Origin of the sequence: Flavobacterium sp. GSA192, from assembly GCF_006386525.1 — a bacterium.
GTDB classification, from domain to species: domain Bacteria; phylum Bacteroidota; class Bacteroidia; order Flavobacteriales; family Flavobacteriaceae; genus Flavobacterium; species Flavobacterium commune.
Genome location: NZ_VAHC01000001.1, coordinates 519,045 through 576,715, shown reverse-complemented (window position 1 = coordinate 576,715; position 57,671 = coordinate 519,045). Strand labels below are relative to the sequence as shown.

46 protein-coding genes and 4 tRNA genes (2 of these 50 cut by a window edge) are annotated in these 57,671 nt (G+C 35.0%); 8 read left to right on the top strand and 42 right to left on the bottom strand.

The features are described from left to right. Positions 1–497: the 5' portion of a diaminopimelate epimerase gene (dapF, locus tag FDM27_RS02440; RefSeq protein ID WP_140485040.1), read on the bottom strand. 286 nt of this gene lie to the left of the window's left edge; only the first 497 of its 783 coding nucleotides appear in the window; it begins with the start codon at positions 495–497; its stop codon lies off the left edge, out of view. Positions 498–632: 135 nt separating this feature from the next. Between dapF and FDM27_RS02435 the strand changes: the two genes are divergently transcribed. Continuing rightward, positions 633–2,036, top strand: coding sequence for a Do family serine endopeptidase (locus FDM27_RS02435; RefSeq protein ID WP_140485039.1), 1,404 nt, complete (start codon positions 633–635; stop codon positions 2,034–2,036). 100 nt (positions 2,037–2,136) lie between these two features. After that, a complete protein-coding gene (locus tag FDM27_RS02430) occupies positions 2,137–3,255 on the top strand; it encodes a lactonase family protein (protein WP_140485038.1) in 1,119 nt (372 codons plus the stop codon). Between the two features lie 62 nt (positions 3,256–3,317). On the opposite strand, the gene FDM27_RS02425 is transcribed toward FDM27_RS02430, so the two are convergent. From FDM27_RS02425 to FDM27_RS02405, 5 genes are all read right to left on the bottom strand, one after another. Continuing rightward, positions 3,318–4,772 (bottom strand): peptidoglycan endopeptidase, encoded by a 1,455-nt coding sequence (locus FDM27_RS02425; protein ID WP_140485037.1) that lies wholly within the window; start codon positions 4,770–4,772, stop codon positions 3,318–3,320. A 212-nt stretch (positions 4,773–4,984) separates the two neighbouring features. Next, on the bottom strand, positions 4,985–7,246 hold the full coding sequence (locus FDM27_RS02420) for an aconitate hydratase (protein ID WP_140485036.1): 2,262 nt from the start codon (positions 7,244–7,246) through the stop codon (positions 4,985–4,987). 124 nt (positions 7,247–7,370) lie between these two features. Beyond that, the gene (locus tag FDM27_RS02415) at positions 7,371–10,142 is read right to left on the bottom strand and encodes a bifunctional aconitate hydratase 2/2-methylisocitrate dehydratase (protein WP_140485035.1); all 2,772 of its coding nucleotides are present in this window, start codon (positions 10,140–10,142) and stop codon (positions 7,371–7,373) included. Positions 10,143–10,458: 316 nt separating this feature from the next. Beyond that, positions 10,459–11,433: an AAA family ATPase gene (locus FDM27_RS02410; RefSeq protein ID WP_140485034.1), complete on the bottom strand. Its 975-nt coding sequence runs from the start codon at positions 11,431–11,433 to the stop codon at positions 10,459–10,461. 77 nt (positions 11,434–11,510) lie between these two features. Next, complete coding sequence (locus tag FDM27_RS02405) at positions 11,511–12,938, bottom strand: peptidylprolyl isomerase (protein ID WP_140485033.1); 1,428 nt, start codon at positions 12,936–12,938, stop codon at positions 11,511–11,513. A gap of 312 nt (positions 12,939–13,250) precedes the next feature. Here FDM27_RS02405 and FDM27_RS02400 point away from each other — a divergent pair, with 312 nt between their 5' ends. Next, the gene (locus FDM27_RS02400) at positions 13,251–14,840 is read left to right on the top strand and encodes a peptide chain release factor 3 (protein ID WP_071185154.1); all 1,590 of its coding nucleotides are present in this window, start codon (positions 13,251–13,253) and stop codon (positions 14,838–14,840) included. Positions 14,841–14,907: 67 nt separating this feature from the next. Here the strand turns inward: FDM27_RS02400 and FDM27_RS02395 are convergent, their stop codons facing one another. The 20 genes from FDM27_RS02395 to FDM27_RS02300 form a co-directional block, all read right to left on the bottom strand. After that, positions 14,908–15,261, bottom strand: a complete 354-nt coding sequence (locus FDM27_RS02395) for a hypothetical protein (RefSeq protein ID WP_140485032.1) — start codon at positions 15,259–15,261, stop codon at positions 14,908–14,910. Positions 15,262–15,434: 173 nt separating this feature from the next. Continuing rightward, entirely contained in the window at positions 15,435–15,737 is a 303-nt protein-coding gene (locus FDM27_RS02390; protein ID WP_140485031.1) for a DUF3467 domain-containing protein, read from the bottom strand. A 90-nt stretch (positions 15,738–15,827) separates the two neighbouring features. After that, the gene (gene rpoC, locus FDM27_RS02385; protein ID WP_140485030.1) at positions 15,828–20,135 is read right to left on the bottom strand and encodes a DNA-directed RNA polymerase subunit beta'; all 4,308 of its coding nucleotides are present in this window, start codon (positions 20,133–20,135) and stop codon (positions 15,828–15,830) included. Between the two features lie 237 nt (positions 20,136–20,372). Continuing rightward, positions 20,373–24,185 carry a DNA-directed RNA polymerase subunit beta gene (rpoB, locus tag FDM27_RS02380; protein ID WP_128194291.1) on the bottom strand — a complete coding sequence of 1,271 codons (3,813 nt, stop codon included), beginning with the start codon at positions 24,183–24,185 and terminating at the stop codon, positions 20,373–20,375. Between the two features lie 266 nt (positions 24,186–24,451). After that, positions 24,452–24,823, bottom strand: a complete 372-nt coding sequence (gene rplL / locus FDM27_RS02375) for a 50S ribosomal protein L7/L12 (RefSeq protein WP_071185150.1) — start codon at positions 24,821–24,823, stop codon at positions 24,452–24,454. 87 nt (positions 24,824–24,910) lie between these two features. Continuing rightward, positions 24,911–25,408: a 50S ribosomal protein L10 gene (gene rplJ, locus FDM27_RS02370; protein WP_071185149.1), complete on the bottom strand. Its 498-nt coding sequence runs from the start codon at positions 25,406–25,408 to the stop codon at positions 24,911–24,913. 22 nt (positions 25,409–25,430) lie between these two features. Further along, positions 25,431–26,120, bottom strand: coding sequence for a 50S ribosomal protein L1 (rplA, locus tag FDM27_RS02365; RefSeq protein ID WP_140485029.1), 690 nt, complete (start codon positions 26,118–26,120; stop codon positions 25,431–25,433). A gap of 13 nt (positions 26,121–26,133) precedes the next feature. Further along, a complete protein-coding gene (gene rplK / locus FDM27_RS02360; protein ID WP_071185147.1) occupies positions 26,134–26,571 on the bottom strand; it encodes a 50S ribosomal protein L11 in 438 nt (145 codons plus the stop codon). A gap of 66 nt (positions 26,572–26,637) precedes the next feature. Then, positions 26,638–27,189 (bottom strand): transcription termination/antitermination protein NusG, encoded by a 552-nt coding sequence (nusG, locus tag FDM27_RS02355; protein WP_071185146.1) that lies wholly within the window; start codon positions 27,187–27,189, stop codon positions 26,638–26,640. Positions 27,190–27,198: 9 nt separating this feature from the next. Then, positions 27,199–27,396, bottom strand: a complete 198-nt coding sequence (gene secE / locus FDM27_RS02350; RefSeq protein WP_071185145.1) for a preprotein translocase subunit SecE — start codon at positions 27,394–27,396, stop codon at positions 27,199–27,201. Positions 27,397–27,414: 18 nt separating this feature from the next. Further along, a tRNA-Trp gene (locus tag FDM27_RS02345) sits at positions 27,415–27,485 on the bottom strand. A 59-nt stretch (positions 27,486–27,544) separates the two neighbouring features. Continuing rightward, positions 27,545–28,732 (bottom strand): elongation factor Tu, encoded by a 1,188-nt coding sequence (gene tuf, locus FDM27_RS02340; RefSeq protein WP_071185144.1) that lies wholly within the window; start codon positions 28,730–28,732, stop codon positions 27,545–27,547. 54 nt (positions 28,733–28,786) lie between these two features. Next, positions 28,787–28,858 (bottom strand) — tRNA-Thr (locus FDM27_RS02335). Between the two features lie 55 nt (positions 28,859–28,913). Beyond that, positions 28,914–28,994 (bottom strand) — tRNA-Tyr (locus tag FDM27_RS02330). 57 nt (positions 28,995–29,051) lie between these two features. Then, positions 29,052–29,128 (bottom strand) — tRNA-Thr (locus FDM27_RS02325). 91 nt (positions 29,129–29,219) lie between these two features. Next, entirely contained in the window at positions 29,220–29,522 is a 303-nt protein-coding gene (hpf, locus tag FDM27_RS02320) for a ribosome hibernation-promoting factor, HPF/YfiA family (RefSeq protein ID WP_071185143.1), read from the bottom strand. An 18-nt stretch (positions 29,523–29,540) separates the two neighbouring features. Beyond that, positions 29,541–30,449 (bottom strand): tyrosine-type recombinase/integrase, encoded by a 909-nt coding sequence (locus FDM27_RS02315; protein WP_140485028.1) that lies wholly within the window; start codon positions 30,447–30,449, stop codon positions 29,541–29,543. 73 nt (positions 30,450–30,522) lie between these two features. Continuing rightward, positions 30,523–30,717 carry a 30S ribosomal protein S21 gene (rpsU, locus tag FDM27_RS02310; RefSeq protein ID WP_035659878.1) on the bottom strand — a complete coding sequence of 65 codons (195 nt, stop codon included), beginning with the start codon at positions 30,715–30,717 and terminating at the stop codon, positions 30,523–30,525. 159 nt (positions 30,718–30,876) lie between these two features. Continuing rightward, positions 30,877–32,019: an acyl-CoA dehydrogenase family protein gene (locus FDM27_RS02305; RefSeq protein WP_140485295.1), complete on the bottom strand. Its 1,143-nt coding sequence runs from the start codon at positions 32,017–32,019 to the stop codon at positions 30,877–30,879. Between the two features lie 15 nt (positions 32,020–32,034). Continuing rightward, complete coding sequence (locus tag FDM27_RS02300; RefSeq protein WP_140485027.1) at positions 32,035–32,925, bottom strand: ComEA family DNA-binding protein; 891 nt, start codon at positions 32,923–32,925, stop codon at positions 32,035–32,037. A 185-nt stretch (positions 32,926–33,110) separates the two neighbouring features. On the opposite strand from FDM27_RS02300, the gene FDM27_RS02295 reads away from it, so the two are divergent. Further along, entirely contained in the window at positions 33,111–34,592 is a 1,482-nt protein-coding gene (locus FDM27_RS02295) for an amino acid permease (protein ID WP_140485026.1), read from the top strand. A gap of 57 nt (positions 34,593–34,649) precedes the next feature. Here FDM27_RS02295 and FDM27_RS02290 read toward each other — a convergent pair whose 3' ends face one another. From FDM27_RS02290 to FDM27_RS02275, 4 genes are all read right to left on the bottom strand, one after another. Further along, the gene (locus FDM27_RS02290) at positions 34,650–34,877 is read right to left on the bottom strand and encodes a PspC family transcriptional regulator (protein ID WP_035659873.1); all 228 of its coding nucleotides are present in this window, start codon (positions 34,875–34,877) and stop codon (positions 34,650–34,652) included. 52 nt (positions 34,878–34,929) lie between these two features. Continuing rightward, a complete protein-coding gene (locus FDM27_RS02285; protein ID WP_140485025.1) occupies positions 34,930–36,201 on the bottom strand; it encodes a DUF2851 family protein in 1,272 nt (423 codons plus the stop codon). 73 nt (positions 36,202–36,274) lie between these two features. After that, positions 36,275–36,757: a 3'-5' exonuclease gene (locus FDM27_RS02280; protein WP_140485024.1), complete on the bottom strand. Its 483-nt coding sequence runs from the start codon at positions 36,755–36,757 to the stop codon at positions 36,275–36,277. A 6-nt stretch (positions 36,758–36,763) separates the two neighbouring features. Next, on the bottom strand, positions 36,764–38,716 hold the full coding sequence (locus FDM27_RS02275; RefSeq protein WP_140485023.1) for a putative porin: 1,953 nt from the start codon (positions 38,714–38,716) through the stop codon (positions 36,764–36,766). Positions 38,717–39,008: 292 nt separating this feature from the next. Between FDM27_RS02275 and FDM27_RS02270 the strand changes: the two genes are divergently transcribed. After that, a complete protein-coding gene (locus FDM27_RS02270) occupies positions 39,009–39,668 on the top strand; it encodes a ribonuclease HII (protein ID WP_140485022.1) in 660 nt (219 codons plus the stop codon). A 117-nt stretch (positions 39,669–39,785) separates the two neighbouring features. Here FDM27_RS02270 and lipB read toward each other — a convergent pair whose 3' ends face one another. The 3 genes from lipB to FDM27_RS02255 form a co-directional block, all read right to left on the bottom strand. Beyond that, the gene (gene lipB, locus FDM27_RS02265) at positions 39,786–40,484 is read right to left on the bottom strand and encodes a lipoyl(octanoyl) transferase LipB (RefSeq protein WP_140485021.1); all 699 of its coding nucleotides are present in this window, start codon (positions 40,482–40,484) and stop codon (positions 39,786–39,788) included. 379 nt (positions 40,485–40,863) lie between these two features. Further along, entirely contained in the window at positions 40,864–41,628 is a 765-nt protein-coding gene (locus FDM27_RS02260) for a hypothetical protein (protein ID WP_255510444.1), read from the bottom strand. 80 nt (positions 41,629–41,708) lie between these two features. After that, entirely contained in the window at positions 41,709–42,521 is an 813-nt protein-coding gene (locus FDM27_RS02255; RefSeq protein ID WP_140485020.1) for a hypothetical protein, read from the bottom strand. 311 nt (positions 42,522–42,832) lie between these two features. Between FDM27_RS02255 and lysS the strand changes: the two genes are divergently transcribed. Continuing rightward, positions 42,833–44,533, top strand: a complete 1,701-nt coding sequence (lysS, locus tag FDM27_RS02250; RefSeq protein ID WP_140485019.1) for a lysine--tRNA ligase — start codon at positions 42,833–42,835, stop codon at positions 44,531–44,533. A gap of 62 nt (positions 44,534–44,595) precedes the next feature. On the opposite strand, the gene FDM27_RS02245 is transcribed toward lysS, so the two are convergent. Beyond that, complete coding sequence (locus FDM27_RS02245) at positions 44,596–45,621, bottom strand: 2-hydroxyacid dehydrogenase (RefSeq protein WP_140485018.1); 1,026 nt, start codon at positions 45,619–45,621, stop codon at positions 44,596–44,598. Positions 45,622–45,784: 163 nt separating this feature from the next. Here FDM27_RS02245 and FDM27_RS02240 point away from each other — a divergent pair, with 163 nt between their 5' ends. After that, entirely contained in the window at positions 45,785–48,238 is a 2,454-nt protein-coding gene (locus FDM27_RS02240; RefSeq protein ID WP_140485017.1) for a TonB-dependent receptor, read from the top strand. Positions 48,239–48,314: 76 nt separating this feature from the next. Continuing rightward, on the top strand, positions 48,315–48,812 hold the full coding sequence (locus tag FDM27_RS02235) for a hypothetical protein (RefSeq protein WP_140485016.1): 498 nt from the start codon (positions 48,315–48,317) through the stop codon (positions 48,810–48,812). A gap of 78 nt (positions 48,813–48,890) precedes the next feature. On the opposite strand, the gene FDM27_RS02230 is transcribed toward FDM27_RS02235, so the two are convergent. From FDM27_RS02230 to FDM27_RS02195, 8 genes are all read right to left on the bottom strand, one after another. Beyond that, complete coding sequence (locus FDM27_RS02230; protein WP_071185128.1) at positions 48,891–49,145, bottom strand: DUF6755 family protein; 255 nt, start codon at positions 49,143–49,145, stop codon at positions 48,891–48,893. Positions 49,146–49,164: 19 nt separating this feature from the next. After that, entirely contained in the window at positions 49,165–49,686 is a 522-nt protein-coding gene (locus tag FDM27_RS02225) for a Rieske (2Fe-2S) protein (protein WP_071185127.1), read from the bottom strand. A gap of 86 nt (positions 49,687–49,772) precedes the next feature. Further along, entirely contained in the window at positions 49,773–50,342 is a 570-nt protein-coding gene (locus FDM27_RS02220) for a 4Fe-4S dicluster domain-containing protein (RefSeq protein WP_140485015.1), read from the bottom strand. A gap of 21 nt (positions 50,343–50,363) precedes the next feature. Beyond that, positions 50,364–52,580 carry a molybdopterin oxidoreductase family protein gene (locus FDM27_RS02215; RefSeq protein WP_140485014.1) on the bottom strand — a complete coding sequence of 739 codons (2,217 nt, stop codon included), beginning with the start codon at positions 52,578–52,580 and terminating at the stop codon, positions 50,364–50,366. 23 nt (positions 52,581–52,603) lie between these two features. Next, complete coding sequence (locus FDM27_RS02210; RefSeq protein ID WP_140485013.1) at positions 52,604–53,653, bottom strand: MFS transporter; 1,050 nt, start codon at positions 53,651–53,653, stop codon at positions 52,604–52,606. 523 nt (positions 53,654–54,176) lie between these two features. Then, complete coding sequence (locus FDM27_RS02205; RefSeq protein ID WP_255510442.1) at positions 54,177–55,838, bottom strand: MFS transporter; 1,662 nt, start codon at positions 55,836–55,838, stop codon at positions 54,177–54,179. Positions 55,839–55,865: 27 nt separating this feature from the next. After that, positions 55,866–57,341 (bottom strand): MFS transporter, encoded by a 1,476-nt coding sequence (locus FDM27_RS02200; protein ID WP_140485012.1) that lies wholly within the window; start codon positions 57,339–57,341, stop codon positions 55,866–55,868. 182 nt (positions 57,342–57,523) lie between these two features. Then, positions 57,524–57,671, bottom strand: partial view of an alginate export family protein gene (locus tag FDM27_RS02195; RefSeq protein WP_140485011.1) — the end only. 1,115 nt of this gene lie beyond the right edge of the window; 148 of the gene's 1,263 nt are visible here — the last part of the coding sequence; the start codon falls outside the window, past its right edge — the gene reads right to left on this strand; its stop codon occupies positions 57,524–57,526.

Here is a 57,671-nt window from a genome sequence, read left to right as displayed (position 1 = left end):
CCATACAATTCTCCGTAACGAATGGCAGCACCGTTTTCTTTTACATTATAATGTTCTAAATCATCCACTAATTGTACATGATGCGGCGAACCTGTATTTAAAAAACTATAATCCGGGTTAATTTTTATACTATCAACATCAATCATTTGCAAAGAAACAATTCCGTCTTTATCGACTGAAGCATGATGCAATCCATCTACAGCATTAAATGAAGTACTATCACCAATTACATTTAATTGTTTCGCAAAAGCGACCAGACATCTTCCACCATTTCCACACATAGTACTTTGATTCCCATCTGAATTGTAATACACCATTTTAAAATCGGTTTCTGGATCATTTTCAAGCAACATCAATCCGTCCGCTCCTATTCCAAATCGTCTGTCACAAAGACGTTCAATTAGTTTCGTATCTTCTTTCGGAAAAAAATTGGTACGATTATCGATGATTACAAAATCGTTTCCGGTACCTTGGTATTTATAAAATTGTATTAACATTATTTCTAAATTTGTTTTACAAAAGTACAAACTATTAATGAAATGTTAATCATTGTTAAACAGCGTTAAAGTGTTTTTTAACATTCGATTTTCATTATAAATTTACTTTACAAATAACAAAAACTGTTAGCTATTATGAAACAATTCTCAAATCTATTTTTAGTCTCACTTTTAAGTGGAGCCACTACTTTAGGGGCTTATAAATTATTATTTGACAATGACGGTTATTTTTCGAATGACAAAAAAACCTTAACAACACTAGCTTCTGACGCTTACGCAAAAAGAGTTGGCTTATCTTCAGACGTATTAGATTTTACGGAAGCAGCAGATAAAACTATCCATACAGTTGTTCACGTAAAAAACGTTTCGTATCAAAAAGTAAGCGACCCTATTCTTGAATTTTTCTACGGCTACAGAGGTGGAGGACAATCTCAGGAACAGGTAGGTACGGGTTCAGGGGTTATCATTTCGGAAGACGGCTATATTGTAACCAATAATCACGTAGTAAAAGATGCTTCAGAAATTGAAATTACCTTAAACAACAAAAAATCATATAAAGCAAAATTGATTGGCACCGATTCTAAAATGGACATTGCGCTACTAAAAATTGATGCCGATGAAAAATTACCTTATAGCACTTTTGGAAATTCCGACGATGTAAAAGTGGGCGAATGGGTACTTGCAGTAGGAAATCCGTATAATCTGACCTCTACAGTAACTGCGGGAATTGTATCGGCAAAAGCCAGAAATCTTGGTACTGATGGCATTCAGTCTTTTATCCAGACAGATGCTGCAGTAAACCCCGGAAACAGTGGTGGCGCATTAGTAAACACCCGTGGTGATTTAATTGGAATCAACACCATGATTACTTCTATGACAGGTTCCTACGTAGGTTATTCTTTTGCAGTTCCGTCCAATATTACCCGAAAAATAATCGAAGATATTATGGAATTTGGTAATGTACAACGCGGAATTTTAGGAGTTGAAGGTGGTGAGCTGAATGCAAAAGCATCCAAAGAATTAGGTATCAAACAAACGGAAGGTTTCTATATTAATAATGTTCGAAAAAATACCGGAGCCGATAAATCAGGTTTGAAAAAAGGTGATATTATCATAAAAATTGACAACCAAAATATTGCGACTTTTGCTGATTTATCCGGATATATTAACACCAAGCGACCAAATGACAAAGTAGCGGTAACCATTATCAGAGAAGGCAACAGCCAAACTATTCCTGTTACATTGAGCAAAAATGAATTTTTTAATACCGAGTTCAAAGGAATCGAATTAGAGAATATTTCGGCCGCTGATAAAAAGAAATTCCGTGTTGATTATGGTGTAAAAATCAAATCAATTAACAACGAAAACTTAAGCCAATACGCCGAAGAATTAAAAGGTAATATCATTATAAGTATAGACAATGTCAAAATCAAAGACATTGAAACGGCTTCAAAACTTTTGAACAACAAAGACGAACGTCAAAGCGTTCGAATTGAAATGATTAATAAAAACGGAGAAATTATTCGAATTATTATTTAATTTTTGAACAACTCACTATCTCAAAAGCCGGTAATTTTACTGGCTTTTGTTTTTTCTAAAAAAAGAAATACTTTTAACTTCTACCCATAAAACTAAAAACTTGAAAAAACCATTCCTACTATTACTCGCTTTAATTAGTTTTCACATTACTTATTCTCAAAACAGCTATGTCTTTTTTGGTTCTTATACCCCTGATAAAAGCGCAGAAGGAATCTATATTTACCAATTAGATACCATTAAAGGTAAATTATCTAAAATAACCAGTATCAGTAACATTTCAAATCCTTCTTATTTGAGTATATCAAATGAAGGTCAATTTATATATGCCTGTACCGAAAGCAAAACCCCAAACGCAGGCAGTGTTAGCAGTTTTAAATTTGACCCTCAAAACAAAAGTCTGACATTTTTAAACAGTCAAAAAACAAATGGAGAAAACCCTGTCTATCTTTCATTAGATCACACCGGAAAATGGCTTGTCGACGCGAATTATACAGGAAGCAGCATCTCAATATTTCCTATTGCAGAAGATGGAAAAATAAATCCAATTGTACAACACATCCCTTTTACTGAAGGAAGCATCAATCCTGAAAGACAAAAAAGTTCTCACGTACATTCGGTGTTTTTTTCTCCAGACAACAACTATATTATTTCTCCTGATCTGGGTACTGATAAAATTAGAATCTTTCCTTTTGACAACAACAAAAAAGAACCTTTAGATATCAGCAACAGTAATTTTGTAAAAAGTACTCCGGGAAGTGGCCCTAGACATTTTGCGTTTCATCCCAATAAAAAATGGGGGTATTCTATTGAAGAAATTGCCGGAGCCATTAGCTCATACACCTTTGAAAAAGGGCAGCTAAACCTTATTGAGAGAATTAAAATTCAATCTAAAAAAGAGTCAAAAGATTTTGGCAGTGCTGAAATTCTCATTAGCTCAGATGGAAAATTTTTATATGTTTCGAATAGAGGAATTGAAAATAGTATCTCTATTTACGGTATCCAAAAAAACGGCACACTAAAAAGTGTTGCTACCCAATCCAGTTTAGGAAATCACCCTCGTAATTTTGCTATTAGCCCTTCCGGAAAGTTTTTGATTGTTGCCAATATGAATAGTGAAAACGTAATTGTTTTTAAAAGAAATCCAAAAACAGGTTTATTAAAAAAAGTAAGCGAATTGAAACTTAAAAACATCTCCTGTGTTAAAATAAAAAACATTTAAGTTTTTAAAACAAAAAAAGTGCTATAGCAGCACTTTTTTTGTTTATAATTTCAATTCAAATTCTATAAAACCCGATTGATTTGAGTTACTCTCGTACTATAATATTTTTCTTTTATTGACGAAATAATAACACCTCCGCCAACAGAAGCGTGAATAAATTTAATATCTCCATCAGTAACTTCAACAACCATTCCTACATGATTAATTTGACTTCTTCCATTAGTCTTGAAAAATATTAAATCTCCTTTTTGAGCATTTTCAGCATCAATTTTCACTCCGTAATGTGACTGCTCAAAAGACGACCTTGGCAACTGAATATCAAATGCTCCAAAAGTAGAACACATCAAACCCGAACAATCAAAACCTTCCTTAGTAGTACCTCCAGCTCTGTAACGTACACCAATATTTTCGGAAGCTCTGGAAATCAATTGGTCTATAAAATCAGGTCCATAAATAGATTTTACATCATTACCAACCATATCAGTTGTAAAAGAATCATCACTAAAATCAAATTTTACTGCTGGTTTAGCATTTAATTTAGATGTACGAATTGTTAATTTTTCACCTACTAAAAGCTTATTTACAATCTTAGGATTCTGATTTTCTAACTCTTTTACCGTAAGTCCGTATTGTTTTGCAATTCCGTATTTCGTTTCTTTAGCTAAAACTTCATGACTCAACTCTACCTGAATATCATCTGTAACCTTAACTTCTTCACTTACTACAATTGTAGCCGACTCCTTTTTAGATTCAACCTTTACTTCCTCTTTATTAACAGCAACACCGCTATTTTCTTCAAACAATCGCTTATTGGTAGTTGGAATTACAATTTTCTGACCGATTCTTAGTGCTTGTTTTTCTAATATTGGATTGGCTTTTTCAATATCAGCTACTGAAACACCATATTCTTTAGCAATACCATAAAGTGTTTCTTTTGCTAATACTTCTTTTAAAATATTCCCTTTAAAATCATTAACAACAACCGCCAAAGTATCTTCCTTTACAGGAATTGGCTGAGAAATAAGTTCTTTTTTAACCTCTTTAATTTCTGCTTTTGAAACTTCCTTTTGAGGAATAGTATTCTCTGCTATTAAATCCTTCGATTCAACAACCGGTACATTAACAGTATTCCCAACTTGCAAACCTCTTTTCTCTAACAGAGGATTCAAAGCATATAAATCAGCAACTTTAACTCCGTATTGTTTAGCTATCCCATACAAAGTTTCTTTAGCCAAAACTATATGTTCTTTTTGAGCAACATTTGATTTAGAAACTTCAACCAACGGTTTTTTGACAGTGGATATAGCAACCGGTACCAACAAAATTTCTTTGAATTTTATTCCTTTCTTAGCATCGGGATTAATTTCATAAATAGCTGCTGGTTTTATATTATACTGTTCTGCGATTTTAGATATTGTTTCTCCTTTAGCTACTGTGTGCTTCATGTATTTTTCCTGAGAAAAACCATTAAACTTACAAAACAGAACCAAGAAAACAATCCAAAATTTAGACCTCATAAAACTTTTTTAAATTAATAATACAGCTTACTCATTTACAACACATTAGAAAACAAAGGATTTTCTAACAACAAAAAATTGATAAAAGCGAATTTAACATTTTAATACCAATAAACCCAATCTTACCAGTACTTTAAGTTATTTTTTAGCATATATTTAAAAAAAATGCGTCCTGATTAAACAGAACGCATTATATCGCAATAAAAAATAAATTATACTTGAGCTGCAATCAAATTCAATGCTGAACCGGCAACAAACCATGCTATTTGACTTTCATTGTAAGTATGATTAGCCACAACCTTATCTTTAGAACCATCAGCATGAACAAACTCAAGGGTTAAGGGTTTTCCCGGAGCAAAATCGACTAAATCAACAAAATTGATCGTGTCATCTTCCTGAATTTTATCATAATCTGTTTCATTAGCAAAAGTCAATGCCAACATCCCTTGTTTTTTCAAATTCGTTTCATGGATACGGGCAAATGATTTCACCAATACTGCTTTTACCCCCAAGAAACGAGGTTCCATAGCAGCATGCTCGCGAGAAGAACCCTCGCCATAATTATGATCCCCCACAACAATTGAAGGAATCCCAGCAGCTTTATAAGCTCGCGCTACAGCAGGAACAGCATCATACACTCCCGTAAGTTGATTTTTAACAGAATTCGTATTCTGATTGTAGGCATTAACCGCTCCAATCAACATATTGTTCGAGATATTATCTAAATGCCCACGGTAGCGCAACCAAGGTCCTGCCATAGAAATATGATCAGTTGTACATTTCCCATAAGCTTTAATCAACAATTTAGCATCCACAATATTTTTACCATCCCAAGCTTCGAAAGGTGCTAAAAGCTGCAATCTGTCCGATGTAGGAGAAACCACTACCTCTACTCCTGTACCGTCTTCTGCCGGAGGCTGAAAACCTGCATCTTCCACATCAAATCCTCTTGATGGTAATTCATCTCCATAAGGAGTACTTAACCTTACTTCCTCCCCTTTATCATTAATTAAAGTATCAGTCAAAGGATTAAAATCCAATCTTCCTGAAATTGCCAAAGCAGCAACCATCTCCGGTGAAGTCACAAAAGCATGAGTATTGGGATTTCCATCCGCACGTTTTGAAAAATTACGATTAAAAGAATGTACGATAGTATTTTTTTCGCCCTTATCAGCTCCTGCTCTATCCCATTGTCCTATACATGGCCCACAAGCATTGGTAAACACTTTAGTACCCATTTTTTCGAAAGTAGCAATTATACCATCCCTCTCGATAGTATAACGAATTTGCTCAGATCCCGGATTAATACCAAACTCCGCTTTGGGAGTTATCCCTAATTCAACCGCCTGATTTACTATAGAAGCCGCACGAGCCATATCTTCATAAGAAGAATTAGTACAAGAACCAATTAATCCCCACTCTACTTTTAACGGCCATCCATTAGCCTCGGCCTCTGCTTTCATTTTTGAAACCGGAGTTCCTCTGTCTGGAGTAAATGGACCATTAATATGAGGTTCTAATTCTGATAAATTAATTTCGATTAACTGGTCAAAATATTGCTCCGGATTAGCATAAACTTCAGCATCAGCCGTTAAATAAGAAGCTACTTTATCCGCTGTATCCACAACATCCTGACGTCCTGTTGCTGCTAAATACCTTCTCATAGAATCATCATATCCAAAAGTAGAAGTTGTAGCACCAATTTCTGCTCCCATGTTACAAATAGTCCCTTTACCGGTACAAGACATATTGGTTGCGCCTTCACCAAAATACTCAACAACAGCTCCTGTTCCTCCTTTTACAGTCAGAATATCAGCCACTTTTAATATCACGTCTTTAGGAGCTGTCCAACCCGATAATTTTCCGGTTAATTTTACACCAATTAATTTAGGAAATTTCAACTCCCACGACATCCCCGACATTACATCGACAGCATCAGCTCCACCAACTCCAATTGCCAGCATGCCTAATCCTCCTGCGTTTACAGTATGTGAATCGGTACCAATCATCATTCCGCCTGGGAACGCGTAATTTTCCAACACAATTTGGTGAATAATTCCTGATCCCGGTTTCCAAAAACCAATACCATATTTATTCGAAACTGATGACAAAAAATCAAACACCTCTTTAGATTGAGTGTTTGCTACAGCTAAATCCGTAGAAGCTCCAACTTTAGCCTGAATCAGGTGATCACAATGTACTGTTGTTGGAACAGCAACTGTTTTCTTTCCTGCGTGCATAAATTGCAACAAAGCCATTTGTGCAGTCGCATCCTGACAAGCCACTCTATCAGGAGCAAAATCAACATAATCAACCCCTCTTCCGTAGGCTTGCTTCGCAATACCATCCCAAAGATGACTGTATAAAATTTTCTCTGTTAAAGTAAGCGGACGACCAACAATTTTACGTGCTGCATCAACACGACTCGCCATGTTAGCATACACTTTTTGAATCATTTCAATATCAAAAGCCATAAGTTCTATATATTTTATGTTATTCTATTTTAAACCATACAATATACAAAAAATAAAAGAGCCCATAAAGAAAAAGCCCGAGTTTTACAACTCGGGCTTTAGATATGATTGTCTAATCAATTGATTATTTAACTAATTGTTTATGAGAAGGTGCAAACTTAGTCAAGTTAATACCATCTACTGCAGCTGTATATTCGTCTATAGTAGGAGTTCTACCAAGAATTGTAGAAAGAACTACAACCGGCGTAGAAGAAAGTAATGATTCTCCTTTTTTAGTATCAGTATCTTCTACAACTCTTCCTTGGAAAAGACGAGTAGATGTTGCCATTACTGTATCACCTTTAGCCGCTTTTTCCTGGTTACCCATACAAAGGTTACAACCTGGACGCTCTAAATACAACATGTTTTCATATTCTGTACGTGCTGCCGCTTTAGGAGCATTATCGTCAAATTCAAAACCTGAATATTTTTGTAAAACTTCCCAGTCACCTTCTGCTTTCAATTCATCAACAATATTGTAAGTTGGAGGTGCCACTACAAGTGGTGCCTGAAATTCCACTTTACCTTGTTGCGCTTCGATGTTTTTAAGCATTTGAGCAAGGATTTTCATATCTCCTTTATGAACCATACAAGAACCAATAAATCCAAGATCTACTTTTTTCTCTCCACCATAGAAAGAAAGTGGTCTGATAGTATCGTGCGTATAACGTTTAGAAACATCAGCGTTATTTACATCCGGGTCAGCAATCATTGGCTCAGCAATCACATCAAGATCAACCACTACTTCAGCATAATATTTAGCATTCGCATCCGGAGTTAAAGCTGGTTTTTCACCAGATCTAATCTCAGCAATTCTCTTATCTGCTTTAGCAATTAATCCTTTCAATACTTGCTTAGCATTATCCATACCTTTATCAATCATGATTTGGATTCTACCTTTAGCAATCTCTAATGATTCAATCAAAGTTTCATCTTCAGAAATACAGATAGACGCTTTAGCTTTCATTTCAGCAGTCCAATCCGTAAATGTAAAGGCCTGGTCAGCAGTAAGTGTTCCAATGTGAACCTCGATAATTCTACCTTGGAATACATTTTCACCACCAAATTGCTTCAACATTTGCGCTTGTGTAGCATGAACAACATCACGGAAATCCATGTACGATTTCATCTCCCCTTTGAAAGTTACTTTTACAGACTCTGGGATTGGCATAGAAGCCTCACCAGTAGCTAATGCAAGAGCAACAGTTCCTGAGTCAGCACCAAAAGCAACACCTTTTGACATTCTTGTATGAGAGTCACCACCAATAATGATAGCCCATTCATCAATAGTAATATCGTTAAGCACTTTGTGGATTACGTCAGTCATTGAATGATATACCCCTTTAGGGTCACGAGCAGTAATCAAACCGAAATCATTCATAAATTTCATTAATTTAGGAATGTTAGCCTGCGCTTTTTTATCCCAAACTGAAGCAGTATGACAACCTGATTGATAAGCACCATCAACGATTGGTGAAATTACTGTAGCTGCCATAGATTCTAATTCCTGAGCAGTCATCAAACCGGTTGTATCTTGAGATCCAACAATGTTTACTTCTACACGAACGTCTGAACCAGCGTGCAATACTTTCCCCGGAGTTGTTCCTACAGCATTTCTGTTAAAGATTTTCTCAACAGCTGTAAGACCTTGTCCTTCATGAGAAATTTCTTTTGATGGAGCAAATACAGCAGGAGCTTCAATTCCTAAAGTTTTAGCAGCGAATGTTTGTAATTTTTTACCAAATACAATCGCGTATGATCCACCAGCTTTAATGAATTCCATTTTTTGAGGAGTGAATGATCTTGAAATATCAATCAACTCTTGGTCTCCATTATATAATTTTTTTGTTTTAGTATTGATTGTTAAAACAGTACCTGTAGCAACAGAATATGCTTGCTCTAAAATCGGCTCACCGCTTTCGTTACGAACAACATTTCCTTCTGCATCAACTTTCTTTACCCAGTTTTTAAGATCTAAACCAATACCTCCGGTTACATCAACAGTAGTTAAGAAAATTGGAGAAATACCATTTGTTCCACCTACAATAGGAGCAAAATTCACAAATGGAATGTATGGACTTGCTTGCTTTCCTGTCCAAAGTGCTACGTTATTTACACCTGACATACGAGAAGAACCAACTCCCATTGTTCCTTTCTCTGCAATCAACATTACTGATTTATCCGGATGTTGTGCCTGCAAAGCTTTGATTTCCTCTTGTGCCTGAGGAGTAATCATACATTTTCCGTGTAATTCACGGTCAGAACGAGAGTGAGCTTGATTTCCTGGAGAAAGTAAATCCGTAGAAATATCTCCTTCACCAGCAATAAAAGTTACCACTTTGATTTCTTCGGCAACTTCAGGAAGTTTAGTAAAGAACTCTGCTTTAGCATAACTTTCGATAATCTCTTTAGCGATAGCATTACCATTTTGGAAAGCTTCTTTCAAACGGCTGGTATCTGCATCATAAAGATACACTTGAGTCTTAAGAACGCTTGCAGCTTCTTTAGCAATTGCAGCATCATTACCCAAGGCTAAATCCAGTAAAACTTTAATAGAAGCTCCACCTTTCATGTGTGATAACAACTCAAAAGCAAAAGCCGGAGTGATTTCTTTCACTACAGATTCGCCCAAAATAATCTCTTTTAAAAACTTAGCCTTCTCTCCAGCAGCACTGGTAGTTCCCGGCAAAGTGTTGTAAATAAAAAATTGAAGAGAATCTTCTCTGTTGGCGTTATCTAAATCTTTAATTTGTGCAATGATTTCGCTTAACAATTGAGCATCATCAATTGGCTTTGGGTGAAGTCCCTGAATTTTTCTTTCTTCGATCTCCTTGATGTAATCGCTATAAATGTTCATAATTGAATTCTTTGTTAATGGCAAATTCCTTGATTACTCAATTCCAAAAGCCACAATATTTAGGTGATTTTTATTTATTTGTGATGCAAATTTAGGTATTTAAGCCGAGAATTAAAAACAATTTAATTCCTCCAGACTACCAAAACATTTATTATTGAAAAATACGCACTCAGAAAGCATTAAACTAAGAAAAAAACAAATTTTAACTTAATTTATAAACAATCAATAATGCGAAAACTATTTTCTAACAAACTTAAAACAACTTGTTATAGCGAAAAGTATGTTTTTCAGCATAAACAGTCTATTTCAAAAGAAATTAAACAAGCTTAGCTATTATCATTTCTTCAGTAATTCCCTCGGCATCAGCTTTGTAGTTTTTAATTATTCGATGCCTTAAAATCGAAGTCGCAACAGCAATTACATCTTCAATATCCGGAGAGAATTTTCCGTTGAAAGCAGCATGAGCTTTAGCTGCCAAAATTAAATTCTGAGAAGCTCTGGGGCCTGCTCCCCAATCCAAATAATTCTTAACAAAATCCGTAGCCAAATTGCTGTCGGGACGCGTTTTACTAACCAAAGTCACAGCGTATTCTACCACATTATCAGCAACCGGAATCCTGCGAATTAAATGCTGAAAATCTATAATTTCCTGCGCTGTGAATAATGGATTTATTTTATGAACCAAATCAGAAGTGGTTCTTTTTACCACCTGAACTTCCTCTTCAAAAGAAGGATATTCTAATTTCACAGCAAACATAAAACGATCCAACTGTGCTTCCGGCAAAGGGTAAGTCCCTTCCTGCTCAATTGGATTTTGAGTTGCCAAAACAAAATAAGGCAAATCTAATTTATGATTCACCCCGGCAATTGTCACCGAACGTTCCTGCATAGCCTCCAGCAAAGCTGCCTGAGTCTTAGGTGGTGTTCTATTGATTTCATCTGCTAAAATAATATTTGAAAAAACAGGTCCTTTTACAAATTTAAACTGACGATTTTCCTGCCCGACGGCAGGCGCGGCATCCAGAATTTCACTTCCTAAAATATCCGAAGGCATTAAATCCGGCGTAAACTGAATTCTTTTAAAATGAAGTCCTAAAGCCTCCGAAATAGTATTCACCATCAATGTTTTGGCCAAACCAGGAACCCCCACTAAAAGCGCATGTCCTCCTGAGAAAACACATAATAATATTTGATCTATTACTGCTTCCTGACCTACAATAATTTTTGCTATTTCTTTTTTCAACTCAGCTCGTTTCTGAACCAAATTATGTATTGCCGCTACATCAGACATTATAAACTATTTTAAATTAAAAAAGAGCTAACCCTATGAATTCATAAAGCTAACTCTTTTTAGTTATTTTGACCAAATTATTTTTTCAACCAGTTATTTGTAAAACTACAATCTCTGTATTCTCCAATAATTTTAATATACGTCTCTTTAATTTTTTCATCAAACCATTTACCGATAGCCTTGATTTGCTTTTCCTTTAATGCCAAATCTTTAATCTTAACATAATCCTGAGCATAATCTGCGGTATGTTCGTTGATTCGGTTAGTAACAGTCACAATTTTATATTGTTTTTTTCCTGATTTTGTTTCGTCTAAAACCGGTAACGAAATCTCACTATCTTTTAAATTTGAAACTTGCGAATACAATTCAGGATCCATTTTAGTCAATTCAAAACGAGTATCCTGTGTGTTTGGATTAATCAAAACACCACCATTAGCTCTTGTTTCTTTTTGATCCGACATGGTTCTTGCAGCATCTGCAAATGAAATTTCCTTATCTACAATTCGCTTTCTAATCAAACTAATTTTTTCTTTTGCTTCGTCTAATGCTTCTTTGCTAACTGTTGGCGTTAACAATATATGACGCAATTCTAATTCCTGCCCTTTTATCTTCTCCAAATAAATAATATGAAAACCATATTCGGTTTCAAAAGGAGCCGATATTTCACCTTCTTGTAAGCTAAAAGCAACATCTTTAAACTCTTTCACAAAAGGTGTTTTACGGGTCATTTTATAAAAACCACCACTGGATCTGGAACCCGGATCCTGAGAATACAAAACAGCCTTGGTCGCAAAACTGGAGCCTTCCTGAATGTCTTTTTTAAAACCATTCAATCGATCTATCACTTTTTGTTTTTCAACTGCAGTTATTTTAGGCTCAATAATTATTTGTGAAACTTCCATTTCGGCACCAAAAACAGGCAATTCATCTTTTGGCAATTTTTTAAAAAAATTACGAACCTCTTCCGGAGTAATTTCAACTTCATCAACTATCTTTTTTTGCATTTCAGAAGTCAGCTTATTTTCTTTCAAAATATCAAAAAAATAACTTCTAAATTCCTCCTCTGTATCTTTTTTGTAATATTTAATTACTTTCTCCATCGAACCAATTTGCTGCACCATATAACTCAATCGTTCATCCATCATCGATTTTACTTCAGTATCAGTTACCTTCACACTATCCTGAATAGCCTGATGTGCATATAATTTATCTTCCAATAATTTCCCTAACATCTGGCATCTTGGAATATCTTTAACGGAACCACCCTGACTGGTGATTTCCAAAAAAGCCTTATCAATATCCGAATCCAAAATAATATAATCCCCTACATTAGCAATAACTCCGTCTATTTTTTGTCGTTTAGACGTTGTTACTTTTTTCTCTACAACAACGCTATCTTTTATTATTTCCTGAGCATTAACTGTTGTATTCAATAAAAATATTATAAAAAATAAAAGTGATTTTTTAATATTTATGGATTTCATTCTTATGGTTTTTAAAGGCATTTGCTTTGGGAATTTTATTTTTTAGTTGTCATCTGATATTCTATCAATTGATACGAAAACAACATAAAAGCATATTATTTATAATTTGTTATAGTAAAAACGAACAAAAATAACAATTCAATTACATTATACAACTATCCACCTGACTATTAACAAAAAATTATAGTCAAAAAAATAAACCATATCCACAATACCTTTAGTTCAATTATCACCAACCTAATCTCTACGTAAAACTCTTCCAATTAACAGAGAACTTATTTATTTTCAAATCGCATATATAAATAGTACTTTTGCAAACTATTTATACGAAATATGAGCTTTTTAAAAGAAATACAACGCCGAAGAACCTTTGGAATTATCTCGCATCCTGATGCCGGAAAAACAACTCTTACTGAAAAACTACTACTTTTTGGAGGTGCAATCCAGGAAGCAGGTGCGGTAAAAAACAACAAAATTAAAAAAGGAGCTACCAGTGACTTTATGGAAATTGAACGTCAGAGAGGAATCTCGGTATCGACTTCTGTTTTAGCTTTTAACTATAAAGACAAAAAAATCAACATCCTGGATACTCCGGGACACAAGGATTTTGCCGAAGACACTTTTAGAACCTTAACCGCTGTTGACAGTGTTATTGTGGTAATTGACGTAGCAAAAGGAGTCGAGGAACAAACTGAAAAGTTAGTCGCAGTTTGTAGAATGCGTAAAATTCCGATTATTGTTTTCATCAACAAATTAGATCGTGAAGGACATGACGCTTTTGATTTGATGGATGAAGTAGAACAAAAACTGGGACTTACTGTTACTCCGTTGAGTTTTCCTATTGGAATGGGTTATGATTTTCAGGGAATTTACAATCTTTGGGAACAAAACATCAATTTATTTAGTGGAGACAGCCGTAAAAATATCGAAGAAACAATTGCTTTTGAAGATGTTCAAAGTCCTGAATTAGAAAAAATAATTGGACAAAAACCTGCTGATCGTTTACGTGAAGAATTAGAGTTGATTGATGAAGTTTATCCAAAATTCAATCAGCAGGATTATCTGGACGGAAAATTACAACCTGTATTTTTTGGTTCGGCTTTGAACAATTTTGGTGTTAGAGAATTATTAGATTGCTTTGTTGCAATTGCTCCATCACCAAGAGCAAAAGAGTCTGAAACACGTTTAGTTGATCCAAAAGAAGAAAAATTATCAGGATTTGTATTTAAAATCCACGCCAATATGGATCCGAAACACCGAGACCGTTTGGCTTTTATAAAAATTGTTTCAGGAACTTTCGAAAGAAACAAACCGTATTATCACGTACGTCAAAAGAAAAATCTAAAATTTTCTAGTCCAAATGCCTTTTTTGCTGAGAAAAAAGAAATTGTTGACATCTCTTATCCTGGAGATATTGTAGGGCTTCACGATACTGGAAATTTCAAAATTGGCGACACCTTGACAGAAGGTGAAATCATGAATTTTAAAGGAATTCCAAGTTTCTCTCCGGAACATTTTAGATACATCAATAATGCCGATCCTATGAAGGCAAAACAGTTGGATAAAGGGGTTGACCAATTAATGGACGAAGGTGTTGCACAGTTGTTTACTTTAGAAATGAACAACCGAAAAGTGATTGGTACTGTTGGTGCACTTCAATATGAGGTAATTCAATACCGTTTAGAGCATGAGTATGGCGCAAAATGTACTTATGAAAATTTCCCGGTACACAAAGCTTGTTGGGTAAAACCTGATGATGCAAAAAATGAGGAATTCAAAGAATTCAAACGAATCAAACAAAAATTCCTTGCCAAAGACAAATACGATCAACTAGTCTTCCTGGCAGATTCGGATTTCACAATCCAAATGACTCAAAATAAATACCCAAGTGTTAAATTGTTTTTCACCTCTGAATTAGAATAAATTCCATAAAAAAAACGGTCTCATGTAATTGAAACCGTTTTTTTTTATGAATTATATTTTTTTAGGCTTAAGACAATGAATTTTCGTAATTCACTACTTTTTTCAAAAAAGCTTTAATTAACAAACGATTAGGAGCCATTCCTGAAGTAATAATTGATTTTTTAGCATTACATTCCTCAGTCGATAAAGTAGAATTTGGATCTTGTTTTGTCCCCATAAACCACAATGCAAATTCCATATTTGAAGTAGCTCTTGAACTTTCTAATTTCACATTTGTTGATTGTACTTTTTCAGCAAAACCAGTACTAGAAACAGCTTTATCCTGTGCAAAAGCAGAAAAAGAAAACATAAAAAACAAAACAAACACAACTATTAGTTGGGTTAATTTTAAGTTAGCTTTATTTGTTTTTACGTTGTTCATAGTTTTTGTTTCTACAATTATGATTTTATTATGAAACAAATCTATTGCAATAGAAAAACAGTAAAAAACATTTCCGACAAACTACTCTAAAACTCGTTTAGCTACTAAAAAAAGCAATCTCACATTATAAAAGAATAAAAAAAGGCTCTCAATGAAATGAAAGCCTTTGTATTTTATGCTTGTCCCGCTGGACCAAAATTAAGCGGAATGGGTGCGTGTTCGGTTTCTTTGATTTCGCCATGAGCTACTTCAAAACGGTGAATATTTTCACCTATAGCCTTTAACAATCTCTTAGCGTGTTGTGGAGTCAAAACGATTCTTGACTTCACCTTAGCCTTAGGAACACCCGGCATGATACTTACGAAGTCTAAAACAAACTCCGAAGAAGAATGATTGATTATTGCTAAATTAGAATAAATCCCTTCGGCAGTTTTTTCGTCTAATTCAATATTGATTTGTTCTTGTTGATCTTTCATCTTTTTCAATTTTTAAAGTGACAATATAAAAAAAATAGAAAGACTACACGAGGTAATCTTTCTATTTTTAATGTTAAAGTATATTATTTACTAGTAAATATATTCTTCTTTGTTTGCCATCATATCGTTGTAATCCTCTTTAGAACCTACAATAGCGTTATCATACTCTCTCATACCTGTACCAGCAGGGATTCTGTGTCCTACAATAACATTCTCTTTCAATCCTTCCAATAGATCCACTTTACCAGCAACAGCAGCCTCGTTTAATACTTTTGTTGTTTCCTGGAACGAAGCAGCAGAGATAAACGATTTTGTTTGAAGCGAAGCTCTTGTAATACCTTGTAATACCGGAGTTGCAGTTGCAGTAACTACATCACGGGCAACAACAAGATTTTTATCAGTACGTTTCAATAAAGAATTCTCATCTCTCAATTGACGTGGAGTAACGATTTGACCTTCTTTTAAGTTAGAAGAATCTCCTGCATCCTCAACCACTTTCATACCATATAACTTATCATTTTCAACGATAAAATCTTTAGTATGAATCAACTGATCTTCCAAGAACAATGTATCTCCCGGATCCTGAACCTGAACTTTACGCATCATTTGGCGAATTACAACCTCAAAGTGCTTGTCATTGATTTTTACCCCTTGTAAACGGTAAACCTCTTGAATTTCATTTACCAAGTACTGTTGAACAGCAGATGGTCCTTGAATTCTTAAAATATCATCCGGTGTAATTGCACCATCAGATAATGGAGATCCTGCTCTTACGAAGTCATTTTCCTGTACAAGAATTTGACTGGATAATTTCACCAAGTATTTCTTAACTTCTCCAAATTTAGATTCGATGATAATCTCACGGTTACCTCTTTTGATTTTTCCAAAAGAAACTACACCATCAATCTCAGAAACCACAGCTGGGTTAGAAGGATTACGAGCCTCTAAAAGCTCAGTAATTCTAGGTAAACCTCCGGTAATATCTCCTGATTTAGAAGAACGACGTGGGATTTTAACCAATACTTTACCTGCTTTAATTTTCTCTCCATCTTCAACCATCAAGTGAGCTCCAACCGGTAAGTTATAAGAACGAATCAACTCACCATCTTTACCATAAACTAATAAAGTAGGAATTAATTTTTTGTTTCTGGCCTCAGAAATTACTTTTTCCTGGAATCCTGTTTGCTCATCGATTTCAACCATGAACGTTTGTCCTTGCTCTAAATCTTCGTAAGCAATTTTACCGGTAAACTCAGAAACGATAACCCCGTTATATGGATCCCATTTACAAATTACATCACCTTTTCCAATAGACTGACCGTCTTTAACATAAATACTGGAACCGTAAGGAATATTATGTGTATTTAAAACAATACCTGTTTTCTCGTCAATTAATTTCAATTCTGTAGAACGTGAAATAACGATATCCACTTCGTTTCCTTCGTTATCTTCTCCTTTTACTGTTTTCAAGTCTTCTACTTCAAGTCTTCCTGGGAATTTAGCAATAATGCTAGACTCTTCAGAGATACCTCCGGCAACCCCTCCAACGTGGAATGTACGAAGTGTTAACTGTGTACCTGGCTCTCCAATAGACTGAGCAGCAATTACTCCTACTGCCTCACCTCTTTGAGTCATTTTTCCTGTTGCAAGGTTACGTCCGTAACATTTAGCACAAATACCTTTTAAAGCCTCACAAGTTAATGGAGAACGTACTTCTACTTTTTCTAAAGGAGAAGCTTCAATTGCTTTCACAATTGTCTCGGTTATTTGTTGCCCTGAAGCTACTAATACTTCATTAGTAAGAGGATTAATTACATCTTGTAATGCAACACGTCCTAAAATTCTTTCTCCTAATGATTCAACGATTTCTTCATTCTTTTTCAATGCTGAAACTTCAACACCTCTTAATGTTCCACAATCTTCGATGTTAACAATAACGTCTTGAGAAACGTCATGTAACCTACGAGTCAAGTATCCAGCATCCGCCGTTTTAAGAGCCGTATCCGCAAGACCTTTACGAGCACCGTGAGTAGAGATAAAGTACTCAAGAATCGAAAGACCTTCCTTAAAGTTAGAAAGAATCGGGTTTTCAATAATCTCACCACCACCAGCAGTCGATTTTTTAGGCTTAGCCATCAAACCACGCATACCGGTTAACTGACGAATCTGTTCTTTAGATCCACGAGCTCCAGAGTCTAGCATCATATACACCGAGTTGAAACCTTGTTGGTCTTCTCTAATGTTTTTCATTGCTAATTCTGTCAATTGTGCATTCGCAGAAGTCCATACGTCAATAACCTGATTGTAACGCTCGTTATTTGTAATAAGACCCATGTTATAGTTAGCAGAAATTCCTTCTACTTGCTCTCTTGCGTCAGCAATCAATTGTGTTTTTTGCTCAGGAATTCTAATATCACCTAATGAGAATGATAATCCTCCGCGGAATGCGAATTTATACCCCATATCTTTCATGTTGTCCAAGAAGGCAGCCGTTTCAGGTACACTTGTTGAATTTAATACGTGACCGATAATATCTCTAAGGTTTTTCTTAGTCAATACTTCATTGATATATCCAGCTGCAGGAGGAACTACTTCGTTAAATAATACACGTCCGGCAGTTGTTTGGATAATTTGGTAAACCAATTCTCCTTCTTCATTAAAATCTTTTGCTCTAATTCTCACACGAGCATTCAATTCTAATCTTCCTTCGTTTAATGCAATATTTACTTCTTCAGCAGAGTAAAAAGTAAGCCCTTCCCCTAAAATTTTCTTTTCGGGAGTAGACAAACGCTCTTTGGTCATATAATAAAGACCCAAAACCATGTCCTGAGAAGGTACCGTAATAGGAGCACCGTTAGCAGGGTTCAAGATATTGTGAGAAGCTAACATTAATAATTGAGCTTCAAGGATTGCTTCTGGTCCTAATGGCAAGTGAACTGCCATCTGATCCCCGTCAAAATCCGCGTTGAAAGCCGTACATACTAATGGGTGTAATTGGATCGCTTTTCCTTCAATTAATTTTGGTTGGAAAGCTTGAATACCCAATCTGTGTAATGTAGGAGCACGGTTCAGTAATACTGGGTGACCTTTAATTACGTTTTCAAGAATATCCCAAACTACAGGCTCTTTTTTATCTATAATTTTCTTAGCAGATTTAACTGTTTTCACAATTCCTCTTTCTATCAATTTACGGATAACAAAAGGTTTGTATAATTCAGCTGCCATATCTTTTGGCAATCCACATTCGAATAATTTCAATTCAGGTCCAACAACAATTACCGAACGAGCAGAATAATCTACACGTTTTCCAAGTAAGTTTTGACGGAAACGTCCTTGCTTACCTTTTAAGGAATCAGATAATGATTTTAATGGTCTGTTAGATTCTGTTTTAACAGCAGAAGCTTTACGAGTGTTATCAAATAATGAATCTACCGATTCTTGCAACATACGTTTTTCGTTTCTCAAGATCACTTCAGGAGCTTTAATCTCCATTAATCTTTTCAAACGGTTGTTACGGATAATTACACGACGGTATAAGTCATTTAAATCTGAAGTTGCAAAACGACCTCCATCAAGTGGCACAAGTGGACGTAATTCTGGTGGAATAACAGGAACCACTTTCATAATCATCCACTCAGGACGATTTTCTCTGTTCAAGTTAGATTCACGGAAAGATTCAACAACTTGTAATCTTTTTAATGCTTCTGTTTTACGTTGTTTAGACGTTTCGTTATTAGCTGAGTGTCTTAATTGGTAAGACAATTGATCTAAATCAATACGAGCTAATAAATCCATAATACATTCTGCTCCCATTTTGGCAACAAATTTATTAGGATCAAAATCATCTAAATATTGGTTATCCTGAGGAAGTGTATCTAAAATATTCAAATATTCTTCTTCAGTTAAGAAATCTAATCTTTGTAATGACTCTCCTTCTGCATTTTTAGCAATACCAGCCTGGATTACTACGTATCTTTCGTAGTAAATGATCATATCTAATTTCTTAGATGGAAGACCAAGGATATAACCTATTTTATTAGGAAGAGAACGGAAATACCAAATGTGGGCAATAGGCACAACTAAGTTGATGTGACCAACTCTATCTCTACGTACTTTTTTCTCAGTAACTTCAACACCACAACGGTCGCAAATAATTCCTTTGTAACGGATTCTTTTGTATTTACCACAAGCACATTCGAAATCTTTTACAGGTCCGAAGATTCTTTCGCAGAAAAGTCCGTCACGCTCTGGTTTGTGTGTTCTATAGTTGATAGTTTCCGGCTTTAATACTTCACCTCTTGATTCTTTCAAGATTGATTCAGGAGAAGCTAGTCCTATCGAAATTTTGTCAAACCTTTTTACCTGGTTTTTCTCTTTATTATTTCTATTATTCATCATAGTTTTTACTATTGATTTATTTGCAATTAAAAATTGATTTTTGTCAAAGTCGAATTAACAACTCCAACACTACCTCGAATTACTTCTCTAAACTTCAAACGACTATTTTGAAGTGCTAGTTATAAAACCTCTTTGGTTTGTATAAAAAATCGGAACGGTTTACGGGTATAAATCCTAAAAACTTTAAAATGAGTAATCAGCCCCATGAAAATGAGACTGATTAACTCTAAATGTATATTACTCTTCTAATCTAATATCTAATCCAAGACCTTTCAATTCGTGCATTAATACATTGAATGATTCAGGTAATCCTGGTTCTGGCATAGTTTCACCTTTTACGATAGCTTCGTAAGTTTTAGCTCTACCAATTACGTCATCAGATTTAACAGTCAAGATTTCACGAAGTGTACTAGAAGCACCATAAGCCTCAAGTGCCCAAACCTCCATCTCTCCAAAACGCTGACCTCCAAATTGAGCTTTACCTCCAAGTGGTTGTTGAGTAATCAACGAGTATGGACCAATAGAACGTGCGTGCATCTTATCGTCAACCATGTGTCCTAATTTCAACATGTAAATTACACCCACAGTTGCTGCCTGATGGAAACGCTCTCCTGTACCACCATCATAAAGATGCGTATGTCCAAAACGTGGAATTCCAGCTTCGTCAGTCAATTCATTAATTTGGTCAAGAGAAGCACCATCAAAAATAGGAGTAGCATATTTTCTACCTAATTTTTGTCCAGCCCATCCAAGAACAGTCTCATAAATCTGACCGATGTTCATACGTGAAGGTACCCCAAGTGGGTTCAACACGATATCAACTGGTGTTCCGTCTTCAAGGAAAGGCATATCTTCGTGACGAACGATTCTTGCAACAATACCTTTGTTACCGTGACGTCCTGCCATTTTATCCCCTACTTTCAACTTACGTTTCTTAGCGATATAAACCTTAGCTAATTTCAAAATTCCTGATGGCAATTCATCTCCAACAGTAATCGTGAATTTCTCTCTTCTTAAAGCTCCTTGTAAATCATTCAACTTAATTTTATAGTTATGAATCAAATCATTAACTAATTTATTAGTTGCATCATCAGCTACCCATTGACCTTTGCTTAAGTGAGCAAAATCTTCAACTGCGTAAAGCATTTTTTGAGTATATTTTTTACCTTTTGGTAAAACTTCTTCACCCAAATCGTTCATTACACCTTGTGATGTTTTTCCGTTTACGATTAAGAAAAGTTTTTCAATTAATCTATCTTTCAGTTCAGTAAATTTAACTTCAAACTCCATTTCAAGTGCTCCTAAAGCATCTTTGTCCTGAGTACGTTTACGTTTATCTTTTACTGCTCTTGCAAATAATTTTTTATCTAAAACCACACCGTGTAAAGATGGAGACGCTTTTAATGAAGCATCTTTTACATCACCAGCTTTATCCCCGAAGATTGCACGAAGCAATTTCTCTTCCGGAGTTGGATCAGATTCTCCTTTAGGTGTAATTTTTCCGATAAGAATATCACCAGGTTTAACCTCGGCACCAATTCTAATCATACCGTTTTCATCTAAGTCTTTAGTAGCCTCTTCAGAAACGTTAGGAATATCATTCGTTAATTCTTCGTTACCTAATTTAGTATCTCTTACCTCTAATGAGTAATCGTCTACGTGGATTGAAGTAAAGATATCATCACGAACAACTTTCTCAGAAATTACAATCGCATCCTCGAAGTTGTACCCTTTCCATGGCATGAACGCTACTTTTAAGTTTCTACCTAAAGCTAATTCACCATTTTCAGTAGCATATCCTTCTGATAATACTTGACCAGGAACAACTCTATCTCCTTTTCTTACGATAGGTTTCAAGTTGATACTTGTTCCTTGATTGGTCTTTCTGAATTTAATTAAGTTGTATGTCTTTTCATCAGCATCAAAACTTACCATTCTTTCTTCCTCAGAACGATCGTATTTGATAGTAATGATATTAGCATCTACATATTCTACAGTACCATGCCCTTCAGCATTAATCAATACTCTAGAGTCAGAAGCTACTTGACGCTCTAAACCAGTACCTACAATTGGAGCTTCAGGACGTATCAATGGAACGGCCTGACGCATCATGTTAGATCCCATCAACGCACGGTTCGCATCATCATGCTCCAAGAAAGGAATCAAAGATGCAGAAATCGAAGCGATTTGGTTAGGAGCAACGTCAGTATAATGTACTTTAGAAGGATCGATAACCGGGAAATCACCCTCTTCACGCGCAATTACGTTTTCAGCAGTAATTTTTCCAGAATCTTCCATTTCAATGTTGGCTTGCGCAATCAACATTCCTTCTTCTTCTTCAGCACTTAAGTAAGTTGGCTCAGAAACTAAATCAACCACACCATCAGTAACTTTACGGTAAGGAGTCTCAATGAATCCCATTCCGTTTACTTTAGCATAAACTCCAAGAGAAGAAATCAAACCAATGTTTGGTCCCTCTGGTGTTTCAATAGGACATAAACGTCCATAGTGCGTATAGTGAACGTCACGAACCTCAAATCCGGCTCTCTCTCTCGAAAGTCCACCTGGTCCAAGTGCAGATAATCTTCTTTTGTGTGTAATCTCAGCAAGTGGATTGGTTTGATCCATAAATTGAGATAACTGGTTCGTACCAAAGAAAGAGTTGATAACTGATGATAATGTTTTAGCATTAATCAAATCAATTGGTGTAAACACCTCGTTATCTCTAACGTTCATTCTCTCACGAATAGTTCTGGCCATACGTGCTAAACCAACACCGAATTGTTGAGACAATTGCTCACCAACTGTTCTAACACGACGGTTTGATAAGTGGTCAATATCATCGATATCTGCCTTAGCATTAATCAACTCAATTAAATACTTCACGATAGTAATGATATCTTCTTTGGTCAAAACTTGTTTGTCCATAGGAATATCAAGACTTAATTTCTTGTTCATTCTGTAACGACCTACTTCACCTAAGTTGTAACGTTGGTCAGAGAAGAACAATTTATCTATAATACCACGAGCAGTTTCTTCATCAGGCGGTTCTGCGTTACGCAATTGTCTGTAGATATGCTCAACAGCTTCTTTTTCAGAGTTTGTTGGATCTTTTTGTAATGTATTATGAATGATAGCGTAATCAGCCTGATTAGCATCTTCTTTATGCAACAAAATAGATTTAACGTTAGAATCAATGATTTCTTCAACATTATCTTTATCGATAATTGTATCACGATCAAGGATAATCTCATTACGTTCGATAGAAACTACCTCACCAGTATCTTCATCTACGAAATCTTCATGCCATGTATTCAATACACGGGCAGCTAATTTTCTACCGATATATTTTTTAAGTCCTGTTTTAGATACTTTAATTTCTTCAGCTAAGTCAAAAATTTCAAGGATATCCTTATCTCTTTCGAAACCGATAGCACGGAATAAAGTTGTTACAGGTAATTTTTTCTTTCTGTCGATATAAGCGTACATAACGCTGTTGATATCAGTAGAGAATTCTATCCAGGAACCTTTAAAAGGAATTACTCTGGCAGAATATAGTTTTGTTCCATTTGCGTGGAATGATTGTCCGAAGAAAACCCCTGGAGATCTGTGTAATTGAGAAACAACAACACGCTCAGCACCGTTAATAACAAAAGTTCCACTTGGAGTCATGTAAGGAATTGTACCAAGATAAACATCCTGAACAATAGTTTCAAAATCCTCGTGCTCCGGGTCAGTACAATAAAGTTTTAACCTTGCTTTTAAAGGCACACTATGTGTAAGCCCTCTTTCTATACATTCTTGAATAGTATAACGTGGTGGATCAACAAAATAATCCAGGAATTCCAATACAAAGTTATTTCTTGTATCTGTAATTGGAAAGTTTTCCATGAAGGTATTGTATAAACCTTCGTTGCCTCTTTCATCTGATTTAGTTTCTAATTGAAAAAAATCTTGAAAAGATTTAACCTGAACATCCAGAAAATCCGGATACTGAGGTATATTTTTTGTAGAGGCAAAATTCAATCTTTCAGTCTGATTTGTTATCATCAATGGACAAAATTTTGATTTAAAAAAAGTAGTTTTTTGTGTAAAAACACTGTTTAATTGATACTTTCTTTTTGTAACCAATACATCTTTAAAAACAAACCAATAAAAAATAAGTCCTGCTTTTTGTCTTCGTATTGATCAAAAACTTTTTCGTATTTTAAACTAAATATATTATAATAAAATGATGTATTTTATTATACGAAAAATGGTTTAGGCATTGAGTGATTAACTCAATACCTAAACCTAGTTCTTAAAACCGAGTTGAATTATTTTAATTCAACTACAGCTCCAGCTTCTTCTAATGATTTTTTAAGACCTTCAGCCTCTTCTTTAGAAACACCTTCTTTAACGTTTGATGGAGCACCGTCAACTACGTCTTTAGCTTCTTTAAGACCTAAACCAGTTAATTCTTTAACTAATTTTACAACTGCTAATTTAGAAGCACCAGCTTCTTTCAATACAACTGTAAATTCAGTTTGAGCTTCTTCAGCTGCACCACCGTCTCCTCCAGCAGCAACTACTACAGCTGCAGCAGCTGGTTCGATACCGTACTCATCTTTTAATATTGTTGCTAATTCGTTAACTTCTTTAACTGTCAAGTTAACTAATTGTTCTGCGAATTGTTTCAAATCTGCCATTTTTTCTATCTTTTAAAATGATTTGTGAAATTATAATTTATTTATTGTGCGCACACTTAAATAAAACAGAGCGTTAGCTCCATTTTATTATGCTTCTGTTTCTTCTCCAGAAAACTGGTTTTGAAGTGCAGAAATAATTCTTTGAGCAGGAGATTGTAATAATCCAATGATTTCTCCAATAAGCTCTTCTTTAGATTTAATAGTAGCTAATGCATCTAATTGATCATCACCAATATAAATTTCAGAGTTGATGTAAGCTCCTTTCAAAAGTGGCTTAGCAGCTTTTTTTCTGAAATCTTTGATAACTTTTCCAGGCGCATTTGCAACATCTGAAATAAAGATAGCGCTGTTACCAGTCAATACTGAAGGTAAATCACCATAATCATTATCAGAAGCTTCCATTGCTTTTGCAAGCAAAGTATTTTTTACTACCTCTAATTTAATACCTGCTTTAAAACAAGCTCTTCTCAAGTTTGAAGTTGTTTCTGCGTCTAACCCAGAAATATCAGATACATAAACTATGTTTGTACCAGCTAACTGTGCAGTTAAATCTTCAATCGCGATTGATTTTTCTTCTCTAGTCATACTAAAAATTTTTAACTACCAATTATACTGCTTTTGGGTCTAATGCAATCGCAGGACTCATTGTGCTTGTAAGGTGAATACCTTTAATGTAGGTACCTTTAGCAGCAGTTGGCTTAAGTTTTATTAATGTTTGAATAATTTCGTGTGCATTGTCATAAATTTGCTCAGCTCCAAAAGAAACTTTACCAATTCCTGCATGTACGATACCAGTTTTATCTACTTTAAAGTCAATTTTACCAGCTTTTACCTCTGCAACAGCTTTAGCAACATCCATAGTTACAGTTCCTGTTTTAGGGTTAGGCATTAAACCTCTAGGTCCTAAAATACGACCTAATGGACCTAATTTACCCATAACAGCAGGCATAGTGATGATAACATCAACATCTGTCCAACCTTCTTTAATTTTTTGTAAATAATCATCAAGACCTACATAGTCTGCACCAGCTTCTTTAGCTTCCGCTTCTTTATCTGGAGTAACTAATGCTAATACTTTTACATCTTTACCAGTTCCATGAGGCAATGTTACTACACCTCTCACCATTTGATTCGCTTTTCTTGGATCAACACCCAAACGTACTGCGATATCAACAGACTCATCAAATTTTGCAGAAGCAACAACTTTAATTAATGCAGCTGCATCTTTTAAAGAGTATAATTTGTTCTTTTCAATTTTTGAAGCAGCCTCTTTTTGCTTTTTTGTCAATTTTGCCATGTCTTTCTCTTAATTAAAAAGGAGCGTCTCCTGATACGGTTATACCCATAGATCTAGCTGTTCCAGCAACCATACTCATAGCTTTCTCAATTGTGAAAGCGTTTAAGTCTGGCATTTTGTCTTCAGCAATAGTTCTAATTTGTTCCCAAGTAACACTTGCTACTTTTTTACGATTAGGCTCACCTGAACCAGATTTTAGCTTTGCAGCTTCCAATAACTGAACTGCTGCAGGAGGAGTCTTAACAACAAAATCGAATGATTTGTCTTTATACACAGTAATTTGTACTGGGCATATTTTGCCAGGTTTATCTTGTGTTCTAGCATTGAACTGCTTACAGAACTCCATGATATTAACCCCAGCAGCTCCTAAAGCAGGTCCAACCGGTGGCGACGGATTCGCAGCACCTCCCTTAACTTGTAGTTTAACTACCTTACTAATTTCTTTAGCCATTTTTTAAAAAATTTAACACAACAATTTACGGAAGCAATTGAAGTGATTATTATAGTGTAACGAAAATTATACTTTTTCTACTTGCATAAAACTTAATTCCAATGGTGTTTTTCTACCGAAAATCTTAACCATAACTTCAAGTTTACGCTTTTCTTCATTAATTTTTTCAACCGAACCATTGAAACCATTAAAAGGTCCATCAATAACCTTAATTGTTTCGCCCAAGCTGAATGGAATTGATTTTGTATCTGTATTCACAGCTAATTCATCAACCTTACCAAGCATTCTGTTCACTTCAGAAAGTCTTAACGGAACTGGTTCCCCTCCTTTAGTTTCACCCAAAAAGCCAATAACACTTGTTATTGATTTAATGATATGAGGAATCTCCCCAACTAAATTTGCTTCTATCATTACATAGCCAGGAAAATACACTTTTTCCTTAACTAATTTCTTTCCATCTTTTACTGATACTACTTTTTCAGTAGGCACAAGAACCTGAGACACATAATCAGACATTCCTAATCTTGCGATTTCTGTCTCTATATATGCCTTTACTTTATTCTCTTGTCCACTTACTGCTCGAACAACATACCATTTTTTAACATTATTATCTGCCATAACAAAAAACTAAGCTTTCATCCAGTTAAAAAATCCTTCTAATGCTTTTGCAAAAAACTCATCCACTCCCCAAGTAGCCAAAGCGAATAATACTGAAAAAACAGCAACAACAATTGTTAGACTTTGAACCTGAGCCCATTCTGGCCAAGTTACATTTGACTTTAACTCTTCAAATGCTTCTGATATGTAATTAACAATTTTTGCCATTATGATATATTTTTTTTGCACGGGCGGAGGGATTCGAACCCCCATCAACGGTTTTGGAGACCGCTATTCTACCCTTGAACTACGCCCGTAATTAAAGCCAGTGACTTCAATTAAGAAAATCAACTGGCTTTTTTTTATTTTAATAGAATTACTCTACGATTTCAGTTACCTGACCTGCACCTACAGTTCTACCACCTTCACGGATAGCAAAACGTAAACCTACGTTCATAGCAATTGGACTCAATAAAGAAACATTGATTGTCAAGTTATCCCCTGGCATAACCATCTCTACACCTTCTGGTAAAGTAATAACTCCTGTTACGTCAGTTGTACGTACGTAGAACTGTGGACGGTAGTTATTATGGAATGGTGTATGACGACCACCTTCTTCTTTTTTCAAGATATAAACCTCAGCTTTGAAAGTAGCATGTGGTTTTACTGAACCTGGCTTAATAATAACCATACCACGTTTGATATCAGCTTTATCAATACCTCTCAACAATAAACCTACGTTATCTCCAGCTTCACCTCTATCAAGGATTTTACGGAACATCTCAACTCCAGTAATAGTAGAAGTTAATTTTTCAGCTCCCATACCAATGATTTCAACAGGATCTCCAGTGTTAGCAACTCCAGTTTCGATACGACCTGTAGCAACAGTTCCACGACCTGTAATTGTAAATACATCTTCAACTGGCATCAAGAATGGTTTTGCTACGTCACGTACTGGCTCTTCGATCCAGTTATCAACAGCTTCCATCAATTCAAGAATTTTAGGAACCCAAGCAGCATCATTATTCAATCCTCCTAAAGCAGAACCTTGAATTACTGGACAGTTATCTCCATCATACTCGTAGAAAGATAATAAATCTCTGATTTCCATCTCAACAAGCTCTAACAACTCAGCATCATCAACCATATCCACTTTGTTCATGAAAACAACGATACGAGGAATACCTACCTGACGTCCTAAAAGGATGTGCTCACGAGTTTGTGGCATTGGACCATCTGTAGCAGCAACTACTAAGATAGCACCGTCCATTTGAGCAGCACCAGTAACCATGTTCTTAACGTAATCCGCGTGACCTGGACAGTCAACGTGAGCGTAGTGACGGTTAGCTGTTTCATACTCTACGTGAGATGTATTAATAGTAATACCTCTTTCTTTCTCTTCTGGAGCGTTGTCGATTTGATCAAAAGACTTAGCTTGACAGTATCCTGCATCAGATAATACTTTAGTGATCGCAGCAGTCAAAGTAGTCTTTCCGTGATCTACGTGTCCGATAGTACCAATATTCAAGTGTGGTTTCGAACGATTAAAACTTTCTTTTGCCATTTTACTTAATTTTTAATCTTAGTTATATATTAATTTCAATTTCCTACTTATTTGAGCCAATGTCGGGATTTGAACCCGAGACCTCTTCCTTACCAAGGAAGCACTCTACCCCTGAGCTACACCGGCAGAGAGTTCTGATTTAGAATTCAGATTTTGAATCTGCAATCTAAAATTTAACCTGTGGGGAGAGCAGGATTCGAACCTGCGAAGTTCACACAGCAGATTTACAGTCTGCCCTCGTTGGCCGCTTGAGTATCTCCCCTAATTTTTAAAATCACAATATTTTAAAGAACCTATTCCAAATCGCATTTAGAATATCTGGAGCCGATAGAGGGACTCGAACCCACGACCTGCTGATTACAAATCAGCTGCTCTAGCCAGCTGAGCTACATCGGCATTTACAATAAAAAAAGTCCGCTATTTCTAACGGACTGCAAATGTATAGATTTTATCTCTCAATCAAAACATTTTTTGAAAAAAATTTCATTTATATATGAGTTCTTATTTTTTCTTTCCTTTTTACAAGCAAACGCTCCAATGATTCTGCAGACAACTCAACAGCTTCTTCAAAAGTTTTACATTGTTTTTTTACCAGAAAATCATCTCCCGGCACATTAATTTTTACCTCAACAATTTTATTTTCTTTCTCACTCGTCTTCTCTACTTTCAAATAGACATCTGAAGAAACCACCCTGTCATAGTATTTTTCCAACTTATTCATTCTTCCTTGAACAAAATCTACTAGCTTTCCATCAACATTAAAGTTAACAGCATGAACATTTACCTTCATAATTAATATTTTTTATGGTTAAACTTTAGAATCATCACCACCTCTAGGATGCGCTACAGCATGGACTTTTTTCAACTCTAATAAACTATTATGAGTATAAACCTGCGTCGAAGCCAAACTAGAATGCCCTAATAACTCTTTAACAGAATTCAAATCAGCCCCGTTATTCAATAAATGAGTCGCAAACGTATGCCTTAACATATGCGGACTCTTTTTTACCTTTTCCGAGACTTTACTAAAGTATGAATTTATTAATCGATACACAAACGATTCACTTAATTTTAACCCTTTTTTTGTTAGAAAAAAATAGTCCCTATCCTTAATCGACTCCAAATCACCCCTCTCCTTTAAATACAACTGCATTTGTTTTAACACCACAACCAATACCGGAATTATTCGCTCTTTATTCCTTTTTCCCAAAACCTTAATTGTCGAATTAGAAAAATCAACCGCATCTATCTTTAAATGAATCAATTCCGACCTCCTCATCCCTGTAGAATACAACAACTCCACCAACAACCTATCCCTAACTCCTTCAAAACCTTCCTCCAACTCAACACCCTCCAAAACCCCCAACAACTCTTTCTCAGAAAAAGGAATCTGAACCTTCTTAGACACCTTTAAAGATTTATGCTTCAATAAAGGACTAACCTCTATCTGTTTTATTTTTAAAAGAAATTTATAATACGCCTTCAAAGAAGCCACCTTTCTATTTACAGAAATAGTCGACAAACCGTTTTCAACCAAAAGCACTACCCATGATCGAATTTGAACATAATCAACACGATCAACATTCTCCTGCTCAAAATCAGCTAAATTATAACTCTGAAATTCAGACACATCTTTCACGTAAGCACATACAGTATGTGGAGAATATTTTTTCTCCTTTTGAAGATAATCCGCAAACGCCTCTAAATTTGTAGCCATAAAAAAACCGTTAGCATCAAATTTATAAAAAATCTGACCACTAACGGTATTATTTTGTTTCCAAAAAAACTTATTAACTCTCTAAGCTATCTTTCAAACCTTGAATGTAAGCCGCTTTCTGGAATTTCATTCTATTTTTAACTGACGGTTTAATAAAAGCAGTACGTGCTCTTAATTGACGAACTGTTCCAGTTTTATCAAATTTTCTTTTATAGCGCTTTAGTGCTCTATCGATATTTTCTCCGTCTTTAATTGGTATAATTAACATAATTTTGACACCTCCTCTCGTTAAGGCTGCAAAAGTAGAAAATTAATTATGAATTACAAATCATTAATTGTAAATTATTTCAAAAAGAATAAGGAACACAGAAAAAAGAAAACAGACTCACTTAAAACTTCCAACTTTCTCCGATAGCTATCGGGACTTCTACCCCTTCAACAAATTTCTTGAAATCACTACCTTTTGAATTTCGGTAGTTCCTTCTCCTATAGTACACAGCTTAGCATCTCTGTAAAATTTCTCCACAGGATAATCCTTAGTATAACCATAACCTCCATGTATTTGAACCGCTTCATTAGCCACTTTCACACACATCTCAGAAGCGTACATCTTAGCCATTGCCCCAGCCGTAGTTACTGCACGATGTTGTTGTTTTAAGAAAGCAGCCTTATGCAACAACAATTCCGAAGCTTCAATTTCAGTAGCCATATCGACTAATTTGAATGAAACTCCCTGAAATTCTGAAATCGCTTTTCCAAACTGATGTCTTTCTTTCGAATATTTTAATGCTGCTTCATAAGCTCCTTTTGCAATTCCTAATGACAGGGCTCCAATAGAAATCCTTCCTCCATCGAGAATTTTCATCGCCTGAACAAAGCCTTCCCCCACTTCACCTAATCGGTTTGCATCCGGAATTCGACAATTATCAAAAATTAATTCGGCTGTTTCACTGGCACGCATTCCCAGTTTATTTTCTTTTTTTCCCGAAGAAAAACCTGGAGTTCCTTTTTCAAAAACAAAAGCAGTCATTCCTTTAGAATCGCCTTTCTCTCCAGTTCTAACCACCACCACAGCGATATCACCAGAAATAGCATGAGTGATAAAATTTTTAGCTCCGTTTATAACCCAATGATCTCCGTCTTTTTTTGCCGTAGTATTCATACCTCCTGCATCCGAACCCGTATTGTGTTCCGTCAATCCCCAGGCACCAATATGTTCACCTGAAGCCAACTTAGGAATCCATTTCTTTTTTTGTTCTTCGTTCCCAAAAGTCAAAATGTGATTTGTACACAAAGAATTATGTGCCGCTACCGACAATCCTATAGATGGATCTACTTTAGAAATTTCTTCAACTATAGTAATATATTCATGATAACCCAAACCCGAACCTCCTAATTCTTCTGGAACCAATACCCCCATAAACCCCATTTCGCCTAATTGTCTAAACAAAGGAACCGGAAAAACCTGAGCCTCGTCCCATTCCATTATATAAGGTTTAATATTTTTTTCTGCAAAATCCCTTATGGACTGAGCAATCATATTTTGTGTTTCACTGTAATCAAAATACATCATTATGGCTTTTTTTTAAAAGTCCAAATATAAGGCTATAATATTTGCATTCTCAATAGACATTCCTTTAATTTTTGTTAAATCGCTTGCATTTTTAATATCACCATTCATACTTCTGTAAATCACAATCTCTCTGGCCAGATTGTATTTGAAATAAGGAAACTGGGCTAATTCTTTGACCGAAGCATTATTAATATCGATTTTTTTTATACTTGAAGTTGTTCCAACCTTAAAAGAAGCATTCAAATGTTCAATCACTTCGGGCGACAAACCCCAGATATCTTTCATTTGTTCCATCGAAACAAATCCGCCCAAACTTTCTTTAAATTTCAAAATTCGCATCGAAATTGCATCTCCTATTCCATAGACTTTAATCAAATCTTCCTGAGTCGCCTGATTAATATCTTTCACAACTATTTTTCCTTTTTTCGAAAAATGTTCTGATTTTGTATTCGAAAAGGCAACTAATTTAGATGTGGGTTTATTTTTTACCCAATCCGGAAATTTAAAATAAGGTGCAATCCCTTTTAATAAAGAATCCGAAACTCCGGTTACCGCCTGAAATTCCTTTGCCGAATTCACATATTTATTATCTTCTCTAAAAGCGTGTAATCTGTCTATTTCAGCTACCGACATTCCTAATTGATACCCTTTATAATCGGTGATAAAATTAGGATTAAAAGGGTACATTTTAGAAACCCTATCCTTTGAATGATGTTCTATCGAATCTATTTGGGTCTCAAGTGCGAGCCATTTTTTTCCGTCTGAATCAATTGTGGAGGTGGTTTTAAAATCAACAAAGAAACAAATCAACTGTATTAGAATAATACAAATAAATAACCCCAAAATTCCTTTTTGTTGTTCTTTGGAAAACTGAAAATAATTCCTGATTGTTTTAAAATTCATCGGTAGCTGCTAAATGAGTTTTTTGCAACTAAATATAAAAAATAAATACCTAAAACTAACCAATCATAAAGAAAACCCAAAATAAAAACAACTTTAACATTAATACGACAACTTAAATCCAAAGTCATTGTTCTTTTCATAAAAAATAATACATTTGGCACTTAACAATAACAAACCTCAAAACCATGTCTATTTGGAACAAGAAACCACTAATCAAACTCTTAGCAGAAGCAGAAGATTCTGAAAAAGGATTAAAAAGAACCCTTACAGCCTGGTCTTTAATCGCTTTAGGAATTGGAGCAATTATTGGCGCCGGATTATTTGTAAGAACCGCTACAGCCGCAGCACAAAGTGCCGGTCCATCAGTAACCTTAGCCTTTGTTGTTGCAGCCATTGGTTGTGCTTTGGCAGGACTTTGCTATGCCGAATTATCTTCTTCAATACCAATTTCAGGAAGTGCCTACACTTATACCTATGCAACAATGGGCGAATTTCTGGCCTGGATTATTGGCTGGGATTTAATTTTAGAATATGCTGTAGGAGGAGCCACAGTAGGAATTGCCTGGAGTGAATACCTTAATGATTTATTGGTAAACATTTTACATACCAGCCCAATCCCCTATGAATTCTCACACTCCCCATTTCAAACTTCTCCGGAAGGTGTTCAGGGAATCATTAATTTACCGGCTTTATTTATAGTTACAGTTATTAGCTTATTATTAATTAAAGGAATTCAGGAATCGGCTTTTGTTAACGGTTTAATTGTTATTCTAAAAACAACTATCGTAATCCTTATCATATATATCGGATGGAAATTCATTAATCCAGTTAATCACACTCCATACATACCACAAAGTTCTGTTTTTACAGACGAACATGGAATTGATCATTCTTTTGGTGGTATAATGGGAATCCTTGGAGCAGCCGGTACCGTTTTCTTCGCTTTCATTGGCTTTGATGCGGTAAGTACTGCAGCACAGGAAACCAAAAACCCAAAAAAGGCAATGCCAATTGGGATCTTAGGTTCATTAGCAATCTGTACCGTGTTATATATTCTTTTTGCACACGTTCTTACAGGTGTTGCTACAGTAGAAGATTTTAGAACAGGCGGTAAAGAAGCCTCAGTAGCATTTGCCATAAACAAATACATGATAGGATATGAATGGCTTGGAGAATTTGTTACGATAGCTATTCTGGCAGGATTCTCTTCGGTAATTCTGGTTTTACTTTTAGGACAATCAAGAGTTTTTTATGCTATGGGTAGAGATGGATTATTGCCTAAAATGTTTAGCGATATACATCCTAAATTCAAAACGCCATACAAAGCCAATCTTGCAATTCTTGTAATCGTTGGCGGATTTGCGGCATTTATTCCCGGAGACATCGTAGGAGACATGACCAGTATAGGAACTTTATTTGCATTTGTTCTTGTTTGCATCTCGGTAATTATTCTAAGAAAAAAAGAGCCCGATATGGTTCGCGAATTCAAAACCCCATTTGTACCATTTGTACCAATACTAGGTGCTCTTGTATGCTTAGCAATGATGTACGGACTGGGATGGGTAAACTGGATGCGACTTTTTATCTGGATGGGACTTGGAGTCATTGTCTATTTTTCTTTTAGTAGAAAAAACAGTGTTTTAAACAATCCTGAAGAGAAAAAATAATACCATAAAAAACCAAAAAAAATCCCTCTGAAATTAAAATTTTCAGAGGGATTTTTTTTATAAATCAAAAACTGATGTCCGTTTAGCTCTAATCAAATCCTTTAATCGAATCCAAAATGCAAGTGTTAAATACACTCCAAATCCTAATCCAACGGTTACAAAAGAAATATAAATAAAAAACAAACGCACACTTGTAACCCGCATGCCCAGTTTATCGGCAAGACGTGAAGAAACATGAAAACCATATTTTTCGAAAAAAAACTTAAGTTTGATTATAGCCGACATTGAAATACTGTTTTTTTTTAAATTTTTGGACAAAATTACAAAAATAGAATCATTAACCACTCTTCAACAACTCCATTCCTATAGCACAGTCTAAACATTTTCCACTAACACAATATTCATTCTTTAATTGCAACAAAGATTGTGTTTCAAACGAATTACTGGCTTTTACACCAAACGATTCAAACTTATCAATAATTGCATTTTTCTCAGGAGCAACCTCCACTAACATTGCCATCAAATCCTCAGTCACTTCCTTTCCCAGACTTTTAGCATACGCAAACTGAATAGGGATAATCGTATTAATCAATACTAAATCGACAAAAGATCTTGATAATTTCTTTGACTTCTTCGGACTCACTTTATCAAATTGATAATGCGTTTCCCAATAAACCGAAGTTCCCAGTTGAAACAATTGATAAATAGTTGCTATCGAAGAAACACTATTAATTTTCGAAAAAAGATTTTGATGAATATGATACAAATGAGCCAATTGTGACAATCGAATCGTGGGAAAATTATCCGGACGATGTTTAAAAAACTGTACTTGTCCTTCATTTTTAGATTCCAATTGGTATTTGTGAAGCAAATAAAAATAGCGAAATTTTAAATCCTTAAAATAAGTATCTTCCTTTTCTGCCTGCAATAAAGCCGCTTGACCAAACAACATTGCTTCTAAATTTTCGACTTCAAAACTTTCTTTTCTTATAACCGAAAAAGGAATTGATTGGGCAATTTTCAGAAAAACTTCACCATTAGTATTCAAACCGAAATTTTTAGCCAGCATACAAAACAAGACCGCTTCCCAATCCTGATTAGTCTGTTCTAACAACTGATAAATAGCTTTCGATTTTCGCTCTAAACGTTCAAAAAACAAACGTTCCTGCCAATTTTTCAAAACAAAATCATCAAAATACTTTAGCTGCTTTTCGCAAAAAATCCATGATTTTGGTGCAATTAACCTTTGATAATTAGCTAAAACTTCCTTACTAACGTAATGCTTAAGTTCCAAAACCGGAATCTCCGAATTGTTTTTTCTAAAAACTTCCACATCATGTTCCCAAACTACATGAAGAATTACATTTTCATAAGCCACATCTTTTTCGTGATGATGCACATACCAGTCTGATGATTTGAGATGAATTTCGACATTACCCGCCCATTTTTGGTTTCCAATGGAAATTTGAGCATTAAAAAAATCAGGCCCTGCTTGCTGCAAATACTGACCAACAGTAATAATTGCTATTTCCTGCCCGGAGGTAGTTTTTAAATTAAGCGTATCAAACTTCCTGAATTTCCAGAGATAATGTAAAAAATCTTCTTTCATCTTAATGACCTAAAAAAATTAGCACACTAATTTAATGAAAAAACTTACGCTATTAACTTTGGAATAAAATTTCTTATCGCTTCAAATACAATTGAGCACAAGCCCTGGCATCAGACAATGCTTCGTGATGATTCAGTTGGATTTTCATTTCGCGGCAACAATCACTGAGCTTGGTAGGTTTTATACCTTTTGCCTTATAGATTTTTACGGTACATTCCCAACGGGAAGCAATATTCAAACCACCGTAATCCAAACCATAATAATCCATCGACTTTAACAAAACATTGCGGTCAAAACTCTCGTTGTGCGCTACAACCACTCTGTTTTGAAGGCGTTTTTGAATTTCCGGAAATACCTGAAGAAAGTTTTTAGCCCTGGCTGTATCACTTGGATAAATTCCGTGAACCTGAATTGTATAAGGATTATAAAGATTGTTTGGCGGTTGAATCAAAGTAACAAATTCGTCCACAATAATCCCATTTTCTACAGTAACAATCCCTACAGAACAGGGATGAAAAGATGTAGCGGTTTCAAAATCTATAGCGGTAAAGGTCATTTTGAATTAATTAAAGAAATTCCAAATCAAACCAAAACGAATCGTCATATCACGATACGGATTATTAGGAGCCGAATAATAATTGTTTCCTGTGTAAGCCGCATTAAAGTGTTCGGCTTTTAGATAAACTCTTGTTCTTTGGATTTTAGCGTTAATAAAGAAATCCAGATTAGGATAATTACCTATTTGTTTGTTTTGCTGCACAAAAAACTCTCCAATAACAGGGTTATAATCGTTGGCAAAATAATTCGTAAAATAATTCAAAGTGACTCCTGCCTGAAGAAACAATGCTTTATGAAAGAAATAATTAGTATAGTAAATTGTATTTCTGGTTACAAATTCAGGCACATTTAATACCGCTTGCTGCTGATCGACTTTTTGATACAAAACGGTATTGTTTAAAGCAAATTTCCCAAAAGTCAACTCCTTATTTAATTTAAGAGAAAGGTATTTAATCGTTCCGCCAAATTGGTTAGGTGTAACTATTTGTTGCGATTCATCGACGGCTGTATTTTCAAAATACAAATAATCCGTTAAAGCCGACAACTGTAACGAAGCCTCAAACCAAGGCGTAACAGCACTTCCGCTTAACACATTGATTTTTTCGTTTTTAAAATTATTCGACCAGTTGTAGTTTACATAATTACTTTGGTACAAATTATAATTATCGTTAGGCAACTTACTCAGATTTTGGTATCCAAAAACAAACTGGAAATCGTCATTCAAATCATAATTTAATTTGGCTTCTAAATTAGATATGGACTGAGCTGTAATTGATCTGGAAAGCAAAAATTTCCCATGCCATTTATTTTTCCAATATTCGTATTGTCCCCCAACACTATTGATATTTCGGGATAAAGTTGACGGAACTACACCATCATCATTAATCAATATTCGATTGTAATAAAAATTACTACGATAATCATCTATATAAAACTGAAATTTTCCCAACAAATTATTCTCATACATTACAGCCGCTTTATTATACATCTTATTGTAATGTGTTTGGTCTTTTAAATTGGAAGTCACAATGGCATCACCAAATCGTTTTACAGATTGTGTTCCAACCGCAGAAAGTATTGTTGGCTGAAAATATTCAAAAAACTTATTCTCATAATTCAGCTGGTGTGACACATATAAATTATTATCCCCCTGAGTTGGATTGATTCTAAAACTATGATCGGCAAAAATGCGTTTGGCTTTCAAAAAAGATTCCGCATCGGTCAAATAGACCTGCAAACGCTGTCTGTTTTGAAAATCAGGATCTTCACTTTCAAAATCCTCTATAGTTGTTATTCCTCCATTTTCCTCATTTAAAGCATCCTGACCTGTAAAATGTGCATTCAAATAATAACGTTTACTGGCATTGTTATAACTGGCTGTAAACCTAAAACTACCTATACTGGTTAACTGATTAATATACTTCCCTTCTGAACGCAATCCTTTGTAAGCAATGGATAAATTCAAATTTGGCGAAAGATTCAACGTAAAATAAGAATCGACTGAATGCCCTCTCCCTAAAGTGGATTTAAAAAATAATTCGGTTACAGGAGTCGCAACCGAGCCATATCGAATTTGATTGGCTTCTAAAAAATTGAAATGCTTTGCCTTAAAACCAAATTCAGGATAAGGTGAATTTTGTTCTAAATTATAATAAAGTGTGTTATAAGCTTGTCCTTCATTAGGAAAAGCTAATAATCCAAAAAGATCTCTACGAATAAAATTATGACTGTATTCCTTGTCAATGGTAAGCGAAGTATCTAAATAAGTTGTATCTCTTTCTAAGGTAATAAATCGGTACATATCTATTGACGCAACCTTAGTTGTGTCTTTATCCTTGCTATTTGCCCCTTTTAACCGATCCGAAAAACTCCTTTTAGGTGTATCTTCTCTTGAATCTACTTGAGAAAACAACAATGTAGGCAGAACTAAAAAATATAGAAAAAAGAGAATTCTCATTCGTGAAAAATATATAATTAGGCTTTTATTTTAAAACTAATAACGGAGCAAAGGTAAATGATAAAAACGTATAAAAAAACAACTTAATTGAGCTCGATATCTAAGCAAATAGAAGATTAACGAACAATTATCTTAAAAATTTTATAATCTTTGCCTTCCGAAAATTTTTCTATACCGTTTGTTATTTCAAATCAGTTCAATAATCCCGATAGCTATCGGGAGGACTAGATGAAATATACAACGGCATTATACAGGAACAATTGGATTAAAAAATAATTATAAACGGTATAATATGCTTGCCTCTACTTTTTCAAAATTGATTCTTGAAGCCGGAACCGACGAAGCGGGTCGTGGTTGCCTTGCCGGGCCTGTTACTGCTGCTGCAATAATTCTACCAACAAATTTTAGCAATTCTATTTTAAACGACAGTAAGCAACTTTCTGAAAAAGTTAGAGAAAAATTACGTCCCATAATCGAAGATGAAGCAGTTACTTTTGCTGTAACTCATTTGCTTCCAAATGAAATTGACGAAATCAACATCCTGAACGCTTCGATGAAAGGCATGCAGGAATCCGTTTTGAAATTAAATGTAGTTCCCGAATTTATTATTGTGGATGGCAACAGAAGTCTGAATGCTAAACTGGGTCTAAAAAACACCACTGGAAAACAATTCACCGCTGAAGAAATCGAATTACTAAAATCAATTCCGAATCAAAGTATTGTAAAAGGCGACTCCAAATATTTAAGCATTGCTGCGGCTTCTGTCTTGGCAAAAACCTATCGTGATGAATATATGGACCGAATTCACGAAGAGTTCCCTATGTATAACTGGAAAAAAAACAAAGGCTATCCTACTAAAGAACACCGCGAAGCTATCCGAAAATATGGCACTACAAAATACCACCGAATGAGTTTTAGATTGTTGCCGGAACAACTTGCTTTAGATTTATAGTTTTTTTTTGCCACGAAGACGCAAAGACACTAAGTTTTTTTATCAAAAAGATTCTAAGAAAAAATCTGCTGAAATCCGTTGAATCTGCGTGCCAAAAATTACCGTTAGCGAGAAGATTTATTGAAACTCAGCTTCAAATAAATCTGTAAAATGTTTCAGGATTTTCGCTTTCACTTCTTCCTCATCTACTTTTTCGACACCGAGTTCTACATTTAAAGTAGTCACCGCTTTTCCTCGAATTCCACAAGGAATAATATTATCAAAATAACCCAAATCGGCGTTGACGTTTAGGGCAAATCCGTGCATGGTTACCCAACGCGAAGCGCGCACACCCATAGCACAAATTTTACGGGCAAATGGCGTTCCTACTCCAAGCCAAACTCCTGTTTCCCCATCGCTGCGTCCGGACTCTATTCCATATTCAGCCAAAGTCAGAATAATAGCTTCTTCCAGAAAACGCAGGTATTTATGAATATCAGTAAAGAAATTTTCTAAGTCCAGAATAGGATAACCTACAATTTGTCCCGGGCCATGATAGGTAATATCACCACCACGATTGATTTTGTAAAAAGTAGCTCCTTTGGCTTCCAGTTGTTTTTCGGATAACAATAAATTTTCAAAATCACCACTTTTCCCCAAGGTATATACATGCGGATGCTCCACAAAAAGGAAATAATTAGGCGTAGGAAGATTAGTTTCCTCTCTGCGGTTTTGAATTTTTAAATCGACAATTCCTTTGAATAATTCTTCCTGATATTCCCAGGTTGATTTATAATCCTTATTGCCTAAATCTTGAAGTTGGATTTTTTTATTCATTAGTCATTGCGAGGAACGAAGCAATCTCACTTTCGTTCATTTATTTGATGAGCTGCAAAAATACAATTAATTATTTTCTTTTGCCACGGAGTCACAAAGTCGAAAAGATTGTTATTTATTGTGCTTAATCTATTGAATTAGCTACCCAAAAGTCCGTTTAAGTATTTTATTAGAAAATATTATTTTCTTTTTTGCTTGATCAAAAAAGAAACAAAAAAATCAAGTCTTACGCTTCCTCGTCGGTCAAATTAGTTTTCGAATGCTAAAAGAAAAGAACTCGCTACGCTCAAACAGCTTTTCTTTTTACGCATTCTTCAAACATTTGACACTCGACTGCGGAAGCTAAGGACGTTTGAATCTCGTAAACAACAAGAATTGATTATTCAAAAACCACATTCAAATTCAGTTTTTCCGGATTTTCGCTATAATCCGTAAAAGGATATTCCACAGTAATGGTTTTTCTGTCGGCACTAAACATGGCATCTGGATTAGAAACTGATTTTACCGCCTTAGGAAAATGGTATTTCAAAGTATATTTTGATGAAGCAAAAATCATTTTAGCCATGCCCATTGAATCAGCCGCTATTTTTTTGATTTGGTCTTTTAAAACTATCACTTTTCGGCTAAAATTTTTCCCATTATAACTAAAGCTTAATTTAGAATTATCAGCGCCAATACTACTCATCATAGCAGCAGGATTACTATTTTTATCTGATTTCCCTTTAAGGTCTTTCAATGCTCCCATACTTTCCATAACACCATCTAAGTCATTGATACTTTTAAACGGAGTGTCCATAGAAAACAATAATTGTTTGGCTTCGGGATTCATTTTAATTTTCATCACAAAGTTTTCCAACTTTTTCAGAGCAGCTTGTTGCTCAGGAGCCAATTTAGCAATACTGTCTTTTTTAGTTTCAAAAATCTGCTTGAACGAAAACGTAGAATCTATTGCCTTAGCATTATTTTTGGCTCCCAATTCGCTTCCTATTTTTTCTCCTGCCATCGCCATAAAACCAGAACCATCAACTTCTATTGCAAAAGTTCCTGAACCATCAGGACGCACTTCAATGTTTTCGGTGAAATTGCAGCTGGTAAGCGTTAGCACTAAAAGAGAAAGACTAAGTAATTTGTATAAATTTATCATGATTTGTTTCATATTTGGGTTAAAATTTCAGGTTTGATGAACGAATTACATCTCAATAGTCAAATTATTAAAAACAATACTTAAAACGGTAAAACAGAAATCAATCCTCTTTTTTCTAAATCTTTAACCATTTCACTTACTGTTTTTACACATAGAAATAATAAATCTTGAACTTCATCTGAATTGTATATCATCTGTGGATGCTGTGTCTTATTTCGATAAAATTTTCGAAGAGAATTTAAATTTATCATTAATTCTTCGTTTAGTTTAGGATTTAGTTTTCCACTTGCATTTGATTTTTCAATTTCATCATAAAAATTCCACCAAGTCTGACTTTCAGTAGCTACGACACCTAATAATTTTTGATAATAAAACTTTAATGTATCCTCAGTACCTCTTAAAGTATGAAAAGCACAAGCTGTATACCTATTAAACAAAAGACATTTGCCTGCTTCATCAAAGTCATAAAATGCAATATCTGGTAATAAATAAAAAACATCATTAGCAAACAACTTAAACATTTCATTTTCAAGAATTTCTTGTGAAATTCTTTTATCGTTTTGAAGATAATAAGCAGATATAATATTTAATTCTGCATCAAGAGTTTTGTCTGTATTCCTTATCTTATTTGTTATTGCATTGTGGATTTCTTTAGGAGTTATCTCTGTTTTTTTTCTACCTCTATTTAATTTAGAAAGTTTATCAATATCCTCATCTATTCCCTGAAGCTTAAGACTTGACTTTGTAACTTTTAATTTAAGCCCATCAATAAATTTTAAATATTCATTAATTTTTTGAAAAAAATCCTCAATTGTATCATCTTGACTTCCATTTAATAATATATGATAATTATATCCAAAAGAGTAATATTGGTATATTTCGACTTTATTCATAAATTCTTTCTGTATATTTTATTTTTTTTTTGTACAAATACTAAACAAGTACAATTCTATACAACTTTTCTGGATTTACAAAATCCTATTTTAAAATTTCTTTCTTAAATCTAAAATATAATAATTCTAACCTAGAGCCCCGATAGCAGTGAAAATCCTATTGTGCCAGTGTTTGGCACAATAGATTGAAACGAATAGCGGGACAAATCATGATTAAAAACGGGAATTTTCTGCTCCTAAAAATTCTAAAACCTGCTTTCTAAAATCTGCAATCAATTTGTTATCTTTGCGGTCTTAAAAATCAGACTATAATGGCATTATCAGAACAAGAAATCATCCGAAGAGAAAAACTTCAATCTTTACGCAACCTGGGAATCAACCCTTATCCTGCGAATCTTTTTCCTGTAAATCATACTTCGAAGCAGATTAAGGAAGCATTTGAAGAAGGAAAGAAGGTTATTGTTGCCGGGCGTTTAATGAGTGTGAGAGATCAAGGAAAAGCTTGTTTTGCCGAATTACAGGATAGCGAAGGACGTATTCAATTGTACGTGAATCGCGATGTTTTGTGTGAAGGTGATGATAAAACATTGTACAACCAAGTATTCAAAAAATTAACCGATTTAGGTGATTTTATTGGCATTGAAGGTGAATTGTTTACGACACAGGTTGGTGCGAAATGTATTCGTGTAAGCGGATTTACTTTCTTGAGTAAAACTTTGCGTCCGCTGCCGTTACCAAAAGTGGATGAAGACGGAAAAGTACATGATGCCTTTAACGATGCCGAATTGCGTTACCGTATGCGTTATGTGGATTTAACAGTGAACCAAAACGTAAAAGATACTTTTATCAAAAGAACGAAATTGTTCAACGCCATGCGTGGATTCTTTAATGACGCCGGGTATCTTGAAGTAGAAACTCCGGTTTTGCAAGCAATTCCGGGTGGTGCTGCAGCGCGTCCGTTTATCACGCATCATAACTCATTAGATATTCCGTTGTATATGCGTATTGCGAATGAGTTGTATTTAAAAAGATTGATTGTAGGTGGATTTGATGGAGTATATGAGTTTTCGAAAAACTTCCGTAACGAAGGAATGGACAGAACCCACAACCCGGAATTTACCGCTATGGAAATATATGTAGCCTACAAAGACTACAACTGGATGATGGAATTTACCGAGAAATTGTTAGAGCATTGCGCTATTGGCGTGAATGGTACCAGCGAAGCTACTTTTGGCGAACACCAAATTAGTTTCAAAGCGCCTTATGCCCGCGTAACGATGACAGATTCTATCAAACATTTTACAGGTTTTGATATTTCCGGTAAAAGTGAAGCCGAATTGTACGAAGCTGCTAAAGGCATGGGAATTGAGGTTGACGAAACCATGGGTAAAGGAAAACTGATTGATGAAATTTTTGGAGCTAAATGTGAAGGAAATTATATTCAGCCTACATTCATTACCGATTATCCAAAAGAAATGTCACCATTGTGTAAAGAACACCGCGACAATCCTGAATTGACAGAGCGTTTTGAATTGATGGTTTGTGGAAAAGAAGTTGCAAATGCATATTCAGAATTAAATGACCCAATTGACCAAAGAGAGCGTTTTGAAGACCAAATGCGTTTAGCTGCCAAAGGTGATGATGAAGCTAATGGAATTATCGATGAAGATTTCTTAAGAGCATTAGAATACGGAATGCCTCCTACATCTGGTTTAGGAATTGGAATGGATCGTTTGATGATGTTCTTGACGAATAATGCTTCTATCCAAGAAGTATTATTGTTCCCGCAAATGAGACCTGAGAAAAAACAAACTATTGAATTATCTGATGAAGAAAAATTCATAGTAGATTTATTGAAAAAGAGCGAAAATAAAATGGATCTGACGCAATTAAAAATTACTGCAAATTTAAGCGGTAAAAAATGGGATGCGTCTATGAAAAACTTATCTAAACACGGTTTGACTAAAGTAGCCGTTGACGGCGAAAGTAAAGTGGTGGAATTAGTGGGATAATTTTTTTATTCGAATAATATTCAAACCCGTCTCGTTTTTTAGAACAAGACGGGTTTTGTGTTTTAAACCAACAAAGCAGCTTTGTTATCAATATCATTTTGAGTAAGTAGTGATTCAATATTACTAAAAGTTACTAAAGCGATCTGCGTCAACGCTTCATTGGTAAAAAAAGCCTGATGGGCTGTAACCAGAACATTCGGGAAGCTCATTAAACGCTGAATAGCATCGTCCTGAATAATATCTTCCGACAGATCTCTGAAAAAAAGTTTTTCTTCCTGTTCGTAAACATCAATTCCTAAATAACCTATTTTTCCTTTTTTCAATGCTTCAATCACATCCAAAGTTTGAATTAAAGCTCCACGACTGGTATTGATAATCATCACATGCTCTTTCATCATCGAAAGTGATTTTTTATCAATAAGATGTTTTGTTTTTTCATTCAACGGACAATGCAACGAGATAATATCCGATTCTTTAAAAATAGTTTCTAACGGAACAAAAGTTACTCCAGCAGCCTCCATTTCAGGATCGGTAACGATGTCAAAAGCCAGAACTTTGCAACCAAAGCCTGTTACAATCTTGGCAAACGCTTTACCAATATTCCCAGTTCCAATAATCCCAACCGTTTTGCCATGTAAATCGAAACCCAATAATCCGTTTAAAGAAAAATTTTGTTCCCGAACCCGATTGTAGGCCTTATGCGTTTTTCTGTTTAATGTCAAAATCATTGCCATCGCATGTTCAGCAACCGCTTCAGGAGAATAAGCAGGTACGCGACATACTTTTAGATTATATTTTTTGGCAGCTTCTAAATCTACATTATTAAAACCTGCACAACGCAAAGCAATGATTCGCACCTTTCTTTCTGCCAGTTGTTTGATTACCGATGCATTGACGACATCATTTACAAAAACACAAATAACATCAGTATTACTAATTAATTTCGCCGTTTGCTCATTTAATTGAGTGTCAAAAAAATCTAATTCGTAACCATAATCAACATTATACTTTTCAAAGAAAACTTTATCATAAGCTTGGGTTGAGAAAAAAGCAATTCTTGATTTTATTGGTAAAATAGGGTGTTTCATGAGCTGTTTTTAAAGGATTCTTTTTTATTTAAAAGTGTTATTCCAATTTAGGAAATAATATTAAACCATTTATAAAAAAAACAATCTATATAATAAATAGATTACATTTATACTTCTAAACCAAAAATATACTCTATCACAACTGAACCAAAGAATAACCACTATGACCAAAAAATTATTTTACCTACTTGTATTTTTTTTCAGCATACCCACAATCAATTTTGCTCAACAGCTAAACGATTCTATTCAAAAAACAAAAACTACTCCACCAGAGATTGAAAAAGTTTACCTCCATACTGACAATAATTATTACACGGTTGGAGAATCATTATGGTACAAAGCCTATTCAGTCTATGCTTACACCAATCAACTTTTTGATCATAGCAAAATACTCTATGTAGAACTCATTTCACCAGAATCTAAAATAATCAGTCGTAATATAACCAACCTTGAAGGCGGTCTTGGTCATGGGGATTTTGTATTGGCGGATTCTCTTGGTGTAAAACCAGGGACCTACCAGTTAAGAGCTTACACTAACTGGATGCGGAATTATGGAGATGATTTTGTTTTCAAAAAAGAAATCCAAATTATTACTCCTAACAAAGAGAATGCAATCCTATCTAAAGAAAACAATAACACAAAAACAATCTCTAAGAGCAAAAAAGACAATTCAAAAGTTGAAAACACAGCAGCAGTACTAGTCGTTTTTTTCCCCGAAGGCGGCTCTCTTGTAGAAGATGTAATTAGTAATGTAGCCTTCAAAGCAACGGATTCCTACGGAAATCCAATTGAAATAAAAGGGACTATTTTTGATACTAATGATAAACCAATCACTTTATTCAAAAGTATTCATGACGGCATGGGAAAATTTATATTACAACCCGAAAAAAACCAAAAGTACTATGCCAAAGTGACCATTCCTAACAATGAAGAAGTAAAAATAAACTTACCTGAAATTCAAAAAACAGGCTATACATTATCTGTTAATAAAGTTGATGAGAAAAAAATAGTCTCTATTAAAACCAATGCAGCCACGCTGAATCAAAACCCGGATGCTGATTTAACACTTATTTGCACCACAAGAGGCATTACTTATTTTGAAGGAACTCAACCCTTAAAAGACACTAAACTTTCGTTTATATTACCCGAGGAAAATTTCCCGGAAGGTATTGCACAAATCACACTTTATGATAAACTCTCCCGACCACAAAGCGAACGATTAGTTTACATCGAAAAAAATAATGATATTACGGTATCTTTATCAACTGATAAAAAACAATATACTCCAAAAGAAAAAGTAAACCTGAGTGTTTCAGCAAAAGACAAACAAGGAAATCCTTTGATAGCTAACTTTTCAATAGCCGCAACGGACACCAATGGCATAAACGAAAATTTTGACAACACTTTAAATATTTGTTCTTATTTCCTCATGGCTTCAGATATTAAAGGAAAAGTACACAACCCAAATTATTATTTCAACAATTCAAATCCTGCAAGACTAAATCATTTAGATCTTCTTTTATTAACCCAGGGATGGCGTGATTTTGTCTGGAAAAAATTCCCAAATCTCAATAATAATCAAAACTTTAAAGTCGAAAAAGGAATTTCTATTACTGGAAAAGTGGAGAATTTATTTGGCACTACAGCCAAAGAAAATAATCAGGTACAAATGATACTTTTAAACAACAAAGCTACCGCAATGCTAAATGACACTACTGATGTGAATGGAAAATTTGAATTCAATAATATTGTTTTCAAAGGCACCGCTACTATGCTACTCAATACAAAAAATCAAAAAGGAAAAAACAGTGGCGAATTTGTGCTGGACTCTATATACAATCAACCCATAGCAGTCGATTTCAAGGGCTATTATCCTTTAAATTATGAAGAAAATAAAATAACTCAAATCAAAACAAATATTCGTAATAAAAACATTCTTTTTAATATTCCCGAAGAAAACCAATTGAAAGATGTAATTATTACTGCAAAAAAGAAAAAAGATGATACCACTGAAAGTCGCTACGGTTTTGCCGATTTTACTTATGTTCCTGAAGAAAAAGGCCCTCGATCTTCTAATATTTTTATACTGCTGCAAATTGCCATTCCTAATCTAACAGCTACTGCTAATTCCGTTCGTTTTAACCGTTATAATGGCCCACCAATTATTTTAGTTGATGGAATAGAAACGGATATGGATCTTTTGTCTTCTATTTCTACCGATGATATTGCTAAAATTGAAGCCATAAAAGGCCCTGGAGCTGCTGTTTTTGGTTCACAAGGTGCCAATGGAGCCTTAATTATCTATACCAAACTTGGAAAAGGAAGCACTACAAGTAAAAAAGTTTTTCACTCTATAGCCATGCCCATCAATGGATATCAAAATACCCGATTTTTCTACTCTCCTGATTACAGTCAACCAAAGCCATTAGAAAAGGACAAAGCCGATATTCGAAACACCTTATATTGGAATCCTTACGTTCAGCCTGATGAAAAAGGAAGCACCACAATTTCGTATTATAACAATGAAGTTGACACAACTGTAAATATCAATTTAGAAGGAATAACCAATAATGGAATCCCTATTGTAGTAAAAAGCAGTTATCAAATAAAAAAATAAAAATCATAATTTCTTCTTAACAATTAAACTTTAAACAGCACCAGCAGTCTTATTTAAAAAATAAAACCTATTGACTATGAAAAACTTAATCACTGCAGCATTGATCACTATTATTAGCGTATCTTCTTATGCACAAGAAAAACAGCCAAGACCAACGAAACACGATGGCAATCCGATGGAGAAATTCACACCGGAACAGCGCAATCAACTAATGTTGAAAAAAATGACATTAGAGTTGGATTTGAATGATTCCCAACAAAAAGAAATGGGAAAAATTATTGCAGAACAAAGTGCAAAAAGAGAGGCTCATTTGAAAGACAGAAAAGCTAAGACAGAAAAACCAACTTCGGACGAAATTTTCCAAATGAAAAGCAAAATGCTCGATGAACAAATTGCTATGAATGCAAAAATGAAAAAAGTCCTTTCCCCGGATCAATTCAAAAAATGGGGCGAAATGAAAAAACACCACCGTGAAGATTTCAGAAAAAAACACCGCCCTGAAATGAGACAACACGACCGTCATACCATGAAAAAAGGAATGAAGCACAAAGATAGTACTGCGATAAAAAAATAACTGTGTTCAAAACACAAAAAAAGGGATTAACTTTTATAATTAAGTTAATCCCTTTTTCATATTGATATATAAGTCTGTTTATTTTTTGGTATGACCGTTATTTCCTGTTGGTAAATAATACAACCAGCTAAAACCTATCAAAAACAAGATTAAAGAGGCCACAAATGCAGGAATAAGAATCTCTTTATTGTTATCCAAAGCATTATTCAATGAAGCATACAACAACCAAATTTGGATACTCACATTCAATATTAATATAAAAATTAACGACGAAAGGATTGCGTTTAATTTATTAGGATTGGATTGATTCTGACTTCTTCTAAAATTACTCATAGCGATTTATTTTAATAATTTATCCGAGTTTTGCTTGCTGCATTGCTGTTGCTGCTTTAACATATATGTCATTTCCTTTGAAAAACACATCTAAACTTGGCAAAGCTCTAGGCGGAGGTCCTGCAATAACATCACCTGTATTAGCATCAAACGACCCCTCGTGACATGGACAATGAATAATTCCGGTTCCTGGCTTGTAAAAAACAGAACAAGAAAGGTGGGTACATTTCTGTTCGTATGCTTTAAACTCGCCAGTTTCCAGATGAATCAATATATAAGGAATTGTGCTTCCATCGATTACAAAAGCACGTGTTCCTCCTAGCGGAACTTCCTCTTTTTTGCATACAAAATGTTCTCCTTCTACTTCTTCTTTTGGATACATATAAGCTTTAGCGGCAACTAATCCACTACCTACCATCAATCCTCCGGATACTAAAGTTAAGAACTTAGCAAAGTCACGACGACTTACATTAGTAGCTTGTTGTTTTTCAATTGGAAAATCCTTTTTCCAATTTTTATTTAAATTATCTTCTTTTGACATTTTTTTATGTTCTAAAAAGTTTATGTTTCCAATTTCAAGTTTTAGCTTTCAAGTTGAGATACTTCTAACTTCCCACTTCTAACTTCTTAATATATTATCAGTTCTGTACTTCCTTTAGGCATCATGATATTAACCTTAGTATTCACCACTTCTTTTCCAAATATGAAACTATTTACCGGAGTACTATTCGGACGCATTTCCTGGATTTCATCTTTAGTACCGTAGAACAAAGCCCCACTTGGACAAACTGTAGCACACATTGGTTTTTTGCCCACACTGGTTCGATCGTAACACATGGTACATTTCATCATCAAATCGTAATTTTCTTCTTTCTTTGGCACACCAAAAGGACAAGCCATCACACAGTTAGAGCATCCAATACATCTTTCGGTATTGGCAGTGTGAACAATTCCGAATTCATCTTTCGAAATCGCATCAGCCGGACACACATTAGCACATACCGGATCGTCACAATGCATACACACCTGAACTGTAGTTTGCACGGTCGAAGCTCTGTCTACATAATTAACATGTATCATCGAATCCTGACCGTTAGTCTCGCATTCGGCACAAGCCATTTCACAGGCTTTACAGCCAATGCAACGTTGCATATCTACAAAAAACTCTTCATTTTTATTGAAACTGGTATAGTTCATTTTATATCATTTTTTTATAGATTAAATACTAGCGTAAGCCTTTGATTCTTTTGAAGGCGGAGCTATTTCCTTAAGCGGTTCCAAATGACAGGCACAAACTTTAAATTCAGGTATTTTAGAAATTGGATCTAATGTTCCCGGCGTCAATTGGTTTGCTGATTTTTTTCCGGACCAGTGGTACGGAATAAAAACGGTATCCTCCCGAATGGTTTCTACAATATTAGCCGGAAAAATCCCTTCTCCTCTTCGGGTAGAAACCTTAATTAATTCTCTTTGTTTGATTCCGTATTGTTGTGCCAATTTAGGATGAATTTCCAATAATGGCTCCGGAAACTGATCTACTAATTTTCCAATTCTACGGGTTTGTGTTCCACTTAAATATTGTGATACCACGCGACCGGTAGTCAAAATCACCGGATAATCGGCATCAGTTACTTCACCGGGAAGTTTGTATGGCGCCGGATTAAAATGGGCTTTCCCATCAGGCGTTTTAAACTTCCTGTCTTCCCATAAACGCGGTGTTCCGGGATGATCTTCTGTTGGACATGGCCAAAAAACACCCATATTATCTTCTACTTTTTTATAAGTAATTCCATAATAATCGGCTGTTCCTCCTTTTGAAGCAACACGCAATTCATTAAAAATGGCTTCACTGTTTTCATAGGTAAATTTATCTTTCACCCCTAAACGTTTGGCTATTTCCAAGATAATCGAAGTATCTGTTCTGGCATCTCCCGGAGGAGTAACCGCCTGACGAATACGAATTACTCTACCTTCGGCAGAAGTAGTCGTTCCTTCTTCTTCTTCCTGCAAAGAACCTGCTAAAACAATATCGGCATGACGCGCTGTTTCGTTTAAGAAAAAGTCAATACAAACATAATATTCTAACTTTTCCAAAGCTTCTCTAACATAATTACTGTTAGGTAAAGAAACTAGCGGATTGAAACAAATAGACAATAAACCTTTGATTTCCCCTCTGTGAATGGCTTCGATAATTTCGTAAGCCGATAAACCTTTACCCGGTAAATCTTTCTCATTAATTCCCCAAACTTCCGAAATATATTTACGGTGTTCCGGATTTTCTATATCCCTGTTTCCTGGCAATTGATCACATTTGTGACCGTGTTCTCTACCTCCTTGTCCATTTCCTTGTCCGGTAATAGTTGCATAGCCACAATAAGGTTTACCAATTCTTCCCGTTGCCAAGACTAAATTGATACATCCCAAAACATTATCTACACCTTTAGAATGGTGCTCGATTCCGCGGGCATGAAGCAAGAAACTGGTATTGGCTTTTCCCCATAACTCAGCTGCCTGTTGTATTTTTTCTTTCTTAATTCCGGTAATTTCTTCAGCCCATTCCAGCGTATTGTCTTTTACAGCATCTAAAGTTTCCTGAAATCCTGAAGTATGATTATCAATAAAATCATGGTCTAACATATCATGATCGGCCAAATACTTTAACATCGCACCATACAAAGCCGAATCGGTTCCCGGACGCACATCTAAGTGAAGATCAGCTGTTCTGGCCAGCGGAATCATCCTTGGATCGATTACGATTAATTTTGCACCTCTGTCTCTGGCTTTCCAAATCCAATGCGTCAGCGTTGGAAATGTTTCGCTAATATTGGCTCCGGCTACAATAATCACCTCAGCATATTCTAAATCCGAATAGTTGTTAGAACCTCTGTCTAAACCAAATGCTTTTTTATTTCCGGCTCCGGCACTTACCATGCACAAACGTCCGTTATAATCCAGGTTTTTGGTTTTTAAAGCGACTCTGGCAAATTTCCCAACTAAATAACTTTTCTCATTGGTCAATGAAACTCCCGAAAGCATCGAAAAAGCATCATTCCCATAAGTTTCCTGAATACGTTTTATTTCAGAAACCGTTTTTTCCATAGCCACATCCCAGGAAGTAGGTACAAATCCTTGTCCTTCTACCCTTTTCAACGGACTTAAAAGTCGGTCTGGATGATTATTTTGCAAATAACGTTGTACTCCTTTTGGACAAAGACGGCCTTCATTAAAAGGAAATTCCATCCAGGGCTCAAACCCTACTACTTTATTTTCTTTTACAGATAGTTGAATTCCGCATTGCATTCCGCAAAAACAACAATGTGTTTTTACCAATTCATCTGGTTCATCTCTTCCCTCATAGCCTTCCTTTGGACTATAATTTTTATGTGGTCCAAATTGTGCAACAATATGCTCTTCTGAAACAGGTAATTTTGCCATGTTTATATACTTTTATCTTTAAATTATCCAAATAAATTTCCACCAGTCTGTCTTGCTCTCAGGTGTGCTTTCGCCAATCGGGCTCTTTTCCCTTCAGGACTTAAATCAAGGTGCGAACCACCATCTTCCATCGAAAAGTCGAAACCTAATTGTTTAGTCACTATTTTCAAATCGTCAATATGCAATTTGGAAGCAAATTCTTCTCCGGTATGTGGACAAACCGCCATTCCTTTTCTTCTTCCTTCCTTATTATATATGTGTGCACCAATTTGAGCCGGACGCTGAATGATATGGAAAAATTTACCAAACGGAATCCAAATCAAAAACATAATTACCGTAACAGCATGAAGAACAGCCAAAAAGTCGAAAGCAAAACCTTTCATGAATTGGTACGAATAAGTCAATCCCAATCCTGTAACCGAAATAGCTATCAATAAAATGAGCGGCAACAAATCGCCTTCAAAAGACTGAGTTGCAATCAATCCCGGATTAGTCAATCGTCTTCTTAAATAATACAATGAACCAAAAATCACTAAATAAGAAGACCAGTTCAACGCATGAAATGTCAGGAATGCCATGATAGAATCCAATTCAAAATCCATTACCTTGAAACCAAAGAAATGTGCTTCGTAAACCGAAATAGAATTAGGAGCCATCGTAAAGTGAATCCAACCAAATGTAAGCGGAATGGTGATTAAAAAAGCCGATGTACAACCTACAGCAATCATAAAATGCGCTATCCAACGGTATTTTCCCCTTGGATATATAAATTTTTGAAAAGCTATATTTTCGATAGATTCTTTAGAAGCAAACCAAAAATGTGAAAACACCTTTCCTGTAAACAGGAAACAAATTCCTCTTTTGAAATAAATCCACGTAGGTGGTCTTTGCAACCACACCGTATAACGATAAACAATCCCAAAGAAAGCGAATACAGTCCCAAACAAGTAGGTAATTAAAGCTGCATCAAAATTTTGCAATTCTCTTGAACCATAAAACACTAACACAATCATAAATACTGAAAGTAGTGTGGCAATGAGCAATGCTTTTACATTATATGTTCTGTTTTTCATTTTAATTTTAGTATTACACGCTTACAATTACAAATCTATTTTTATCCAAAAATCCAAAGGTTTTTATTCGGGAGTAAAATTAAACAAAAGAAAAACTAAGTGAAACTACTTAAGTATTTTTCTAAAGTACAAAAACACTTAAATATGTTATAATTCATGTACAAATCACTAATTTACAACAATAATTTCAATCGAATGTCATCAAACTATTAATTTTTGATATAAAATTGTAAAAAACGTACTGCTTTATTGAATATCAACTGAGTTCCAATTATTTTTCAAATTAAGTATTCCTTCAGGGCAAACGCACGAGTTTTATTTTTGCCACGAATTACACTAATTAGCACAAATAGTATTGATTCTAAAATAAATTACACAAATTTTTATCTGCCTTTGGTAGATTTGTGGAATATTATAACATCCAAATTAGTGTTATTTCGTGTAACCTGCCTGTCGGCAGACAGGTTCGTGGCTACTTTTTTTATTTCTGGAACTGGTGCGTTTGCCATGAGTATTCCTTCATTTAACTTGGTCTCTCACATCCTTTTCGATTGTAAAACCACCAGTTAACAATTGTAGCTAATATAGTAAAAACAATCAAACCAATAAAGAATTGAGTCACAGTTCCATTGGCAGAAATGTTATTCCCTATTAATTTTGAAAAAATAAAAGGACCAAAAGCGGCAATGGCTGCTGTCCAACCAATAACACCTGCTGCCTGTCTTTGATTTTCTGAAAAGATAATTGGAAACTGTCTAAAAGTTCCGGCATTTCCAATACCTGTAAAAAAGAACATCGCTAAAATTACTCCAACAAATAACGGAAACTGTTCCATGCTTGTTGGTGCTACTAATCCCTGAGTGATTAAAATAACAGCTCCTGCTAAAATTCCAATACCTGTAATAGTTGTCAAGATGGCTCCTCCTACTTTATCAGCAATAAATCCAAAAGCTATTCTGCTGGCAGAACCAATAAGCGGACCATAAAAAGCATACACTAACGGATCCGGAGCGTTTGGAAAATCACCATATAAAAATTTTATCATCAAAGGAAAAGCTGCTGACAAACCGGCAAAAGTTCCAAAAGTCATTAGATAAGTAATTGTACAATACCAGGTATGTTTGTTTTTAAAAATATCCATCTGCTCTTTTACTGAAGCCTGCATTGGGATACTTTTTAAAAAGAACCAACTCATACATGCCAAAACTAAGAGAAAACCAATATACCAAAATGCAGCAGATTGAATATAGATACTGCTTTTATTTACCGCCTCATTTTTGGGGCTTATTTTGTTTAATATTTTTTCAGCTAACTTAGGATTTGCATTAGCTATGGCTTTCGATTTGACTTCCAAAGGCAAAGCTGCAAAAACTACTGTATTATCTGCTGATTTTACGGCAGTTGTTACTGAATCTAAAAGCGGTTTCTTTACAGTAGCCAAAATTATATTTTGCGTTTTAACGTCCAAAGCGGCAAAAACTTCTTTTTGCTTTTCAATTGTTGAGTCTGTTAAAACATTTTGTGTTTCTTTGGCATCGATACTTGTAAATACCGAAGTGGTCCCGTAAATACTAACACTCAAAATAATCGGAGTAATAAACTGAGCTAAAGAAACCCCAAAATTCCCAATACCCGCTTGGATTCCCAACGCTGTTCCTTTTAATCTTTTTGGAAAAAACAAACTTGTGCTAGGCATAAAAGATGAAAAATCTCCGCCACCAAAACCAGTGGTAATAGCCAAAAGAACAAATACCCAAAATGGAGTAGAGGTATCCATCACTGCAAACCCGATTCCAATTGCTGGAATTAATTTGAGTAAAGTTGCCACAGTCACTACATGCCTTGTTCCGAAAATAGGCAGAATAAAGGTGTGTATAATTCGTAAAAAACCCGCAGCTAATCCCGGAATAGCCACCAACCAAAAAAGCTGATCTTTAGAAAATGAAAAACCAAGTCCAGGAAGTTTCACCGCAATGACACTCATCATAAACCAGGAAGCAAATGATAAGATTAATGAAAGAGTGGTTACTGTTAATGTTTTCCAGGCAATTTTACTACCTGTTGCCGCCCAGAATGCTTCATCCTCAGGCTCCCACTTGGTCAACCACGTATTACTTTTATTGGTTTGCGTTTCGTTAGATACATTTTCAGGCTCTGATCCTATTTTTTTTAAGTAAGTATCCATAATATTATTTTTTAAAATTATTCTATTTTATTGGTTGCGCTCAATTCCTTTGGTAAACTGAGGCATCTTTTCTCTCATAATGTTAATAATGGTTCGGTGCATCCATAATAAACAGCCCACAGAAATCAGGAAAATAAATATCCAGGAACTCGTCCATAAGCCAGTTGCATTCAATAAGTATCCGAATAATATTGGCCCTATAAATCCGCCTAAACCACCTATTAAACCCACCATTCCTCCTACAACTCCCACCTCGTTAGGGAAATATTCCGGAATGTGTTTGAAAACGGCTGCCTTTCCAATTCCCCATGAAATCCCGATTAAAACTACCAATACCAAATAAATCCACATATTGGCATTAAATTTTATTTGGGTGATTCCTTCTGCCAAAAGTTCTTTCTTTTTGACTTCCTGATTTTGTTGTACTACAATTTCCTGCCATGAATTTCGAACAGGCAAAATATCCGAATCAGATGAACTAATTGTTGATTTTGCATTAACATTGTAAGTTCTTTCTCCTACTTTAATTTCAGAGGCTGATACTTGGGTAACCACTCCATTATTAGTTGCTAAAACTCCGGGACCCGATGTAAAAACTTCCATTTTAGGAAACATCAATAAAAAACTAATGGCAATTGAAGAACCTAAAACCCAATACATAACTGCTCTTGCTCCATATTTATCAGACAAATAACCCCCAAAAGCCCTGATTACACCGGATGGCAAACTAAATAAAGTGGCAAACATTCCTCCCATTACTAAGGTTGTGTGATACACATTCATAAAATTAGGTAACAACCATTGTGAGTAAGCAACGAAACATCCAAAGACTAAGAAATAATAAGCCCCAAATCGCCAAACACGGACATTTTTTAAAGGAGCTAATAATTCGGATGTTGATCTGGCCACTGTTGCTGCTTTTTTATTTTTAGCAAAAAACACAAACAATAATCCAATTGCTACCAATACCACTCCGTAAATTACAGGAAGCATTTTCCAGCCGTTCTCCGTATCTGTTTCGGATAAAAAATTGAGTAAGCTTGGCGCAAAAAAAGTAGTGACGGCAGCACCGGCATTTCCCATTCCGAAAATTCCTAAGGCTCTTCCCTGCCATTCTTTAGGATACCAAACTGAAGTATATCCTACTCCAACAGCAAAACTGGTTCCTACCAATCCAAACAAAAAACTTAATACTGCAAATTCCCAAAATGAACCGGCAAAAGGCAATAAAAACAATGGAATAGAACAAAGTAACAACAATGTAGAGAATACTTTTTTTCCTCCGTATTTATCGGTTAAAATTCCTATTGGTAAACGAAAAACAGCTCCCGATAAAATAGGCAATCCTAACAACCATCCTACCTCAACAACTGACCAATTGAAAATTCCTCTATCTACTAAAAAAGTAACTAAAACACCATTTAAAGTCCAACAGGCAAAACTGATTGTAAATGCCAGTGTATTCAAAAATAAAATACGATGTGACTGTGATAAATTGCTCATAAATTCCCTAAATCAATTATGATGTAAAGATATAATAGTCCTTTATCTATAAATATGATAAATATCAGCAAGTTTTATATTCTTACTAAATTCAAATATAATTTATTTTTTAATACAAAAAACCTCCATTAAATGCCCGAGAGCTTCTAAATAGAGGTTAAAAAAAAACGAATTAATAGACTTTATTTTAATGAAAAGATTTTTGGATTTATAGAAACCATAACCCACGCCCAATTGTTAGTATTTGCAGCATTAGTTACATTTTTAAGTCTTTCTAAAGTTTCGGAAGCAAACATCTGAGAATATCCGGCTGAAACCTGAATATCTTTT

Excerpts from the sequence above, each read along its gene's own strand:
- FDM27_RS02435 (WP_140485039.1), top strand. The coding sequence starts at position 633 with ATGAAACAATTCTCAAATCTATTTTTAGTCTCACTTTTAAGTGGAGCC.
- FDM27_RS02425 (WP_140485037.1), bottom strand. The coding sequence starts at position 4,772 with ATGAGGTCTAAATTTTGGATTGTTTTCTTGGTTCTGTTTTGTAAGTTT.
- FDM27_RS02420 (WP_140485036.1), bottom strand. The coding sequence starts at position 7,246 with ATGGCTTTTGATATTGAAATGATTCAAAAAGTGTATGCTAACATGGCG.
- FDM27_RS02415 (WP_140485035.1), bottom strand. The coding sequence starts at position 10,142 with ATGAACATTTATAGCGATTACATCAAGGAGATCGAAGAAAGAAAAATT.
- FDM27_RS02410 (WP_140485034.1), bottom strand. The coding sequence starts at position 11,433 with ATGTCTGATGTAGCGGCAATACATAATTTGGTTCAGAAACGAGCTGAG.
- FDM27_RS02405 (WP_140485033.1), bottom strand. The coding sequence starts at position 12,938 with ATGCCTTTAAAAACCATAAGAATGAAATCCATAAATATTAAAAAATCA.
- FDM27_RS02400 (WP_071185154.1), top strand. The coding sequence starts at position 13,251 with ATGAGCTTTTTAAAAGAAATACAACGCCGAAGAACCTTTGGAATTATC.
- FDM27_RS02395 (WP_140485032.1), bottom strand. The coding sequence starts at position 15,261 with ATGAACAACGTAAAAACAAATAAAGCTAACTTAAAATTAACCCAACTA.
- FDM27_RS02390 (WP_140485031.1), bottom strand. The coding sequence starts at position 15,737 with ATGAAAGATCAACAAGAACAAATCAATATTGAATTAGACGAAAAAACT.
- rpoC (WP_140485030.1), bottom strand. The coding sequence starts at position 20,135 with ATGATGAATAATAGAAATAATAAAGAGAAAAACCAGGTAAAAAGGTTT.
- rpoB (WP_128194291.1), bottom strand. The coding sequence starts at position 24,185 with ATGATAACAAATCAGACTGAAAGATTGAATTTTGCCTCTACAAAAAAT.
- rplL (WP_071185150.1), bottom strand. The coding sequence starts at position 24,823 with ATGGCAGATTTGAAACAATTCGCAGAACAATTAGTTAACTTGACAGTT.
- rplJ (WP_071185149.1), bottom strand. The coding sequence starts at position 25,408 with ATGACTAGAGAAGAAAAATCAATCGCGATTGAAGATTTAACTGCACAG.
- rplA (WP_140485029.1), bottom strand. The coding sequence starts at position 26,120 with ATGGCAAAATTGACAAAAAAGCAAAAAGAGGCTGCTTCAAAAATTGAA.
- rplK (WP_071185147.1), bottom strand. The coding sequence starts at position 26,571 with ATGGCTAAAGAAATTAGTAAGGTAGTTAAACTACAAGTTAAGGGAGGT.
- nusG (WP_071185146.1), bottom strand. The coding sequence starts at position 27,189 with ATGGCAGATAATAATGTTAAAAAATGGTATGTTGTTCGAGCAGTAAGT.
- secE (WP_071185145.1), bottom strand. The coding sequence starts at position 27,396 with ATGGCAAAAATTGTTAATTACATATCAGAAGCATTTGAAGAGTTAAAG.
- tuf (WP_071185144.1), bottom strand. The coding sequence starts at position 28,732 with ATGGCAAAAGAAAGTTTTAATCGTTCGAAACCACACTTGAATATTGGT.
- hpf (WP_071185143.1), bottom strand. The coding sequence starts at position 29,522 with ATGAAGGTAAATGTTCATGCTGTTAACTTTAATGTTGATGGAAAGCTA.
- FDM27_RS02315 (WP_140485028.1), bottom strand. The coding sequence starts at position 30,449 with ATGGCTACAAATTTAGAGGCGTTTGCGGATTATCTTCAAAAGGAGAAA.
- rpsU (WP_035659878.1), bottom strand. The coding sequence starts at position 30,717 with ATGTTAATTATACCAATTAAAGACGGAGAAAATATCGATAGAGCACTA.
- FDM27_RS02305 (WP_140485295.1), bottom strand. The coding sequence starts at position 32,019 with ATGTATTTTGATTACAGTGAAACACAAAATATGATTGCTCAGTCCATA.
- FDM27_RS02300 (WP_140485027.1), bottom strand. The coding sequence starts at position 32,925 with ATGAATTTTAAAACAATCAGGAATTATTTTCAGTTTTCCAAAGAACAA.
- FDM27_RS02295 (WP_140485026.1), top strand. The coding sequence starts at position 33,111 with ATGTCTATTTGGAACAAGAAACCACTAATCAAACTCTTAGCAGAAGCA.
- FDM27_RS02290 (WP_035659873.1), bottom strand. The coding sequence starts at position 34,877 with ATGTCGGCTATAATCAAACTTAAGTTTTTTTTCGAAAAATATGGTTTT.
- FDM27_RS02285 (WP_140485025.1), bottom strand. The coding sequence starts at position 36,201 with ATGAAAGAAGATTTTTTACATTATCTCTGGAAATTCAGGAAGTTTGAT.
- FDM27_RS02280 (WP_140485024.1), bottom strand. The coding sequence starts at position 36,757 with ATGACCTTTACCGCTATAGATTTTGAAACCGCTACATCTTTTCATCCC.
- FDM27_RS02275 (WP_140485023.1), bottom strand. The coding sequence starts at position 38,716 with ATGAGAATTCTCTTTTTTCTATATTTTTTAGTTCTGCCTACATTGTTG.
- FDM27_RS02270 (WP_140485022.1), top strand. The coding sequence starts at position 39,009 with ATGCTTGCCTCTACTTTTTCAAAATTGATTCTTGAAGCCGGAACCGAC.
- lipB (WP_140485021.1), bottom strand. The coding sequence starts at position 40,484 with ATGAATAAAAAAATCCAACTTCAAGATTTAGGCAATAAGGATTATAAA.
- FDM27_RS02260 (WP_255510444.1), bottom strand. The coding sequence starts at position 41,628 with ATGATAAATTTATACAAATTACTTAGTCTTTCTCTTTTAGTGCTAACG.
- FDM27_RS02255 (WP_140485020.1), bottom strand. The coding sequence starts at position 42,521 with ATGAATAAAGTCGAAATATACCAATATTACTCTTTTGGATATAATTAT.
- lysS (WP_140485019.1), top strand. The coding sequence starts at position 42,833 with ATGGCATTATCAGAACAAGAAATCATCCGAAGAGAAAAACTTCAATCT.
- FDM27_RS02245 (WP_140485018.1), bottom strand. The coding sequence starts at position 45,621 with ATGAAACACCCTATTTTACCAATAAAATCAAGAATTGCTTTTTTCTCA.
- FDM27_RS02240 (WP_140485017.1), top strand. The coding sequence starts at position 45,785 with ATGACCAAAAAATTATTTTACCTACTTGTATTTTTTTTCAGCATACCC.
- FDM27_RS02235 (WP_140485016.1), top strand. The coding sequence starts at position 48,315 with ATGAAAAACTTAATCACTGCAGCATTGATCACTATTATTAGCGTATCT.
- FDM27_RS02230 (WP_071185128.1), bottom strand. The coding sequence starts at position 49,145 with ATGAGTAATTTTAGAAGAAGTCAGAATCAATCCAATCCTAATAAATTA.
- FDM27_RS02225 (WP_071185127.1), bottom strand. The coding sequence starts at position 49,686 with ATGTCAAAAGAAGATAATTTAAATAAAAATTGGAAAAAGGATTTTCCA.
- FDM27_RS02220 (WP_140485015.1), bottom strand. The coding sequence starts at position 50,342 with ATGAACTATACCAGTTTCAATAAAAATGAAGAGTTTTTTGTAGATATG.
- FDM27_RS02215 (WP_140485014.1), bottom strand. The coding sequence starts at position 52,580 with ATGGCAAAATTACCTGTTTCAGAAGAGCATATTGTTGCACAATTTGGA.
- FDM27_RS02210 (WP_140485013.1), bottom strand. The coding sequence starts at position 53,653 with ATGAAAAACAGAACATATAATGTAAAAGCATTGCTCATTGCCACACTA.
- FDM27_RS02205 (WP_255510442.1), bottom strand. The coding sequence starts at position 55,838 with ATGGATACTTACTTAAAAAAAATAGGATCAGAGCCTGAAAATGTATCT.
- FDM27_RS02200 (WP_140485012.1), bottom strand. The coding sequence starts at position 57,341 with ATGAGCAATTTATCACAGTCACATCGTATTTTATTTTTGAATACACTG.